The sequence below is a fragment of the Mycolicibacterium cosmeticum genome (genome assembly GCF_000613185.1).
GTDB lineage: Bacteria > Actinomycetota > Actinomycetes > Mycobacteriales > Mycobacteriaceae > Mycobacterium > Mycobacterium cosmeticum.
Map to the genome: position 1 here is coordinate 1,693,940 of NZ_CCBB010000003.1, position 57,318 is coordinate 1,751,257.

57 protein-coding genes (2 of these 57 only partly in view) are annotated in these 57,318 nt (G+C 69.9%); 41 read left to right on the forward strand and 16 right to left on the reverse strand.

Going from position 1 to position 57,318, the window contains the following annotated elements:
* The 4 genes from BN977_RS27385 to BN977_RS27395 form a co-directional block, all read left to right on the forward strand.
* Positions 1-143: the 3' end of a DUF3140 domain-containing protein gene (locus BN977_RS27385; protein ID WP_024453032.1), read on the forward strand. Its footprint begins 199 nt before the window's first position; only the last 143 of its 342 coding nucleotides appear in the window; its start codon lies off the left edge, out of view; it ends in the stop codon at positions 141-143.
* A 16-nt stretch (positions 144-159) separates the two neighbouring features.
* Positions 160-321, forward strand: a complete 162-nt coding sequence (locus BN977_RS32985) for a hypothetical protein (RefSeq protein ID WP_165576377.1) — start codon at positions 160-162, stop codon at positions 319-321.
* A gap of 29 nt (positions 322-350) precedes the next feature.
* Complete coding sequence (locus BN977_RS27390; protein WP_036403006.1) at positions 351-1,010, forward strand: hypothetical protein; 660 nt, start codon at positions 351-353, stop codon at positions 1,008-1,010.
* 63 nt (positions 1,011-1,073) lie between these two features.
* Entirely contained in the window at positions 1,074-1,637 is a 564-nt protein-coding gene (locus BN977_RS27395; protein WP_036403009.1) for an alpha/beta fold hydrolase, read from the forward strand.
* A 6-nt stretch (positions 1,638-1,643) separates the two neighbouring features.
* Here BN977_RS27395 and BN977_RS27400 read toward each other — a convergent pair whose 3' ends face one another.
* Entirely contained in the window at positions 1,644-3,212 is a 1,569-nt protein-coding gene (locus BN977_RS27400; protein ID WP_036403010.1) for an amino acid permease, read from the reverse strand.
* A 183-nt stretch (positions 3,213-3,395) separates the two neighbouring features.
* Here BN977_RS27400 and BN977_RS27405 point away from each other — a divergent pair, with 183 nt between their 5' ends.
* From BN977_RS27405 to nicT, 8 genes are all read left to right on the forward strand, one after another.
* Entirely contained in the window at positions 3,396-4,745 is a 1,350-nt protein-coding gene (locus tag BN977_RS27405; protein ID WP_036403013.1) for a glutamine synthetase family protein, read from the forward strand.
* Positions 4,732-5,490, forward strand: coding sequence for a gamma-glutamyl-gamma-aminobutyrate hydrolase family protein (locus BN977_RS27410; protein ID WP_036403015.1), 759 nt, complete (start codon positions 4,732-4,734; stop codon positions 5,488-5,490). The genes BN977_RS27405 and BN977_RS27410 overlap by 14 nt, the downstream gene beginning before the upstream one ends.
* On the forward strand, positions 5,487-6,857 hold the full coding sequence (locus BN977_RS27415; protein ID WP_036403018.1) for an aldehyde dehydrogenase family protein: 1,371 nt from the start codon (positions 5,487-5,489) through the stop codon (positions 6,855-6,857). Before BN977_RS27410 ends, BN977_RS27415 begins: the two co-directional genes overlap by 4 nt.
* 19 nt (positions 6,858-6,876) lie before the next feature.
* On the forward strand, positions 6,877-7,650 hold the full coding sequence (locus BN977_RS27420) for a 3-oxoacyl-ACP reductase (RefSeq protein ID WP_024453039.1): 774 nt from the start codon (positions 6,877-6,879) through the stop codon (positions 7,648-7,650).
* Positions 7,651-7,668: 18 nt separating this feature from the next.
* Positions 7,669-8,400 (forward strand): FadR/GntR family transcriptional regulator, encoded by a 732-nt coding sequence (locus BN977_RS27425; protein ID WP_036403020.1) that lies wholly within the window; start codon positions 7,669-7,671, stop codon positions 8,398-8,400.
* A gap of 64 nt (positions 8,401-8,464) precedes the next feature.
* Entirely contained in the window at positions 8,465-8,761 is a 297-nt protein-coding gene (locus BN977_RS27430; protein ID WP_036404579.1) for an ArsR/SmtB family transcription factor, read from the forward strand.
* Positions 8,762-8,819: 58 nt separating this feature from the next.
* Positions 8,820-9,650: a class I SAM-dependent methyltransferase gene (locus BN977_RS27435; protein WP_036403022.1), complete on the forward strand. Its 831-nt coding sequence runs from the start codon at positions 8,820-8,822 to the stop codon at positions 9,648-9,650.
* 53 nt (positions 9,651-9,703) lie between these two features.
* Positions 9,704-10,774 carry a Nickel transporter NicT gene (gene nicT, locus BN977_RS27440; protein WP_024453043.1) on the forward strand — a complete coding sequence of 357 codons (1,071 nt, stop codon included), beginning with the start codon at positions 9,704-9,706 and terminating at the stop codon, positions 10,772-10,774.
* On the opposite strand, the gene mtr is transcribed toward nicT, so the two are convergent.
* Both mtr and BN977_RS27450 read right to left on the reverse strand, forming a co-directional pair.
* Entirely contained in the window at positions 10,771-12,159 is a 1,389-nt protein-coding gene (gene mtr / locus BN977_RS27445; protein WP_036403025.1) for a mycothione reductase, read from the reverse strand. The genes nicT and mtr overlap by 4 nt on opposite strands.
* A 7-nt stretch (positions 12,160-12,166) precedes the next feature.
* A complete protein-coding gene (locus tag BN977_RS27450) occupies positions 12,167-13,216 on the reverse strand; it encodes an alpha/beta hydrolase (protein ID WP_234709675.1) in 1,050 nt (349 codons plus the stop codon).
* A 193-nt stretch (positions 13,217-13,409) separates the two neighbouring features.
* Here BN977_RS27450 and mqo point away from each other — a divergent pair, with 193 nt between their 5' ends.
* The 11 genes from mqo (at position 13,410) to BN977_RS27505 (ending at position 27,371) form a co-directional block, all read left to right on the forward strand.
* On the forward strand, positions 13,410-14,849 hold the full coding sequence (gene mqo / locus BN977_RS27455) for a malate dehydrogenase (quinone) (protein ID WP_407661222.1): 1,440 nt from the start codon (positions 13,410-13,412) through the stop codon (positions 14,847-14,849).
* A gap of 13 nt (positions 14,850-14,862) precedes the next feature.
* Positions 14,863-15,330: a GNAT family N-acetyltransferase gene (locus tag BN977_RS27460; protein WP_036403028.1), complete on the forward strand. Its 468-nt coding sequence runs from the start codon at positions 14,863-14,865 to the stop codon at positions 15,328-15,330.
* On the forward strand, positions 15,330-17,183 hold the full coding sequence (locus BN977_RS27465; protein WP_036403030.1) for a magnesium chelatase subunit D family protein: 1,854 nt from the start codon (positions 15,330-15,332) through the stop codon (positions 17,181-17,183). Before BN977_RS27460 ends, BN977_RS27465 begins: the two co-directional genes overlap by 1 nt.
* Positions 17,184-17,193: 10 nt before the next feature.
* Complete coding sequence (gene cobO / locus BN977_RS27470) at positions 17,194-17,808, forward strand: cob(I)yrinic acid a,c-diamide adenosyltransferase (RefSeq protein ID WP_036403032.1); 615 nt, start codon at positions 17,194-17,196, stop codon at positions 17,806-17,808.
* 13 nt (positions 17,809-17,821) lie between these two features.
* Complete coding sequence (locus BN977_RS27475) at positions 17,822-19,183, forward strand: cobyrinic acid a,c-diamide synthase CobB (RefSeq protein ID WP_036403033.1); 1,362 nt, start codon at positions 17,822-17,824, stop codon at positions 19,181-19,183.
* A gap of 29 nt (positions 19,184-19,212) precedes the next feature.
* Positions 19,213-20,412 carry a uroporphyrinogen-III C-methyltransferase gene (gene cobA, locus BN977_RS27480; protein ID WP_036404586.1) on the forward strand — a complete coding sequence of 400 codons (1,200 nt, stop codon included), beginning with the start codon at positions 19,213-19,215 and terminating at the stop codon, positions 20,410-20,412.
* Between the two features lie 32 nt (positions 20,413-20,444).
* A complete protein-coding gene (locus tag BN977_RS27485; RefSeq protein WP_024453052.1) occupies positions 20,445-22,007 on the forward strand; it encodes an MFS transporter in 1,563 nt (520 codons plus the stop codon).
* A 69-nt stretch (positions 22,008-22,076) separates the two neighbouring features.
* Positions 22,077-23,408: an alpha/beta hydrolase gene (locus BN977_RS27490; RefSeq protein WP_036403036.1), complete on the forward strand. Its 1,332-nt coding sequence runs from the start codon at positions 22,077-22,079 to the stop codon at positions 23,406-23,408.
* A gap of 40 nt (positions 23,409-23,448) precedes the next feature.
* Positions 23,449-24,933: an MFS transporter gene (locus BN977_RS27495; RefSeq protein ID WP_036403038.1), complete on the forward strand. Its 1,485-nt coding sequence runs from the start codon at positions 23,449-23,451 to the stop codon at positions 24,931-24,933.
* Entirely contained in the window at positions 24,930-25,604 is a 675-nt protein-coding gene (locus BN977_RS27500) for a VOC family protein (RefSeq protein WP_036403041.1), read from the forward strand. Before BN977_RS27495 ends, BN977_RS27500 begins: the two co-directional genes overlap by 4 nt.
* Before the next feature lie 24 nt (positions 25,605-25,628).
* The gene (locus BN977_RS27505; protein WP_036403043.1) at positions 25,629-27,371 is read left to right on the forward strand and encodes a proline--tRNA ligase; all 1,743 of its coding nucleotides are present in this window, start codon (positions 25,629-25,631) and stop codon (positions 27,369-27,371) included.
* A 3-nt stretch (positions 27,372-27,374) separates the two neighbouring features.
* Here BN977_RS27505 and BN977_RS27510 read toward each other — a convergent pair whose 3' ends face one another.
* On the reverse strand, positions 27,375-27,878 hold the full coding sequence (locus BN977_RS27510) for a ferritin-like domain-containing protein (protein ID WP_024453057.1): 504 nt from the start codon (positions 27,876-27,878) through the stop codon (positions 27,375-27,377).
* Positions 27,875-28,396, reverse strand: a complete 522-nt coding sequence (locus BN977_RS27515; protein WP_036404589.1) for a hypothetical protein — start codon at positions 28,394-28,396, stop codon at positions 27,875-27,877. Before BN977_RS27515 ends, BN977_RS27510 begins: the two co-directional genes overlap by 4 nt.
* Before the next feature lie 151 nt (positions 28,397-28,547).
* Here BN977_RS27515 and rimP point away from each other — a divergent pair, with 151 nt between their 5' ends.
* The 7 genes from rimP (at position 28,548) to BN977_RS27545 (ending at position 36,182) form a co-directional block, all read left to right on the forward strand.
* Positions 28,548-29,084: a ribosome maturation factor RimP gene (gene rimP / locus BN977_RS27520; RefSeq protein WP_036404592.1), complete on the forward strand. Its 537-nt coding sequence runs from the start codon at positions 28,548-28,550 to the stop codon at positions 29,082-29,084.
* Positions 29,081-30,082, forward strand: coding sequence for a transcription termination factor NusA (nusA, locus tag BN977_RS27525; protein WP_036403046.1), 1,002 nt, complete (start codon positions 29,081-29,083; stop codon positions 30,080-30,082). The genes rimP and nusA overlap by 4 nt, the downstream gene beginning before the upstream one ends.
* A gap of 130 nt (positions 30,083-30,212) precedes the next feature.
* Positions 30,213-30,488, forward strand: coding sequence for a YlxR family protein (locus tag BN977_RS32090; protein WP_234709676.1), 276 nt, complete (start codon positions 30,213-30,215; stop codon positions 30,486-30,488).
* Positions 30,489-30,589: 101 nt separating this feature from the next.
* Positions 30,590-33,385 carry a translation initiation factor IF-2 gene (gene infB, locus BN977_RS27530; protein WP_036403048.1) on the forward strand — a complete coding sequence of 932 codons (2,796 nt, stop codon included), beginning with the start codon at positions 30,590-30,592 and terminating at the stop codon, positions 33,383-33,385.
* 2 nt (positions 33,386-33,387) lie between these two features.
* Positions 33,388-33,879 carry a 30S ribosome-binding factor RbfA gene (gene rbfA, locus BN977_RS27535; RefSeq protein ID WP_024454083.1) on the forward strand — a complete coding sequence of 164 codons (492 nt, stop codon included), beginning with the start codon at positions 33,388-33,390 and terminating at the stop codon, positions 33,877-33,879.
* A complete protein-coding gene (locus BN977_RS27540; protein WP_036403050.1) occupies positions 33,854-34,852 on the forward strand; it encodes a DHH family phosphoesterase in 999 nt (332 codons plus the stop codon). The genes rbfA and BN977_RS27540 overlap by 26 nt, the downstream gene beginning before the upstream one ends.
* Entirely contained in the window at positions 34,845-36,182 is a 1,338-nt protein-coding gene (locus BN977_RS27545) for an MATE family efflux transporter (RefSeq protein ID WP_036403053.1), read from the forward strand. The genes BN977_RS27540 and BN977_RS27545 overlap by 8 nt, the downstream gene beginning before the upstream one ends.
* 12 nt (positions 36,183-36,194) lie before the next feature.
* Here the strand turns inward: BN977_RS27545 and deoC are convergent, their stop codons facing one another.
* The 8 genes from deoC to BN977_RS27585 all read right to left on the reverse strand — a co-directional run bounded on the left by deoC (position 36,195) and on the right by BN977_RS27585 (position 44,910).
* Positions 36,195-36,884, reverse strand: coding sequence for a deoxyribose-phosphate aldolase (gene deoC / locus BN977_RS27550; protein ID WP_036403055.1), 690 nt, complete (start codon positions 36,882-36,884; stop codon positions 36,195-36,197).
* Positions 36,885-36,931: 47 nt separating this feature from the next.
* Entirely contained in the window at positions 36,932-37,939 is a 1,008-nt protein-coding gene (locus tag BN977_RS27555) for an ABC transporter permease (RefSeq protein ID WP_036403057.1), read from the reverse strand.
* Complete coding sequence (locus tag BN977_RS27560) at positions 37,932-39,416, reverse strand: sugar ABC transporter ATP-binding protein (RefSeq protein ID WP_036403059.1); 1,485 nt, start codon at positions 39,414-39,416, stop codon at positions 37,932-37,934. Before BN977_RS27560 ends, BN977_RS27555 begins: the two co-directional genes overlap by 8 nt.
* A complete protein-coding gene (locus BN977_RS27565) occupies positions 39,410-40,390 on the reverse strand; it encodes a sugar-binding transcriptional regulator (RefSeq protein ID WP_036403062.1) in 981 nt (326 codons plus the stop codon). The genes BN977_RS27560 and BN977_RS27565 overlap by 7 nt, the downstream gene beginning before the upstream one ends.
* A 7-nt stretch (positions 40,391-40,397) precedes the next feature.
* Positions 40,398-41,900 (reverse strand): FGGY family carbohydrate kinase, encoded by a 1,503-nt coding sequence (locus BN977_RS27570; protein WP_036403064.1) that lies wholly within the window; start codon positions 41,898-41,900, stop codon positions 40,398-40,400.
* Between the two features lie 2 nt (positions 41,901-41,902).
* Positions 41,903-42,991, reverse strand: a complete 1,089-nt coding sequence (locus BN977_RS27575) for a galactitol-1-phosphate 5-dehydrogenase (RefSeq protein WP_024454070.1) — start codon at positions 42,989-42,991, stop codon at positions 41,903-41,905.
* Between the two features lie 47 nt (positions 42,992-43,038).
* Positions 43,039-44,037, reverse strand: a complete 999-nt coding sequence (locus BN977_RS27580) for a substrate-binding domain-containing protein (RefSeq protein ID WP_036403067.1) — start codon at positions 44,035-44,037, stop codon at positions 43,039-43,041.
* 111 nt (positions 44,038-44,148) lie between these two features.
* Entirely contained in the window at positions 44,149-44,910 is a 762-nt protein-coding gene (locus BN977_RS27585) for an enoyl-CoA hydratase (RefSeq protein WP_024454068.1), read from the reverse strand.
* Between the two features lie 23 nt (positions 44,911-44,933).
* Between BN977_RS27585 and BN977_RS27590 the strand changes: the two genes are divergently transcribed.
* The gene (locus BN977_RS27590; RefSeq protein ID WP_024454067.1) at positions 44,934-45,200 is read left to right on the forward strand and encodes a DUF2277 family protein; all 267 of its coding nucleotides are present in this window, start codon (positions 44,934-44,936) and stop codon (positions 45,198-45,200) included.
* On the forward strand, positions 45,197-45,751 hold the full coding sequence (locus BN977_RS27595; RefSeq protein ID WP_036403071.1) for a DUF1802 family protein: 555 nt from the start codon (positions 45,197-45,199) through the stop codon (positions 45,749-45,751). The genes BN977_RS27590 and BN977_RS27595 overlap by 4 nt, the downstream gene beginning before the upstream one ends.
* On the opposite strand, the gene BN977_RS27600 is transcribed toward BN977_RS27595, so the two are convergent.
* Both BN977_RS27600 and BN977_RS27605 read right to left on the reverse strand, forming a co-directional pair.
* Positions 45,740-47,410: a CocE/NonD family hydrolase gene (locus BN977_RS27600; protein ID WP_036403073.1), complete on the reverse strand. Its 1,671-nt coding sequence runs from the start codon at positions 47,408-47,410 to the stop codon at positions 45,740-45,742. The two genes, BN977_RS27595 and BN977_RS27600, sit on opposite strands and share 12 nt — an antisense overlap.
* A gap of 27 nt (positions 47,411-47,437) precedes the next feature.
* A complete protein-coding gene (locus BN977_RS27605; RefSeq protein WP_036403075.1) occupies positions 47,438-48,010 on the reverse strand; it encodes a DUF3558 domain-containing protein in 573 nt (190 codons plus the stop codon).
* Positions 48,011-48,160: 150 nt separating this feature from the next.
* Between BN977_RS27605 and BN977_RS27610 the strand changes: the two genes are divergently transcribed.
* From BN977_RS27610 to BN977_RS27625, 4 genes are all read left to right on the forward strand, one after another.
* Positions 48,161-49,123 (forward strand): ACP phosphodiesterase PptH, encoded by a 963-nt coding sequence (locus BN977_RS27610; RefSeq protein WP_036403078.1) that lies wholly within the window; start codon positions 48,161-48,163, stop codon positions 49,121-49,123.
* Positions 49,120-49,785, forward strand: coding sequence for a 4'-phosphopantetheinyl transferase PptT (pptT, locus tag BN977_RS27615; RefSeq protein WP_024454062.1), 666 nt, complete (start codon positions 49,120-49,122; stop codon positions 49,783-49,785). Before BN977_RS27610 ends, pptT begins: the two co-directional genes overlap by 4 nt.
* A complete protein-coding gene (gene truB, locus BN977_RS27620) occupies positions 49,782-50,666 on the forward strand; it encodes a tRNA pseudouridine(55) synthase TruB (protein ID WP_036403081.1) in 885 nt (294 codons plus the stop codon). Before pptT ends, truB begins: the two co-directional genes overlap by 4 nt.
* 149 nt (positions 50,667-50,815) lie before the next feature.
* Positions 50,816-51,427, forward strand: coding sequence for a type II toxin-antitoxin system Rv0910 family toxin (locus BN977_RS27625; protein ID WP_051561944.1), 612 nt, complete (start codon positions 50,816-50,818; stop codon positions 51,425-51,427).
* Between the two features lie 7 nt (positions 51,428-51,434).
* Here the strand turns inward: BN977_RS27625 and mntR are convergent, their stop codons facing one another.
* Positions 51,435-52,148 (reverse strand): manganese-binding transcriptional regulator MntR, encoded by a 714-nt coding sequence (mntR, locus tag BN977_RS27630; protein WP_024454059.1) that lies wholly within the window; start codon positions 52,146-52,148, stop codon positions 51,435-51,437.
* A gap of 91 nt (positions 52,149-52,239) precedes the next feature.
* Here mntR and BN977_RS27635 point away from each other — a divergent pair, with 91 nt between their 5' ends.
* The 5 genes from BN977_RS27635 to BN977_RS27655 form a co-directional block, all read left to right on the forward strand.
* Positions 52,240-53,232: a bifunctional riboflavin kinase/FAD synthetase gene (locus BN977_RS27635; RefSeq protein ID WP_024454058.1), complete on the forward strand. Its 993-nt coding sequence runs from the start codon at positions 52,240-52,242 to the stop codon at positions 53,230-53,232.
* Positions 53,233-53,329: 97 nt separating this feature from the next.
* Positions 53,330-53,599, forward strand: a complete 270-nt coding sequence (gene rpsO / locus BN977_RS27640) for a 30S ribosomal protein S15 (protein WP_024454057.1) — start codon at positions 53,330-53,332, stop codon at positions 53,597-53,599.
* Positions 53,596-54,090, forward strand: a complete 495-nt coding sequence (gene lppU, locus BN977_RS27645; RefSeq protein WP_420846401.1) for an LppU family putative lipoprotein — start codon at positions 53,596-53,598, stop codon at positions 54,088-54,090. Before rpsO ends, lppU begins: the two co-directional genes overlap by 4 nt.
* 265 nt (positions 54,091-54,355) lie before the next feature.
* Positions 54,356-56,611, forward strand: coding sequence for a polyribonucleotide nucleotidyltransferase (locus BN977_RS27650; protein ID WP_036403084.1), 2,256 nt, complete (start codon positions 54,356-54,358; stop codon positions 56,609-56,611).
* Positions 56,589-57,318 carry the 5' portion of a M16 family metallopeptidase gene (locus BN977_RS27655; protein WP_036403086.1) on the forward strand. Its footprint extends 614 nt past the window's final position, so only the first 730 of its 1,344 coding nucleotides appear in the window; the start codon lies at positions 56,589-56,591; its stop codon lies off the right edge, out of view. Before BN977_RS27650 ends, BN977_RS27655 begins: the two co-directional genes overlap by 23 nt.

Sequence of the window (57,318 nt, forward strand, 5' to 3'; positions counted from 1 at the left end):
ACGCCGACGCGCTGACCATGCGCCAGGTCGTCGACATGGTGCACGCCGAGCGCGGCGTCGACATGGAACCGACAGCGGGGCAGCAAGAGTGGCGCCGGTCGTTGATGACCATCGGCCACGACCCGCTCAAGCCGGTCGAGTGAACAGGAGGTTGGCGAGATGCAGCGCGAGAGCTCGAAACACGGTGCCCGCCACGACGACGAGCTGAAAGACGAACTGCGCGGCACGCTGCAGGGCAACCGCTCCAGCCGCGCCGAGGAATGGCGCGACCCCGAACCCTTGGCCGACGACGATCCCGAGGTGGCCAAGCGCCGCACCTGACGCGGCGCGTGTGCCGGTAACCTGGGGCGATGACGGCCCGGCTGGTGGCGGCGGCGTTGACCGCCCTGGTGGTCGCCGGCTGCGGCGAGGTGGTGACCGGCACGGCGACCTGGCCGGGTGCCCGGCTGCGGGACGTCGTGCTGACCGCGGCCGACTTTCCGGCCGGCGTGCGCTATGACCGGATCGTCGAGGAGCCCGGCGTCGCCGACGGCGCGGGCGGGCCGCCCGCCATGCTGTCCAACCCGGAGGGCTGCAGTGACGGCTTCACCCGGGTGATCGCCGCCTCGGCCGAGCGCGGGGCGGGCAGCGCCGCCAAATACAGCGTCGGCTACGACGGGGCGCGCATGGTGGTGACCGTGCTGAGCTGGCAACTGGACCTGGACGCCATCACCGCGACCGCGCAACGGTGCGCGCGGTACGAAACCTTCTTCGACCGCTCCATGCCGGGTATCCCGATGACCACCACCCGGCTGAGCACCGACCGCCCCGGCGCACTGGTCTACGAACAGACGATGCAACTCGGCGCGGAGCACAGCAGCGTCTACTCGTCGTTCGAAAACGTCGACGGGATGGCTGTTTTCGCGGTCGCCTTCCCGACGCCGGACCCGAGTGTGCCGGTCCAGGCAGCCCTGCCGCAAACCTTCACCGACGTCGTCGGCAAACAAGCCAACCGGCTCACGCAGCGCTGACGGTTGGGTGGGAGACGGGCCAAAACGGCCATGGCGGACCGGTTGATGTCCTAGCGTGACGCAATGCCTTCGACCATGGTGACCGTCGACGGGGTGCCCGTCGCCGTGGAGGTGGCCGGTCCGGACAAGGGCGGCGTGGTGGTGCTGCTGGGTGCCGCAGCCCCCGGTGCCCGCGCCTACGACGCCGTGTGCCAGCGGTTGCACAACGCGTCGCTGCGGACCATCGTCATCTACCCCGACCCGCAGTTGACGGCCGACTCGGTGGTGGGCGTGCTCGACGCGCTCGGGGTGCGGTGGGGCCTGTTGGTCGGGGACCGTCTCGGCGGCGAGTTGGCCTGGCGCCTGGCGGCGACCCGGCTCGACCGGTTCATCGGCCTGGTGGCCATCGACCGTGGTCACCCGCGGGTGGCCGACCAGGCCGGGATCGTCCGCGACGAAACCTGCCCGCCGGTGGAGATGAACACCACCGTGCTGGTGAGCAACCCCGCCGCGCGGGCGGTGGGAGTGGCCAGCCAGCGCTATGTCTACGGCGAGTACCGCCTGGTGGACCTGCTCGGCCGACGCAACGCCGGCGAGTCCACCGCCCAGGTCGCCACGGAGATCGTGATGCGCACGAGTACGTGGTAGGCGAGGTCAGGCGTCGGTCAGCTCGCCACCGGTGATGTCCACCTGCTTCACCGGACCGGTGAACCAATGCTTCACCGACACGTGCCAGTAGATGTAGAGCAACACCAGCACGGTGCCGACCAGGATCGGCGTGTAGTTGACGAACTTCCACTCGAAGCTCGCATCCCAGGGCGTGCCGCCGATCGAGGTGGGGAACATGGCGATGATCGACGTGATGATGATCTCGGCCAGGGCCACCGGCGCCATCCACTTGTGGTGCCCGCGCAGGTTCCACTTGCCCAGGGGGAACGAGTCACCGGCCTTCCAGCGGTAGTAGATCGGCACCGCGAAACACAGGTAGAGCCCGACGACGCCGATGGAGACGACGGCGAAGAAGGCGATGGGCACCGGGGCGCCGTTGATGTCCACCTTGACCAGCGCGGGCAGGGTGAGCAGGGCGGCGATCGCCGCGGTCACGATGACCGCGTTGGCGGGCACCTTGTTGGCGTTGACCTTGGACCACAGCTGATGCCCGGGTACCGCGCGGTCCCGGCTGAAGGCGAACAGCATCCGGGATGCGCTGGTCTGGCAGGCGGTGGTGCAGAACAACTGGCCCGCCGTCGAGATGAACAGCACGATGCCGACCCACTTGGAGTCCATGGCCTGGGTGAAGATGGTGGCCACCGCGCCGCCGCCGGCGGTCACGCCGTCGACGTCCTGGACCGCGAACAGGAACGTCAGCAGCAGGATCCAACCGCCGATCGCGGAGTAGAAGATGGACCGCCAAATTCCTTTGGCCGCACCGTCGGCCGCGCTCTTGGTCTCTTCCGACAGGTGAGCCGACGCGTCGTAGCCGGTGATCGTGTACTGGGTCAGGATCGCCGACATGGGCAGCACGAAGAACAGGAACGCCAGGCCCGAGGTGGAGCCGCCGAAGAAGCCGGTGTTGTTGACGGTGGTGGCGAACACCGTGGAGAAGCTGGCGTGCTGCGCCGGGATGAGCCACAGGATGACGATCACCGCCGCGGCGCCGAAGACATGCCACCACACCGAGATGTTGTTGATGACCGCCAGCAGGTGCGACGAGAAGATGTTGATCACCGCGACCACCACCAGGATGGCCAGGAACATGACGAACACCCGCTCCAGGCTGTAGCCGGCCGCCCATGTTTGGCTGAAGGTGCTCAGCGTGAGGTCCAGGAAGGTGGCGCTGCCGTAGGCCACCGACGCCAGGATGGCGATCAGGCCGATCAGGTTGAGCCAGCCGGTGTAGAAACCGGCCTTGGGGCCGCCGAGCTTGGCTGCCCACCAATAGATTCCACCGGAGGTGGGGAATGCCGACACCAGCTCGGACATGCAGAGCCCGATGATCAGGATGAAGACCGCGATGATGGGCCAACCCCAGGCGATGGCGGCCGGGCCGCCGTTGTTCCAGCCGAGGCCGAACGAGGTGAAACACCCGGCCAGGATGGAGATGATGGAGAACGAGATGGCGAAGTTGGAGAAACTCGACCAGGACCGGTGCAGTTCCTGGGTGTAGCCGAGGCTGGCGAGGTGCCGTTCGTCCTCGTCGAGCAGTTCGTGGCCTTCTGGCACAGCAGTCTCCTTGTCGACGGCCCCCGGATCTAGGGGGAGAATAGGCCGCTATTGGTCTGCTGTCCTACCTTTGAGGTGACGGTTGTGTAAATGTGTAGGTGAATGACCGTCGAAGACAACGCGCCTGCGGTAGTCACAGGGCGGTAATGGTTGACTTCTCGTCGTAGAGAGGGAGCGTTCTGCATGCTGACGCAGTTCGAGCTGGAGCGTCTCGTCACCGACGGGGACATCGATACCGTCATCGTCGCGTTCACCGATATGCAGGGCCGGCTCACCGGCAAACGGGTGTCCGCGCGGCTGTTCATCGAGGAGGTCGCCGCCCACGGCGCCGAATGCTGCAACTACCTGCTGGCCGTCGACGTCGACATGAACACCGTGGACGGCTACGCGATCTCCAGCTGGGAGACCGGCTACGGCGACATGGTGATGACCCCGGACTTCAGCACCCTGCGGCTGCTGCCCTGGCTGCCCGGAACCGCCCTGGTGATGGCCGACCTGTCCTGGACCGACGGTCGTCCCGTCGTCCAGGCGCCCCGCAGCATCCTGCGCCGACAACTCGACCGGCTGGCCGACCGCGGGCTGGCCGCCTTCGTCGGCACCGAACTGGAATTCATGGTGTTCGAGGACGGCTACCGCGCCGCCTGGGCCGCCGACTATCGCGGCCTGACGCCGGCCACCGACTACAACGTCGACTACGCGATGCTGGCCTCGACCAGGATGGAGCCGCTGCTGCGCGACATCCGCCGCGGGATGGAGGGCGCCGGTATGTACTGCGAAGGCGTCAAGGGCGAGTGCAACCTGGGGCAGCAGGAGATCGCCTTCCGCTACGACGACGCGCTGGTCACCTGCGACAACCACACCATCTACAAGAACGGTGCCAAGGAGATCGCCGACCAGCACGGCAAATCGCTGACCTTCATGGCGAAATTCGACGAGCGGGAAGGCAACAGCTGCCACATCCATGTGTCCTTCCGCGGCACGGACGGCACGGCCGTCTTCTCCGATGACGCCGACCCGCTGGGCATGTCGGCGATGTTCCGCAGCTTCTTGGCCGGCCAGCTGGCGACGCTGCGCGAGCTGACCCTGTTCTATGCTCCGAATATCAACTCCTACAAGCGCTTTGCCGACGGCAGCTTCGCCCCGACGGCGGTGGCGTGGGGGATGGACAATCGCACCTGCGCCCTGCGGGTGGTGGGGCACGGGCAGGGCATGCGGATGGAATGCCGCGCTCCCGGCGGCGACGTGAACCAGTACCTGGCGGTCGCGGCGCTGATCGCCGGGGGCCTGCACGGCATCGACGAAGGCCTCGAGCTGGAACCGCCGTGCACCGGCAACGCCTATACCGGCGGCGCCCAGCGCCTGCCCACCACCCTGGCCGAGGCGGCCGACCTGTTCGCGGGATCGGCGGTGGCCCGCTCGGCGTTCGGGGACGACGTCGTCGAGCACTATCTCAACAACGCACGTGTCGAACTGGCCGCGTTCAACGGGGCCGTCACGGATTGGGAAAGGAGAAGGGGCTTTGAGCGCCTCTGACCAGAACCCCGGGTCACCGCGGCCGGTCATCGGCCTCACGACCTATCTGCAGCAGGCGCAGACCGGGGTGTGGGATGTGCAGGCCAGTTTCCTGCCCGCCATCTACATCGAGGGGGTCAACCTGGGTGGCGGCACCGCGGTGTTGTTGCCGCCACAACTGATCGATGCCATGGTTGCCGGGAGGGTGCTCGACGGCCTCGACGGGCTGATCGTCACCGGCGGCCGCGACGTCAACCCGGAAAGCTATGGCCAGCAACGGCATCCGGCCACCGATGAGCCGGCCGGGTACCGCGATGCCTGGGAATTTGAGCTGATCGGAGAGGCGCTGCGCCGCGGCATGCCGGTGCTCGGGATCTGCCGCGGGGCCCAGCTGCTCAACGTGGCGCTCGGCGGCAGCTTGCACCAGCACCTGCCCGACGTGCTGGGCCACACCCGTCACCAGCAGGGCAACGCGGTGTTCAGCACATCGCATGTGCAGACCGTGCCGGGCACCCGGCTGGCCGCCCTGATCGGGGAGTCCTCGGATGCCCAGTGCTATCACCACCAGGCCATCGACCGGCTCGGGGACGGGTTGATCATCAGCGCCCAGGACACCACCGACGGGGTGATCGAGGGCGTGGAGTTGCCGGGCGATCAGTTCGTCGTGGCGGTGCAATGGCACCCCGAGGAACGGCTGGACGATCTGCGGTTGTTCGCCGGCCTGGTGCAGGCGGCCACCGACTATGCGACGGAAAGGGTTTCATGAGCACCTGCGAGGTCATCAATCCGGCCACCGAGGAGGTGCTGCGCACCGTCGACCTGCTCGACGAGGCGGCGGTCGACGACGCGGTGGCGGCCGCGGTGGCCGCCCAGCGCCAGTGGGCGCGGCTGGCGCCCGCCGACCGGGCGGGCGCACTGCGCGCCTTCGCCGCGACGGTCGATGCCCACATCGCCGAACTGGCGGCGCTGGAGGTGGCCAACTCCGGTCATCCGATCGGCCAGGCCGAGTGGGAGGCCGGGCATGTCCGCGACGTGCTCACCTATTACGCGGCCAGCCCGGAACGCCTGTCGGGCAGGCAGATTCCGGTGGCCGGCGGCCTGGATGTCACCTTCCACGAGCCGCTCGGTGTGGTCGGGGTGATCACCCCGTGGAACTTCCCGATGACCATCGCGGCCTGGGGATTCGCCCCGGCGCTGGCCGCCGGTAACGCGGTGCTGCTCAAGCCCGCCGAGTGGACGCCGCTGACCTCCATCCGGCTGGGCCGGCTGGCCCTCGAATCGGGCCTACCCGAGGGACTCTTCCAGGTGCTGCCGGGGGCGGGTCCGGTGGTGGGCGAGCGCTTCGTCACCCATCCCGACGTGCGCAAGGTGGTGTTCACCGGCTCCACCCGGGTCGGCACCCGGGTGATGGCCGGCGCCGCCGCGCAGGTCAAACGCGTCACCCTGGAGCTGGGCGGCAAGAGCGCCAACATCGTCTTCGACGACTGCGATCTGGAGCGCGCCGCGGCCACCGCCCCCTACGGAGTGTTCGACAACGCCGGCCAGGACTGCTGTGCCCGCAGTCGGATCCTGGTGCAGCGCACCGTTTACGACCGGTTCATGGAACTGCTGGAACCCGCGGTCAAGGGGGTGGTGGTGGGCGACCCGACCGCCCGCGACACCGAGATGGGGCCGCTGGTCTCCAAGAAGCACTGGGAGTCGGTGTCGGCCTATGTGCCCGACGACGCGCCGGTGGCCTTCCGCGGGTCGGCGCCGGGCGGGCCCGGGTACTGGTTCGCCCCGACCGTGCTGACCCCGGCGCGGGCCGACCGCACCGTCACCGAGGAGATCTTCGGGCCGGTGGTGACGGTGCTGCCGTTCGAGGACGAAGCCGACGCCATCGCCCTGGCCAACGCCACCTCCTACGGCTTGTCGGGATCGATCTGGACCGACAACGTGTCACGCGCCCTTCGGGTTTCGCGCGCCGTCGAGGCCGGCAATCTCAGCGTCAACTCGCACTCGTCGGTGCGCTACACCACGCCGTTCGGGGGCTTCAAGCAGTCCGGGCTTGGCCGCGAGCTGGGTCCGGATGCGCCTTTGTCGTTCACCGAAACCAAGAACGTCTTCATCCATGTCGGCGAGCCGACGAATTGAGCACAGCGAGGAGAGCTAGATGGATCTCACCCAGCGGCTGAAGGACAAGGTCGCCGTCATCACCGGGGGTGCCAGCGGGATCGGGCTGGCGACGGTCAAGCGGATGCAGGCCGAAGGCGCCATCGTCGTCATCGGCGATGTCGACCCGGTGAGCGGACAAGCCGTCGCCGACGAGCTCAACGTCACCTTCGTCCAGGTCGACGTGTCGGATCAGGACGCGGTGGACCACTTGTTCGACACCGCCGTGAAGGTGCACGGCGGACTGGACATCGCGTTCAACAACGCCGGCATCAGCCCGCCCGAGGACGACCTGATCGAGAACACCGAGCTGCCCGCCTGGCAGAAGGTGCAGGACATCAACCTCAAGAGCGTGTACCTGTGCTGCCGGGCCGCCCTGCGGCACATGGTGCCCGCGCAGCGCGGCTCGATCATCAACACCGCGTCGTTCGTCGCGGTGATGGGGTCGGCCACCAGCCAGATCTCCTACACCGCGTCCAAGGGCGGGGTGCTGGCCATGTCGCGGGAACTGGGGGTGCAGTTCGCCCGCCAGGGCATCCGGGTGAACGCGCTGTGCCCCGGCCCGGTGAACACGCCGTTGCTGCAGGAACTGTTCGCCAAGGATCCCGAGCGGGCGGCGCGGCGCCTGGTGCACGTGCCGGTGGGCCGGTTCGCCGAGCCCGAGGAGCTGGCCGCCGCGGTCGCGTTCCTGGCCAGTGACGACGCGTCGTTCATCACCGGCTCGACCTTCCTGGTCGACGGCGGCATCAGCGGCCACTACGTCACGCCGCTGTGAGCCAGTAGGTTTGCACCGATGTCCCAGTCCGACCGGGTGTCCGAGCCGCTGACCGCAGGCGAGGCGCTGCTGCGCCCGGTGCGGCTCGGCAACGCCTTCGAGGACACCGTCGGTCGGCTGTTGGAGACCATCCGGCTCGGCGTGCTGGAGCCGGGGGCCTCGCTGCCGCCGGAACGGGAACTGGCCGCCCGGCTCGGGGTCAGCCGCGACACCGTGCGGGAAGCCATCAGATCGCTGGCCGACGCCGGGTATCTGGTGTCCAAGCGGGGTCGCTACGGCGGCACCTTCCTGGCCACCGAGATGCCCGCGCTGCCGGCCAGCGCCGACGGTCTCACCCGGGAGGAGATCGACGACGCCGTGCGGCTGCGCGAGATCCTCGAGGTCGGCGCGGCCAGGATGGCGGCCGGGCGCACGCTGACCGCGGTGCAGCGGGAGGGGCTGTGGTCGCGGCTGGGTGACGTGCGCGGCGCCGATCCCGACGACTACCGCCGGTTGGACTCCCGGTTGCACCTGGCCATCGCCGAGGCCGCCGGGTCGCCGTCGCTGGTGCCGCTGGTGGCCCAGAACCGGATGCGGATCAACGCGCTGCTGGACCAGATCCCGCTGTTGTCCCGCAACATCGCCCATTCCGACGAACAGCACGAGGCCATCGTGATGGCGATCCTGGCCGGCGACGCCGAGGGCGCCGGGGCGGCGATGGCCGCGCATGTCGCCGGCTCGGCCGCGCTGCTGCACGGCTTCCTCGACTAGGGATTCGTGCACGTTTTGTTCCGGTGGGCGTTACGGGATGTGCACAAATCACTACGATCGGGGCGTGGCCGGACCTGCAGACCCCGACGTCGACACCGCGGGGTGGTCGCGGCGGTTCGACCTGCTGTCGGATCCGCACCGGCTGGAGATCCTGCTGGCGCTGCACCGGGCCCCCGGCATCTGTGTCGGTGATCTGGCCGGCGTGCTCGGGCGTTCGGAAAACGCCGTCTCCCAAGCCCTTCGCGTGCTGCGTGACCAGGGCTGGGTGTCCAGCACCCGGATGGGGCGCACGGTGTCCTACCGCCTGGACGACGACGTGGTGCACGACCTGCTGCACTGGATCGGCGCCAGGCACGGCTGAATCCGACCGTTTTGTCGATACCGACACCGTCGCTGCCCGCCGAGCGGACAGTGGGTGCATGGACACAACGGACTTGTCTGCCGCCGAGGCGGACCGAGCGCTCAAGGCCAAGCACCGTGCCCTGTGGGCGTCGGGTGACTACGTCGCGGTGGCCACCGAGCTGATCCCGGAACTCGGCCCCGAACTGGTGCGGGCCTGTGCGATCGGCACTGGCGACCGGGTGCTCGACGTCGCCGCCGGAGCCGGCAACGCCGCCATTCCCGCCGCGCAGGCGGGAGCGGTGGTGACGGCCTGCGATCTGACCCCGGAACTGTTCGACGCGGGCCGGGCCGAGGCGGCCCGGCGTGGGACGCAGGTGGAGTGGGTGGAGGCCGATGCCGAGGCGATGCCCTTCCCGGACGACGCCTTCGACACGGTGATGTCGTGCGTCGGAGTGATGTTTGCGCCACACCACCAAGCCAGTGCGGACGAACTGATCCGGGTCTGCCGGCCGGGTGGCACCATCGGCCTGATCAACTGGACGCCCGGCGGCCTCATCGGGCAGCTGCTGGCCACCATGAAGCCGTTCGCTCCGCCGCCCCCGCCGGGAGCCGTCCCCGGGCCGCTGTGGGGCGACGAGGAGCACGTGCGGTCACTGTTCGGCGACCGGGTCGTCGACCTGACGGCGCGCAAACAGACCGTTCGGATGGACCGCTGCTCCGACGCGCTCGAATTCCGCGAGTATTGGAAGCGCAACTACGGTCCGACGATCGCGGCATACAACTACAACGCGGGCACGCCGGAGCGGGTGGCTGAATTGGACGCGGTCTTCCTGGACTTCCTCACCAGGACACGGACAGCCACCGGGTGGAATGCCGAATATCTGTTGGTGACCGCCACCAAACGCTGACCAAGACATATGTTCAGGTAGACAGATATCGTGGCGAGTCCTACGCTGCGGTGATGCCATCGCGATTCGACCGGGCCGACTGGATCTCCATCGCAAGCATCGCCGGCGTGGTCGCGGCCCTGCACGTATTCGGTTGGGGTGTCCTGATTTTCGGCGTGGCGCCGCAGCACATCACGCTGGGGTCGGCCGGTGTGTTCGGCGTCGGGCTCGGGGTGACGGCCTACCTGCTGGGCGCCCGGCACGCGTTCGACGCCGACCACATCGCCGTCATCGACAACACCACCCGCAAGCTGGTGGGGGAGGGCACCCGGTCGCTGTCGGCCGGGTTCTGGTTCTCGCTCGGGCATTCCAGCGTGGTGTTCGGGCTGGCGCTGCTGCTGGCGCTGGGCGTGCGGGCCGTCGCAGGCCCGGTGCAGGACGACGGGTCGCCGATGCTGGCCACCCTGGGGCTCATCGGTTCGGTGGTGGCCGGCACGTTCCTGCTGCTGATCGGGTTGACCAACCTGTTCGCCGCGGTGGGCATCGCCAAGGTGTTCCGGGCCATGCGCCGCGGCGAGTTCGACGAACAGGAGCTGGAGCGCCATCTGGCGAATCGGGGGCTGCTGGCCCGGTTGGTGGGCCGGGTGATGCACCGGGTGGACAAGCCGTGGCACCTGTACCCGGTCGGCTTCCTGATGGGCCTGGGCTTCGACACCGCCACGCAGGTGGCGCTGCTGGTACTGGCGGCCGGCACGGCGGCCTTCACCCTGCCCTGGTACGCCGTGCTGGTGTTGCCGGTGCTGTTCGCCGCGGGGATGAGCCTGTTCGACAGCCTGGACGGGATCTTCATGGCCCGCGCCTACGGCTGGGCGTTCCTCAAGCCGATCCGCAAGGTGTACTACAACCTGACCGTCACCGTGCTGTCGGTGCTCGTCGCGCTGGCCATCGGCGTCATCGTGCTCACCGGCCTGTTGGTGGATCGACTCGGCATCACGTCCGGGCCGCTGACGGTGATCGGTTCGGCGGACCTGGAATTCGTCGGCTTCTCGATCGTCGGCATGTTCGTGCTGACCTGGCTCATCGCGATCGGGGTGTGGCGCTTCGGCCGGATCGAGGAGCGCTGGGACGCCACGCCGGCGGCTTAGAGCAGCCCCAGCAGCGCGTTCTCGATCACCTCGGGAAGCGCGGGGTGAATCCAATACTGTTGGGTGGCAACCGCTTTGGCGGGCTGACCGAGGCTCATGGCCTGGATCAACGGCTGGATGATGGATGAGGCCTGGTAGCCGAGGATGTGCGCCCCCAGGATTCGGCCGGTGCCGCGTTCGCCGATCACCTTGGCGATCCCGGTGGTGTCCTCCATCGCCCAGCCGTACGCGGTGTCGCCGTAGTTCTGCACCTTGACCACGATGTCGTGGCCGGCTTCGCGGGCCTGCGCCTCGGTGAGGCCGACCATCGCCATCTGCGGGTCGGTGAACACCGCCGAGGGCACGAAGCGGTGGTCGCTGGCCACCATCGCCGCGGTGTCGTCCCAGTCCAGCAGCAGGTTGTGCCGCACCACCCGCATCTCGTGGTTGGCCACGTGCTTGAGCTGGTAGTCCGAGGACACGTCGCCCAGGGCGTAGACGCCGCGGGCGGTGGTGCGCTGGTACTCGTCGACCATGACGCTGCCGTCCCGGACGGTGACCCCGGCGAGCTCGGCGTCCAGCAGGTCCCCGTTGGGCACCCGGCCGGTGGCCACCAGCAGCACATCGGTGTCGAGCTCGGAGCCGTCGTCGAGCTCGAGCACGGTGCGGCCGTCCTCGGTGCGGGACCCGATGACGTTGACGTGGGTGCGCACGTCCCATTTCGCCATGGCCAGGTCGGTGAAGCGGTGACAGATCGTCTCATCGCAGTGCGTCAGCAGCCCCGCTCCGCGCACCACGATGGTCACCCGGACGCCGAGCGCGGAGAACACGTGCGCGAATTCGGCGGCCACGAACCCACCGCCGACGATGACCATGTGCTCGGGGAGTTCCTCGATCCGCATGATGGTGTCGCTGGTGTGGTAGGCCACGCCGCAGTCGTGGATCGCCGGCGGTACCGATGCGCGCGAGCCGGCGGCGATCACCACCTGATCCGAGCTGAACTCGTCGCCGGCCTCGGTGCGCAACAGGTACCGGCCGTCGCGCACGCCGGTGAACCGGACGTGGCTGGCGTAGACGTCGATATTGGGCAGGCTGCGCTTGTACGCCGCGCCGGAGGCCGCGATCGGATCGATCCGGCCGAAGACCCGTTCGACGATATCGGGCCAGCGCACGCCGTCGATGTGGGCATCGATGCCGAACCGCCGCGCATCGCGGACGGTGTGGGCCACCTCGGCGGCGTAGACGAACATCTTGGTCGGGATGCAGCCCACGTTCAGGCAGGTGCCGCCGAAGGTGCCCTGCTCGGCGATGGCGATACGCATCTGGCCGTAGCGGGCGTCGAAGCCGGTGTCCGGGATGCTGTTGCCCGAGCCGGTGCCGATGATCGTCAGGTCGTAATGCTGCACGCGCGCCCTATCCGGATTGTGTTGCGGTGGAAGGATTTCGGTGGTTGATCTCGGTGAGATGCCAGGTGAGCCAGGCATCGAGTTCGCGATAGGCGGCCGTCCGCGGGCCGGCCAGGGACAGGAACACATCGTGCTTGGCGTCGGTGATCGGCACGATCGTGCCCCGGTTGCCGACACAGCCGGCCCACCGTGCGATCTGCGCGACGTCGAGCACGGCGTCGCCGCGCTGAATGGCATCGGGATCCCCGGATTCCGGGACGCTGTGCCCCGACCGCAGGATGAGTGACGGCACCCCGACGTCCAGGCCGCGGTGCAGCCGGGCCTGCGCGCGCCGGATCGCGTTGATCCAGCCGAAGGTCACCGGGAAGCCGCCGACCGGTTTCCACTGCAGGTTGTAGTCGAACTCCCCGGCATAGTCCCGGTGCAGGGTGGTGCCGTAGCCGCCATCACCGGTCGGGCGGCGGATCACCTGGGTGGTGCGCCACCGGGCCAGGGCGCGCAGCGCCACCGACGTGGGCGCGCTGCGCAGGATCGCCGGTCCGTGCAGATCGAACCAGGGGCTGTTGAGCACCAGGCCGGTGATGCGTCCGGTGGTGCGGTGGCGGCGCAGCCGATCCAGCCACAGCGTCACCACCAGCCCGCCGGCCGAGTGCCCGTAGATCAGCACCTCGGCCGCGTCGACGTGATCGAGGGCGGCCTGCAGCGCGACGTCGTAGCGGGCCAGGTCGGTGGTGAAGTGCGGGGTCTGCCCGTCACGCCAGGAGCGACCGCATTTGGGCAGGTCCACCGCGTAGACCGCGAAACCGCGGGCCGCGAAGCGGTCGGCCAGCTCGGTGTGGAAGAAGTAGTCGGTGAACCCGTGCACCAGCACCACGGCGCGCGATGCGGCGGGGTCCTGCCCTGGGTCGCGTTCCGGGGCCTGCTCGCGCCGCACCAGGGTGGCCACCAGGTCCCCTTCGCCGTCCGGGTCGGGGCCCAGCGGCACGGTCAGTTGTCGATAGCCGGACAGGACGTCGGGTTCCCATTGCACCTGAGCATGGCCCTGCGATGCCGTCACGGGTTCACCCTAGCCGCGTGGTGACCGAAAGCACCCGGCACGGCCCGTTACCCGGCAGATGCGTCGCGATAACCTGAGGACCACAAGAACCGTCGCGTACCGCTGCGGCGGGCCGTGCGAAACGAAGGACCAGCCAACGGTGTCTGACCCCAAGCTAGCCAAGACCGACGTCGTGCTCGTCGGCGCGGGAATCATGAGCGCGACCCTGGGCGCGTTGCTGCGCCTGGTGGAGCCGAACTGGTCGATCACGCTGATCGAACGCCTCGACGGCGCGGCGGCCGAGAGCAGCGATCCCTGGAACAACGCCGGCACCGGCCACTCCGCGCTGTGCGAGCTGAACTACACCCCGCAGAACTCCGACGGCACCATCGACATCGCCAAGGCCGTCAACGTCAACGAGCAGTTCCAGGTGTCCCGGCAGTTCTGGACCTACGCCGTGGAGAACGGCGTGCTGCCGGACGTGCGCAACTTCCTCAACCCCATCCCGCACGTGTCCTTCGTGCACGGGGCACGCAACGTCGGCTATCTCAAGGCGCGCTACGACGCGCTGGTGGGCAACCCGCTGTTCGCCTCGATGGAGTTCATCGACGACCCCGACGAGTTCGCGCGCCGGCTGCCGCTGATGGCCGCCAAACGTGATTTCTCCGAGCCGGTGGCGCTGAACTGGACCCAGTCCGGCACCGACGTCGACTTCGGTTCGCTGTCGCGTCAGCTCATCGGGTACGGCGCCGCGCACGGCATGGAGACGCTGTTCGGGCACGAGGTGCGCAACCTGAGCAAGGAGTCCGACGGCACCTGGACGCTGCGCTACGTCAACCGCCGCACCGGCGAGAAGTACAAGATCAACGCGCGGTTCGTCTTCATCGGCGCCGGCGGCGGTGCGCTGCCGCTGCTGCAGAAGTCCGGCATCCCGGAGGTCAAGGGATTCGGCGGGTTCCCGGTCGGCGGGGCGTTCCTGCGCACCAACAACCCGGAGCTGACCGCGGGGCACCAGGCCAAGGTGTACGGCCAGCCGCCGCTGGGCGCGCCGCCGATGTCGGTGCCGCACCTGGACACCCGCGTCATCAACGGCAGATCCTGGCTGTTGTTCGGCCCGTTCGCGGGCTGGACGCCGAAGTTCCTCAAGCAGGGCAAGTTCACCGACCTGCCGCTGTCGGTCAAGCCGAACAACCTGGCCTCCATGCTGGGCGTCGGTCTCACCGAGATGAGCCTGGTGAACTACCTGGTCGGCCAGCTGCTGCTCAGCGAGGCCGACCGGGTCGAGACGCTGCGCGAATTCGCGCCCAGCGCACGGGATTCCGATTGGGAACTGGACATCGCCGGGCAGCGGGTGCAGGTCATCCGGCGTAAGGGCGCCGGCGGGGTGCTGGAATTCGGCACCACGGTGCTCTCGGCCGCCGACGGATCCATCGCCGGCCTGCTGGGCGCCTCACCCGGCGCCTCGACCGCGGTGCCGGCCATGCTGGACGTGATGGAACGCTGCTTCGGCGACAGGTACCCGTCGTGGGTGCCCAAGCTCAAGGAGATGGTCCCGTCGCTGGGCGTCAAGCTGTCCAACGAGCCCGGGCTGTTCCGCGAGGTGTGGGATCACGGCACCCGGGTGCTGCAGCTCGACACGCCCGCGGCCGTGTGAGACCGGTACGTCGATGACGGTCGCGTTGCGCCGGAGCTGGGCGCAGGATCTGGATGCCGCCACGCTGTACGAGATCCTCAAACTGCGCGTCGAGGTGTTCGTGGTGGAGCAGGCCTGCCCGTACCCCGAACTCGACGGCCGCGACCTGCTCGCCGAGACCCGGCACTTCTGGCTGGAAGATGCCGAGGGCCAGGTGATTTCGACGTTGCGGTTGATGGAGGAGCATCCCGGCGGGGAGAAGGTGTTCCGGATCGGCCGGGTGTGCACCAAACGCTCCGAACGCGGCAACGGCCACACCAACCGGCTGATGCAGGCCGCGATCGCCGAGGTGGGTGACCACCCGTGCCGCATCGACGCGCAGACTTATTTGCAGGACATGTACGCCGCGCACGGATTCGTCCGCGACGGTGAGGAATTCCTGGAGGACGGCATCCCGCACGTGCCGATGATCAGACCGGGTCTGGGAGCGGGGCAGCAGTAGTGACCTATCCGTTCAGCGCGCTGGTGGGCCATGACCGGCTGCGGCTGGCCCTCATCCTGTGCGCGGTGCGCCCCGATATCGGCGGGGTGCTGATCCGCGGCGAGAAGGGCACCGCCAAGTCGACCGCGGTGCGCGGCCTGGCCACCGTGCTGGCCCAGGTCGACGCCGAGGCGCGGTTGGTGGAACTGCCCATCGGGGCCACCGAGGACCGGGTGGTCGGGTCGCTGGATCTGCAGCGGGTGCTGCGCGACGGCGAACAGGCCTTCCAGCCCGGCCTGCTGGCCCGCGCGCACGGCGGCGTGCTCTACGTCGACGAGGTGAACCTGCTGCACGACCACCTGGTGGACGTGTTGCTGGACGCGGCGGCGATGGGCCGGGTGCACATCGAACGCGACGGCATCTCGCACAGCCACGACGCCCGATTCGTGTTGGTGGGCACCATGAATCCGGAGGAGGGCGAGCTGCGCCCGCAGCTGCTGGACCGGTTCGGGCTCACCGTGGACGTGGCCGCCTCGCGCGATGTCGACGTGCGCGTCGAGGTGATCCGGCAGCGGCTGGCCTACGAGGCCGACCCGGTGGGCTTCGCCGACCGGTACGCGGCCCAGGACGCCGAGCTGGCCGCCCGGATCGCCGCGGCCCGGGTTGCCCTGGCCGATGTGGTGTTGCCGGACAACGAGTTACGGCGGATCGCCGCGCTGTGCGCGGCCTTCGACGTGGACGGCATGCGCGCGGACCTGGTGCTGGCCCGCACCGCGGTCGCGCACGCGGCCTGGCGGGGCAGTACTACCGTTGAGGAACAGGACATCCGCATCGCGGCGGAACTGGCGCTGCCGCACCGGCGCCGCCGCGACCCGTTCGACGATCCCGGCCTCGATCAGGACCGCCTCGACGAGGCGCTGGCCGCCGCGGGTGAGTCCGACCAGGATCCCGAACCGGACCCGGAGCCCCCCGGTGGCGGCGGTGGTGCGACGGAACCCTCGGCGGAGTCCACCAACGGTCAAGCCCCGCAGCGGAATTCCGGCAGCGGCGGTACCCGCCAGAGCGCGCCGCCCGCGGGCACATTCCGTACCAGGGCACTGCTGGTACCCGGTGTCGGCGAAGGTGCCCCGGGCCGCCGGTCGCGGGCCCGCAACCGCACCGGCAGCACCATCGCCGCCACCGACGTGCCCGGCGAGGGGCACGGTGTGCACGTGTTCGCGTCGCTGCTGGCCGCCGCGGGCAACCAGCGCCGGGCCGGCCGGCCGCAGATCGGCCCCGACGACGTCCGGCGCGCCATCCGGGAGGGCCGCGAGGCCAACCTGGTGATCTTCGTCGTCGACGCGTCGGGTTCGATGGCCGCCCGGGACCGGATGTCGGCGGTCAGCGGGGCGACGCTGTCCCTGCTGCGCGACGCCTACCAACGCCGGGACAAGGTCGCGGTGGTGACCTTCCGGCAGGACCGGGCACAGCTGCTGTTGCCGCCGACCTCATCGGTGTACATCGCCGGTCGCCGGCTGGCCCGGTTCGACACCGGCGGGAAAACCCCACTGGCGCAAGGTTTGTTGGCGGCGCGGGATGTCATCTTGCGTGAGAAGGCGCGCGATCGCGCCCGCCGTCCGCTGGTCGTGGTGCTCACCGACGGGCGGGCCACCGGCGGTGCCGACCCGCTGGGCCGCACCGAGACCGCCGCCCGGCTGCTGGCCGCCGAAGGCACCGCCGCCGTCGTGGTGGACTGTGAAACCTCGTATGTGCGGCTGGGACTGGCCACCCGACTGGCCGGGCAGCTGGGTGCCCCCGCGGTCCGGCTGAACCAATTGCAGGCCGGCGAGCTCACCTCGCTGGTCAAATCGGCAGCCGTCGAATCAGCAGCCTAGGAGATGTTCGATGCCACAAGGGCAACCGCTCACGATCCCGGACGACGGGCTGACCACCAAGGCGCGCCGTAACGCCCCGCTGCTGGCGGTGCACACCGGCCCCGGCAAGGGGAAGTCGACCGCCGCGTTCGGCATGGCGCTGCGCGCCTGGAACCAGGGTTTCGATATCGCGGTGTTCCAGTTCGTCAAGAGCGCGAAGTGGAAAGTGGGCGAGGAGAGCGCGTTTCGCGCGCTCGGCCGACTGCACGACGAGCACGGCGTCGGCGGGCCGGTGCAGTGGCACAAGATGGGCTCGGGCTGGTCCTGGACGCGTAAGCACGGATCGGAGGTCGACCACGCCGAGGCGGCCCGGGACGGCTGGGCCGAGATCCGCACCCGGCTCGCCGAGGCCCGGCACGACTTCTACGTGCTCGACGAGTTCACCTATCCGCTCAAGTGGGGCTGGATCGCCGTCGACGAGGTGGTCGAGGTGCTCACCGAGCGGCCCGGCAACCAGCACGTGGTGATCACCGGACGCGATGCGCCGCAGGCGCTTCTGGACGCCGCCGACCTGGTCACCGAGATGACCAAGGTCAAGCACCCGATGGACGCGGGCCGCAAGGGCCAGCGGGGTATCGAGTGGTAGCGACGGTGCACCGGTGCTGACCCCGGCGGTCGTCATCGCCGCCCCCGCGTCGGGCAGCGGCAAGACCACGGTGGCCACCGGCCTGATGGGCGCGCTGCGCCGGGCCGGGCACCGCGTCGCGCCGTTCAAGGTCGGGCCGGACTTCATCGACCCCGGCTATCACGCGCTGGCCGCCGGGGCGCCCGGACGCAACCTGGACCCGGTGCTGGTGGGGGAGGACCTGATCGGCCCGCTGTACCGGCACGGCAGCGCCGGCGCGGACATCGCGGTGGTCGAAGGCGTGATGGGCCTGTTCGACGGGCGCATCGCCGAACACGCCGGCCCGGCCCGCGGTTCCACCGCCCAGGTCGCCGGCCTGCTGGGCGCCCCGGTGGTGCTGGTGGTCGACGCCCGCGGCCAGAGCCAGAGCATCGCCGCACTGCTGCACGGGTTTTCGACCTTCGACACGACACTGCGCTTTGCCGGGGTGATCCTCAACCGGGTGGGGTCGCCGCGGCATGAGCAGGTGCTGCGGCAGGCCTGCGAGCACGCCGGCATCCCGGTGCTGGGGGCGGTCCCGCGGACGGCCGAACTCGAGGTGCCCTCGCGTCACCTCGGGCTGGTCACCGCCGTCGAATACGGGCAGCGCGCGACCGACGCCGTCGCGGCGATGACGGATCTGGTCGCCCGGCACGTCGACGTACCCGCCGTGCTGGCCGCCGCCGGTGCCGGTGTCACCGCCGCACCGTGGGGTCCGGCGACCACCGAACCGGTCCGCGACGTGACGGTGGCGCTGGCGGCCGGGCGGGCCTTCAGCTTCGGCTACGCCGAGCACCGGGAACTGCTCGCGGCCGCCGGGGCCGACGTCGTCGACTTCGACCCGCTCGCCGAGGACCTGCCCGCCGGCACGTCCGCCGTCGTCATCCCCGGTGGCTTTCCCGAACAGTTCACCGCCGAGCTGTCGGCCAACGCGGCGGTGCGCTCGCAGATCCGCGAGCTGGCCGGCGCGGGCGCCCCGGTGCACGCCGAATGCGCCGGGCTGACCTACCTGGTCGACGATCTGGACGGGGTGCCGATGTGCGGGGTGCTGGCCGGCTCGGCCCGCTTCACCGAGCGGCTGACGCTGGGCTACCGCGACGCGGTGGCGGTGTCGGATTCGGCACTGCACCGAGTCGGTGAGCGCGTCACCGGCCACGAATTCCACCGCACCACAGTCACTTTCGCGGCTGATTACGATCAGGCCTGGGCGTTTTCCGGTCCTGCCGCACGCCGGGCGGTCGACGGCGCGGTGCATCGCGGCGTGCACGCCGGGTATCTGCACACCCATCCCGCCGCCCATCCGGGCGCCATCACCCGGTTCGTGGCCGCGGCGCAAACCTTTAAGCTCGGCGCGTGACAGTGAGTGCCGCGGACGCGAGGAGCAATTTGAGTTCGGAGAACGCCTACCTCGTCGGGCTGCGCCTGGAAGGGCGCAAAGTGGTCGTCGTGGGCGGCGGCAGCGTGGCCCAGCGCCGGCTGCCGCTGCTGATCTCCGTCGGGGCCGACGTGCACGTGATCACCCGGGCCGCCACCCCGGCCGTCGAAGCCATGCACCCGATCACGCTGACGCTGCGCGATTTTCGTGACGAGGATCTGGACGGCGCCTGGTATGTGCTGGCCGCCACCGACGATCCGGAGGTCAACGCCGCCATCGTCGCCGGGGCCGAGCGGCGCCGCATCTTCTGTGTCCGCGCCGACGCCGCCCGCGAGGGCACCGCGGTCACGCCGGCCTCCTTCGAGTTCGACGGGCTGTCGGTCGGCGTGCTGGCCGGCGGCGAGCACCGCCGCTCGGCGGCGATCCGCACCGCCATCCACGAGGCGCTCGCGAGCGGGGTGATCGGGGCGCAGGCCCCCGACACCGTGCACGAGGGGGTGGCGCTGGTCGGCGGGGGACCGGGCGACCCGGAGCTGATCACCGTGCGGGGCCGGCGGCTGCTGGCCCAGGCCGACGTCGTGGTCGCCGACCGGCTCGCCCCGCCGGAGCTGCTGGCCGAGTTGGCGCCGCACGTCGAGGTGATCGACGCCGCCAAGATCCCGTACGGCCGCGCGATGGCACAGGAGGCCATCAACGACGTCCTCATCCAACGGGCCAAGGCCGGCAAGTTCGTCGTGCGCCTCAAGGGCGGTGACCCCTTCGTCTTCGCGCGGGGCTACGAGGAGGTGCTCGCCTGCGCCGAGGCCGGCATTCCGGTCACCGTGGTGCCCGGTGTGACCAGTGCCATAGCGGTGCCCGCGCTGGCCGGCACCCCGGTCACGCATCGGGCCGTCAATCACGAATTCGTGGTGGTCAGCGGCCATGTTGCGCCGGGCCACCCCGAATCGTTAGTGAATTGGAATGCGCTGGCCCAGATGACGGGCACGATCGTGCTGCTGATGGCCGTCGAACGCATCGAGTTGTTCGCCGACGCGCTGCTGGCGGGCGGCCGACCAGCGGATACGCCGGTCCTGGTGGTGCAGCACGGCACGACGGCCGCGCAGCGGACGGTGCGCGCGACCCTCACCGATGTCGCCGAAACCGTCCGGAGCGAGGGCATCAGACCGCCGGCAATCATCGTGATCGGGGCCGTCGCCGGTTTCGGCAGTTAAAGGATTCTTAAGATTACTGTAAGGTAACCCGTATGACGGCTCTCAACGACGCCGAGCGCGCGCGCGGAAACAATCGCGCGCTGCCCATGCGTATCGAGCAGGACGGGCCAGGACGCAACAACCGGCTGCCGGCCTGGCTGCCGTCCTGGAACTTCATCGCCGCGGTCATCGCCATCGGCGGCATGCAGTTGCTGGCCACCATGGACAGCACCGTCGCGATCGTCGCGCTGCCCAAGATCCAGGACGAACTCGGCCTGTCCGACGCTGGCCGCAGCTGGGTGATCACCGCGTACGTGCTGACCTTCGGCGGCCTGATGCTGCTGGGTGGCCGGCTCGGCGACACCATCGGCCGCAAGCGCACCTTCATCGTCGGCGTGGCGCTGTTCACCATCGCGTCCGTGCTGTGCGGGGTGGCCTGGGACGAGGCCACCCTGGTCATCGCCCGGCTGCTGCAGGGTGTCGGTTCGGCGATCGCCTCGCCGACCGGCCTGGCGCTGGTCGCCACCACCTTCGCCAAGGGCCCGGCCCGTAACGCCGCCACCGCCGTGTTCGCGGCGATGACCGGGGTGGGCTCGGTGATGGGCCTGGTGGTGGGCGGCGCGCTCACCGAGGTGTCCTGGCGGCTGGCCTTCCTGGTCAACATCCCGATCGGGCTGGTGATGATCCTGCTGGCCCGCAAGAACTTGCAGGAAACCGACCGGGCGCCGATGAAGCTCGACGCCGCCGGCGCCATCCTGGCGACCCTGGCCTGCACCGCCGCGGTGTTCGGCTTCTCGATGGGGCCCGAGCAGGGCTGGCTGTCGCCGGTCACCCTGGTCTCCGGTGCCGCCGCCGCGCTGTTCGGCCTGGCGTTCCTGTACGTCGAGCGCACCGCGGAGAACCCCGTCGTCCCGTTCTCGCTGTTCCGTGAGCGCAACCGGGTCGCCACGCTGGCCGCGGTGTTCCTGGCCGGCGGTGTGATGTTCACGCTGACCGTCCTGATCGGGCTGTACGTGCAGGACATCATGGGCTACAGCGCGCTCAAGGCGGGTATCGGCTTCATCCCGTTCGTCATCGCGCTGGGCATCGGGCTGGGCGCGTCCTCGGTGCTGGTGTCCAAGTTCTCGCCCCGCGTGCTGGTCATCTCCGGCGGCATCCTGGTGCTCGGCGCCATGATCTACGGCTCGACGCTCAACGCCGGCATCCCGTACTTCCCGAACCTGGTGCTGCCCATCACCGTCGGCGGCTTCGGTATCGGCATGATCGTGGTGCCGCTGACCGTCTCGGCCATCGCCGGGGTCGGGTTCGACGAGATCGGCCCGGTGTCCGCGATCGCGCTGATGCTGCAGAACCTCGGCGGGCCCGTCGTGCTGGCCATCATCCAGGCTGTCATCACCTCGCGGACCCTGTACCTGGGCGGCACCACCGGCCCGGTGAAGAACATGAACCCGGCGCAGCTGCACGCCCTGGACCAGGGCTACACCTACGGCCTGCTGTGGGTCGCCGCGGTGGCCGTGCTGGTGGGCGCGGTGGCGCTGCTCATCCGGTACACCGCCGAAGAGGTCGCCCACGCCCAGGAAGTCAAGGACGCGCTGGACGCCGGCGAACTCGACTGACGTTCAGTCGACGCACAGCCGGGGGTTCTAGCCTGACGGCGTGACCCGGCCGTCCGCACCCACCGACTGATGGGGTGGCGGTATATCGGCAGCCTGGCGTTGACCCACGGCCCGCTGCCGCCCCTGATCGAGTGCGCCGCGCTGGCGCTGGTGGCCCTGGCCGTCGTCCGTCGCGCGGGCCGGCTCGTGTTCGCCGCCGCCGTGCTGGGCGGCATCGGGCTGGCCGGCGCCGCCTACGCCTACATCGGCTCCGTCGGCATCGCGGGTGACCCGGCCCCGCACCGCCTCTGGGTGTGGATCGCGCTGACCGGCTTCTGCGCCGTCGTCACCGTGCTCGGCTGGCTGCGGGCCCGGTGGTGGCGTCGTGCCGTCTCCCTGGTGGCGGTGCCCGCCTGCGCGCTGTGCGCGGTGCTGCTGGTCAACCTGTGGGTCGGGTACTTCCCGACCGTCGGCAGCGCCTGGAGTCGGCTCACCGACCCGGCCGTGCCCGACCAGGCCGACCGGATGACCGTCACCGAGCTGCAACTGGCACACATCCGGCCGGACCACGGCGTGGTGCTGCCGGTGACGATCAGCGCGGCGGCATCGAACTTCGACCACCGCGACGAGCTGATCTACCTGCCGCCGGCGTGGTTCGCCAGCAATCCGCCACCCAAACTGCCCACGGTGATGATGATCGGGGCCCAACTCAACACGCCCGCGGACTGGTTGCGCGCCGGCAACGCGGCGGCGATCATCGACGGTTTCGCCACCGCGCACGGCGGTAACGCACCGGTCTTCGTGTTTGTCGACCCCACCGGCAGCTTCGACAACGACACCGAGTGCGTCAACGGCGCGCGCGGCAACGCATCGCTGCACCTCACCAAAGACGTTGTGCCATATATGATCTCGAATTTCGGGGTGAGCCAGGACCGTGCCGCCTGGGGCATCATGGGTTGGTCGATGGGCGGTACCTGCGCGGTGGAACTCGCGGTGCGCCGACCCGAGATGTTCAGCGCCTTCGTCGACATCGCCGGTGACCTCGGCCCCAATTCGGGCAGCCGGCAGCAGACCATCGACCGGTTGTTCGGCGGCGACGCCGACGCCTGGGCGGACTTCGATCCGGCCACCGTGATGCGCAGGCACGGGCCCTACCGCGACCTCTCGGCACTGTTCGTGGTGCCCGACGGCGGCCCGGGGCGCGATCCGCTGGCCAATCCCGAGGGGCAGGACGTCGCCGCGCGCACCCTGTGCGGCCTGGGCGGCAGTTACGGGATTGCGTGCGCCGTGCGGTCCTGGCCGGGCCGGCACGACTGGCCGTTCGCGGCCCAGGCCTTCGCGGCCACGCTGCCGTGGCTGGCCGGCCGGATCGGCACACCGGGCGTGCCGGCCCAGCCGGTCGGCGGGCCGCACGACGCGTGAGCGGGCGGGTTGCCCCGCGCGCTCGGTAGGGTCGGGTGTCATGTCGGCGTCAGACCGTGCTGTCCCGCGCTTGTCCGACCGTGTGCTCGGGGTCGCCATCGTCGCGATCACCGGCATGCAGCTGATGTCGACGCTGGACGGCACCATCGTCATCGTCGCGCTGCCCCGCATGCAGGCCGAGCTGGCCATGTCGGATGCCGCCAAGAGCTGGGTGATCACCGCCTACGTGCTGACCTTCGGTGGCCTGTTGCTGCTCGGCGGCCGGGTGGGCGACGCCATCGGGCACAAGCGGGCGTTCATCTCCGGGGTCGGCATCTTCACCATCGCCTCGCTGGTGTGCGGGCTGGCCACCGAGCCGTACACCCTGATCGCCGCGCGGGCCGTGCAGGGTGTGGGTGCCGCCGTGGCCGCGCCCACCGGCCTGGCGCTGATCGCCACCACCTTCGCCGTCGGGCAGGCCCGCAATCAGGCATTGGCGGTGTCGGCGGCCATGCAAGGCCTCGGGTCGGTGCTGGGCCTGGTGCTCGGCGGCGCGCTCACCGGGCTGTCGTGGCGGCTGGCCTTCCTGGTCAACGTGCCGATCGGCATCGTGATCGTCTGGATCGCGGTGACGAAGCTCGCCGAGACCGGCCAGGCCCGGCTCAAGCTCGACGTCACCGGGGCGCTGCTGGCCACCATGGCCTGCACGTGCGCGGTGCTGGTGTTCACCCAGGGCCCGCCGCTGGGCTGGACCGATCCCTGGGTGATCGGCGCCGCGGTGGCGGCCGTGGTGTTCTTCATCGCCTTCCTGATCGACGAGCGGGGCGCGGACAACCCGCTGGTGCCGCTGTCGATGTTCGACAACCGCAACCGGGTGGCCTCCTTCGCCGCCTACTTCCTGGCCGGCGGGGTGATGCTCACGCTGAGCGTGATGATCGGCCTGCTGGTGCAGGACGTGCTCGGCTATTCGCCGTTGCGGGCCGGGATCTGCTTCATGCCGTTCGCGCTGGCGTTCGTGGTCGGCAACGTGGTGGCCACCCGGCTGGCGCCGCGGGTGGCACCGCGATGGGTGATCATCGGCGGCGGCGCGCTGGTGCTGGCGGCGATGCTGTTCGGCTCCACGCTGGACCGGTCCATCCCGTACTTCCCCGACCTGTTCCTGCCGGTGGTGGTGGGCGGCGCCGGCATCGGCGTCATCTCGGTGATCCTGCCGTTGTGCACGCTGGCCAAGGTCGGGCCCCGCGAGATCGGCCCGGTGTCGTCGGTGACGCTGATGGTCTACAACCTGGGCGGGCCGCTGGTGCTGGTGGTCATCCAGGCCGTGCAGACCTCCCGCACCCTGTACCTGGGCGGCACCACCGGACCGGTCGGGGAGATGACGCCGGCCCAACTGGACGCGCTCGGGCACGGCTACACCTACTCGTTGCTGTGGATCGCCGCGATCGCGGTGCTGGTCGGGGCGGCGGCCCTGTTCATCGGGTTCTCCGCCCGGGATATCGCGCGGGCCCAGCACACCAAGGAAGCCGTGGACGCGGGGGAGTTATGACCGACGAAACACTGCCCACCCGCCGGCAGATCTCCGATGCCGTCGCGGCCGCGGGCTGGCGGCTGGTGCTCGGCGCGTTGTACACCGAGGTCCGGGTGCCGTCGCTGGCCGAGGCCGCCGCGGTGGCGGCTTCGGCGGCGAGGGCGGCCGGGGCCGCCGAGCCGCAGCACCTCGGCATCGATCTGCGGGCCGACCGCGCGGTGCTGCGGCTGCGCTCGCCGCAGGGCGTCAACCGCGCCGACATCGCGGCCGCCCACGCGATCACCACCGCGCTGGCCGCCGACGGTCACGCCACCACCGCCGGTGCGGTGTCGGTGCAGGCGCTGGAGATCGCCATCGACGCGCTCGACATCCCGGCGGTGCGACCGTTCTGGAAAGCCGTCACCGGCTACGTCGACGAGACCGGCGCCTCGGATCTGACCGCCGGGCTGGTCGACCCCACCGGCCGCGGACCCGCGATCTGGTTCCAGCAGATGGATGCGCCGCGTGCCCAACGGAACCGCATCCATCTGGACGTCGACGTGCCCCACGACGAGGCCCCGGCCCGGCTGGAGGCGGCGCTGGCGGCCGGTGGCAGGCTGCTCTCGGACCGGCGCGCGCCCGCCTTCTGGGTGCTCGCCGACGCCGAGGGCAACGAGGCGTGCGTCTGCACCTGGCAGGGGCGTGATTGAGTCATCCGGCTAGGCTGGCCCGCTGTGATCACCCGGATGTCCGAACTGTTCCTGCGTACCCTGCGTGATGATCCCGCCGATGCCGAGGTGCCCAGCCACAAGCTGCTCATCCGCGCCGGGTACGTCCGCCCGATCGGACCGGGGTTGTACAGCTGGCTGCCGCTGGGACTGCGCGTGCTGCGCAAGATCGAAGGCATCGTCCGCGCCGAGATGAACGCGATCGGCGGGCAGGAGATCCTGTTCCCGGCGTTGCTGCCGCGCGCCCCGTACGAGACCACGAATCGGTGGACGGAATACGGCGACAACCTGTTTCGGTTGCAGGACCGCCGTGGGAACGACTATCTGCTCGGCCCCACCCACGAGGAGCTGTTCACCCTCACCGTCAAGGGCGAGTACTCGTCGTACAAGGATTTCCCGGTACTGCTGTACCAGATCCAGACCAAGTACCGCGACGAGGCGCGGCCCCGCGCGGGCATCCTGCGCGGGCGCGAGTTCGTCATGAAGGACTCCTACTCCTTCGACGTCGACGAGGACGGCCTCAAGACCGCCTACCACGCGCACCGCGAGGCGTATCAGCGCATCTTCGGCCGGCTCGGCGTGAAGTACGTGATCGTGTCCGCGGTGTCGGGGGCCATGGGCGGCAGCGCGTCCGAGGAATTCCTGGCCGAGAGCCCGATCGGTGAGGACACCTTCGTGCGCTGCCTGGAATCCGGGTACGCCGCGAACGTGGAGGCGGTGCTCACCGCCGTCCCGGAGACGCGCCCGACCGAGGGCTTGCCGGCGGCCGTCGTGCACGACACGCCGGACACCCCGACCATCGCCGCCCTGGTCGACTGGGCCAACGCGACGCTGCCGGGAACCACCACCGCCGCCGACACGCTGAAGAACGTGCTGCTCAAGGTGCGGGAGCCGGGCGGGGACTGGGAGCTGCTGGCCATCGGCGTCCCGGGGGACCGCGAGGTCGACGACAAGCGCCTGGGCGCCGCGCTGGAACCCGCCGAGTACGTGCTGCTCGACGATGCCGATTTCGCGGCCAACCCGTTCCTGGTGAAGGGATACATCGGACCGAAGGGGTTGCAGGCCAACGGGGTTCGCTACCTGGTGGATCCCCGGGTGGTGGACGGCACGGTCTGGATCACCGGTGCCGACGAGTTGGGTAAGCACGTGGTGGGCCTGGTCGCCGGGCGTGATTTCACCCCGGACGGCACCATCGAGGCGGCCGAGGTGCGCGACGGCGATCCGTCCCCCGACGGCGCCGGCGTGCTCACCTCGGCCCGCGGTATCGAGATCGGGCACATCTTCCAGCTGGGCCGTAAGTACACCGACGCGTTCGCCGCGGACGTGCTGGGTGAGGACGGCAAGCCGGTGCGGTTGACCATGGGCTCCTACGGCATCGGGGTGTCCCGGCTGGTCGCGGTGATCGCCGAGCAGCACCACGACGAGCTGGGCCTGCGCTGGCCGGCGTCGGTGTCGCCGTTCGACGCGCACGTGGTGATCGCCAACAAGGACGCGGCCGCCCGGGCCGGCGCCGGCGAGCTGGCCGCCGAGCTGGACCGGCTGGGCCTTGAGGTGCTGCTCGACGACCGCACGGCCTCTCCCGGCGTCAAGTTCAAGGACGCCGAACTGCTCGGTGTGCCGTGGATCGTGGTGGTGGGGCGCGGCTGGTCCGACGGGGTGGTCGAGCTGCGCAACCGGTTCACCGGCGAGACCCGCGAGATCGCGGTGGACGGCGCGTCGGCCGAGATCTCGACCCTGCTGCGCGGGTAGCCCTTACTCGCTGCCGCCCGGGAACGCGAGCGTGACCGGGGCGGCGCCGAGCACCTGGCTCCACCGCGCGGCGAGCACCGCGCTCTGGGTCAGGGCGGTCACGGCGAACGAGCGGTCCTCGGGGGAGGTGGCCTGTTCGAGCACCGCGCGCCAGGCCACCGCGGTGTCCTCCTCCATCCGGACCGCCAGTTGGGCGGCCTGGGTCGGATCGGACACCTCCAGCGGCAGCTGGTAGCCGACGGCGGGCAGCGGGACGGCAACCTTGCGGGCGGTCAGCCGGGCGATCGCCTGCTCGCGCCGCTCCCGGTGCTGCGCCATGGCGTCCGCCACCAGGTCGTTCTCGTCGGGGGTGGAGTGTGCCGACACCACGCCGTAGCCGTAGATGGCGCCGTGCTCGGCGGCCACGGCATCGAACAGCGCGGCATCGGCCGGATCGCCGGGCCGGTTCGGGTCCGGGGTGGTCGTCGGTGTCTGGGTGGTCGACGGTGTCGGCTGGGGCGAGGTCATCGGGCCTGCCCGGGATCGGCCAGCGCCACCTGGTAGGACGCCGTGCACGCCGCGGCGATCGAGCCGAGCAGCCCGGCCCGGTATCCGGACAGGGTGGCCGCCAGGCGCGCGGCGCTGTCGGCCGAGGTGTGCAGGGCCGCGGTCACGTCGGCCACGGTGGGGGCCGGGGCGGGCGCGGCCGACGTGGGTTCCGAGGTGGCCGTCGAGGACGTGGTGGGTGTCTGGCCGCCGGTGATCCGGGTGATCTCGTCGGAGAGCGCCCTGGCGTGGGCGGCGCGCACCGAGGCCACGGCGGTCAGCGCCGGCACCACCCGCGGCCGCGCCGTGGTGGCGGCCAGTCCGGCCAGCCGGCTGTCGGCGTGCGCGCGCTCGAATTGCGCTACCAGATCGGCGAGTTCGGGTGGCGGGGGAGCGGGTGCGCAGGCGGCCGCCGTGCCGAGCGCGGTCAGGACCACGCCGGCGGGAAGCGCCGTGACCAACAGCCGCCGGCGGGAGATCGTGGGCAAAGCGCTCGGCACGCCCACATCCTGCCATGGCGGGCGGGGTGGTCGGCCCGTCCGGCTGTTCGTTTGGCCAAAGCGGCGGCACGCCTGGCGTATCGTTTGGTAACCGATTCCTCGGGCCATGCCCGCGGAATGTGTCCGCACAACTCAAGATGAGGAGCTCGCCGTGGCACCGGATGTCCCGCTGCTGCCGACGCAGCAGCAAGTGCTCGAGCTACTCGACGGTGAGTTCGCGCGCGCGGGTTACGAAATCGAGGACGTGGTGATCAACGCGTCGGTGCGACCGCCGCGCATCACCGTCGTGGCCGACGGCGACGACGGCTTGGACCTGGACACGATCGCGGCCCTGTCGCACACCGCCTCCCAGGCGCTCGACACGCTGGACAGCGGCGCGACAGCCCCTTACGTGCTGGAAGTCACATCGCGCGGGGTCGATCGGCCGCTGACCGAGGAGAAGCACTTCCGGCGCGCGCGCACCCGCAAGGTGGAGGCGGTGCTCACCGACGGTTCGTCGGTGACCGGGCGCATCGGCCACACCGGCGACGGCGCCGTGCACCTGGTGGTCAACGACCGCGGCAAGCTGTCGGTTCGGCCGATCCAACTTTCCGATATCACCAAAGCTGTTGTACAAGTTGAATTTTCGCCGCCCAATCAACGTGAATTGGATCTGGTGGAGCAGTCCGGAAAGGGGAGCGACGCGTGAACATCGATATGGCGGCGCTACACGCCATCGAAGCCGACAAGGGAATCTCGGTCGACGTCGTCGTCGAGACCATCAAGTCGGCGTTGCTGACGGCCTACCGACATACCGAAGGCCATGAGGCCGACGCCCGCATCGACGTCGACCGCAAGACCGGCGTGGTGAAGGTGATCGCCCGCGAATGTGACGGCGACGGCAACCTCATCAACGAATGGGACGACACCCCAGAGGGTTTCGGACGCATCGCGGCCACCACGGCGCGCCAGGTGATCCTGCAGCGACTGCGCGATGCCGAGAACGAGCGGATGTACGGCGAGTTCGCCGCGCACGAGGGCGATATCGTGGCCGGCGTCGTGCAGCGCGACGCGCGGGAGAACACCCGCGGCAACGTGGTGGTGCGGGTCGGGACCGAGGCCAAGGGCTCCGACGGCATGATCCGGCCGGCCGAACAGGTGCCCGGCGAGCGCTACGAGCACGGCGACCGGCTGCGCTGCTACGTCATCGGCGTCAGCCGCGGGGTCCGCGAGCCCAAGATCGAGCTGTCCCGCACGCACCCCAATCTGGTGCGCAAACTGTTCGCGCTGGAGGTGCCGGAGATCGCCGACGGCTCGGTCGAGATCGTCGCGGTGGCGCGCGAGGCCGGGCACCGGTCCAAGATCGCCGTCACCTCCAAGGTGCCCGGGCTGAACGCCAAGGGCGCCTGTATCGGGCCGATGGGCCAGCGGGTGCGCAACGTGATGAGCGAGCTGTCCGGGGAGAAGATCGACATCATCGACTTCGACGCCGATCCGGCGCGGTTCGTCGCCAACGCGCTGTCCCCGGCCAAGGTGGTGTCGGTGACGGTCATCGACGAGACCACCCGGGCGGCCCGGGTGGTGGTGCCGGACTTCCAGCTGTCCCTGGCCATCGGCAAGGAGGGGCAGAACGCCCGGCTCGCGGCGCGGCTCACCGGGTGGCGGATCGACATCCGCAGCGATGCCGCCGAGCCGGGAACCGCGTGAGCCCGGCCGTCCCCGACACGCGATTCTGTCTGCGCGAACGGTGACGGTAGACTGAGCCGTGATCCAGCGCGAGACTCCGATTTCCCAGCCTCGTGCGCACCGTAGCCCTGATGGACCGGTGCGGACGTGTGTGGGTTGCCGGAAGCGAGAGTTGGCCGTCGATCTGCTTCGGCTGGCCGCTGTCCTCGACGGACCCGGCCCTTACGCCCTGACCGTCGACCCAGCGGGTAGCCTGCCTGGGCGGGGTGCGTGGTTGCATCCCGACCGGCAATGCCTCGAAGCGGCGATCCGGCGGCGGGCCTTCGCCCGAGCGTTACGGATCACCGGTTCACCGGAGATTTCCGCGGTGGTCGAGTACGTCGAAGCAATTCGGCCACCCGACCGCCACGGGCAAGAGAACAGGTAGCGAAGAACATGAGCACACCGTGAAGTCCCGATGACCATGCGTCATAGCTAAACCCGAGGCGCGGCCCTACTACCGCTGTCGCCTCCAGACGAGGAGATGTAGTGGCAGGTAAGGCCCGCGTACACGAGTTGGCCAAGGAACTCGGTGTCACCAGCAAGGAAGTGCTCGCCCGGCTTAGTGAACAGGGCGAATTCGTCAAGTCGGCATCGTCGACGGTAGAGGCCCCGGTGGCCCGCCGGCTGCGGGAGTCGTTCGGCGGCGGCAAGCCCGCCAAGACCGCCCCCGCGGCGAAACCGGCCGCATCCTCGGGCGCCGGCCCGGTGCCCGGCCCCCGGCCCGGTCCGAAGCCGGCCCCCGCCGCGCCGGTCGCCGCGCCGCCGGCCGCTCCGGCGGCCTCCGCCCCGGTCGAGGCGCAGCCCGCGCAGCGTCCGGGTCCGCGGCCCGGCCCGGCGCCGACCCCCGCCGCCCCCACACCGGCGGCTCCCGCGGCCTCGGCCGCCCCGGCCCCCCCGGCCGGGCCCGCCGAGGTCCGCCCGGATGCCCGCCCCGGCCCGCGTCCCGGCCCCAAGCCGGCACCGCGTGCCCCGCGCGTCGGCAACAACCCGTTCTCGTCCCAGCAGCCGGTCGAACGGCCGGCCCCGCGTCCGGCGGCCGGCCCCGGTGGCCCGCGCCCCGGCCCGGGTGCCGGTGGCCCGCGTCCGGGCCCGCGCCCCGGTGGCGCCTCGCCCGGCAACATGCCGCCCCGTCCGCCCGGCGCCCGTCCCGGCGCCGTCGGCCGGCCCGGTGGTCCGCGTCCCGGACCCGGCGGCGGTCCGCGCCCCGGTCAGGGTGCGCGTCCCGGTGGTGGCGGCGGTAACTACCGCGGCGGTGGCGCCGGCGGTGGTGCCGGTGCCGGTGCCGGCGGTGGTGGTTTCCGCGGTCGCCCCGGTGGCGGCGGTGCACCCGGTGGTGGCGGTGGCCGCCCCGGTCAGCGCGGCGGTGCCGCGGGTGCCTTCGGTCGCCCGGGTGGCGCCCCGCGGCGCGGTCGCAAGAGCAAGCGCGCGAAAAGGGCCGAATACGAGAACATGCAGGCCCCGGTCGTCGGTGGCGTGCGGTTGCCGCACGGCAACGGCGAGACCATCCGGCTGGCGCGCGGTGCTTCGTTGAGCGATTTCGCCGACAAGATCAACGCCAACCCGGCCTCGCTGGTGCAGGCGCTGTTCAACCTCGGTGAGATGGTCACCGCCACCCAGTCGGTGGACGACTCGACGCTCGAGCTGCTGGGCAGCGAGATGAACTACGTCGTGCAGGTGGTGTCCCCGGAGGACGAGGACCGCGAGCTGCTGGAGTCCTTCGACCTCACCTACGGCGAGGACGAGGGCGGCGAAGAGGACCTGCAGTCCCGGCCGCCGGTGGTCACCGTCATGGGTCACGTCGACCACGGCAAGACCCGACTGCTGGACACCATCCGCCAGGCCAACGTCCGCGAGGGCGAGGCCGGTGGTATCACCCAGCACATCGGTGCCTACCAGGTCAGCGTCGAGCACGACGGTGCCGAACGGCTCATCACCTTCATCGACACCCCGGGTCACGAGGCGTTCACCGCCATGCGTGCCCGCGGTGCCAAGGCCACCGATATCGCGATCCTGGTGGTCGCCGCCGACGACGGCGTCATGCCGCAGACGGTGGAGGCGATCAACCACGCGCAGGCGGCCGATGTGCCGATCGTGGTGGCGGTCAACAAGATCGACAAGGAAGGCGCCGATCCGCAGAAGATCCGGGCGCAGCTCACCGAGTACAACCTGGTGGCCGAGGACTACGGCGGCGACACCATGTTCGTCGACATCTCGGCCAAGCAGGGCACCAATATCGAGGCGCTGCTGGAGGCCGTGCTGCTGACCGCGGACGCGGCGCTGGACCTGCGGGCCAACCCCGACATGGAGGCCCAGGGTGTGGCGATCGAGGCGCACCTGGACCGCGGTCGCGGCCCGGTGGCCACGGTGCTCATCCAGCGCGGCACCCTGCGGGTCGGCGACTCCGTCGTCGCAGGCGACGCGTACGGCCGGGTGCGTCGCATGGTCGACGAGCACGGTGACGACGTCGAGGAGGCGCTGCCGTCGCGGCCGGTCCAGGTGATCGGTTTCACCTCGGTGCCCGGTGCCGGCGACAACCTGCTCGTCGTCGACGAGGACCGCATCGCCCGCCAGATCGCCGACCGGCGCAGTGCACGTAAGCGCAATGCGCTGGCCGCGCGCAGCCGCAAGCGGATCAGCCTGGAGGACCTGGATTCGGCGCTGAAGGAAACCAGCCAGCTGAACCTGATCCTCAAGGGCGACAACGCCGGTACGGTCGAAGCCCTCGAAGAGGCGCTGCTGGGTATCCAGATCGACGACGAGGTGGAGCTGCGCGTCATCGACCGCGGTGTCGGTGGCGTCACCGAGACCAACGTCAACCTGGCCTCGGCCTCGGACGCCATCATCATCGGCTTCAACGTCCGGGCCGAGGGCAAGGCCACCGAACTGGCCAACCGCGAAGGCGTGGAGATCCGCTACTACTCGGTGATCTACCAGGCGATCGACGAGATCGAGAGCGCGCTCAAGGGCATGCTCAAGCCGGTCTACGAGGAGAAGGAGCTCGGCCGCGCCGAGATCCGCGCCATCTTCCGGTCGTCGAAGGTCGGCAACATCGCCGGTTGCCTCGTGCAGTCGGGCATCATGCGGCGCAACGCGAAGGCCCGCCTGCTGCGCGACAACGTCGTGGTGGCCGAGAACCTCACCATCTCGTCGCTCAAGCGGGAGAAGGACGATGTCACCGAGGTGCGCGACGGGTACGAGTGCGGTCTGACGCTCACCTACTCCGACATCAAGGAGGGTGACGTCATCGAGACGTACGAGCTGGTCGAGAAAGCGCGGGTCTAGTAGTGGCTGATCCAGCTCGCGCCAAACGGCTCGCCAAGCGGATCTCCACGATCGTCGCCTCGGCCATCGAGTACGAGATCAAGGATCCCCGCCTGGCGGGAGTCACGATCACCGACGCGAAGGTGACCGCCGACCTGCACGACGCCACGCTGTACTACACGGTGCTGGGGTCGACGCTGGAGGACGAGCCGGACTACGCCGGAGCCGCCGCGGCGCTGGAGAGCGCCAAGGGTGTGCTGCGGTCCAAGGTCGGCGCCGGCACCGGGGTGCGGTTCACCCCGACGCTGGCGTTCGCCAGGGACACGGTGCCCGACGCCGCGAACCGGATGGAAGAGCTGCTGTCCCGGGTCAAGGCGGCCGACGCCGACCTGGCCCGGGTCAGGGAGGGCGCCGTGCCGGCCGGGGAGGCCGACCCGTACCGTGTCACTGGGGCGGAGGACGACCGTAGAAGCTCGGCTGAGGACACCGGTGACGACGACCGATTCGACGATTGAGGTAGCGGTACCAGGCGCCAGAGTCGACGCCCACGGCGCCGCCGAGCTGTGCGCCGCCGCCCACACCATCGTCGTGATCTGTCACGTGTACCCGGACGCCGACACCATCGGTGCCGGGCTGGCGCTGGCGCAGGTGGCCGTGGCCGCCGGTAAGGACGTCCAGGTCAGCTTCGCCGCGCCGGCGCAGCTGCCCGAATCCCTGCACAGCCTGCCGGGGGTGCACCTGCTGGTGGCACCCGAGGAGGTGCGCCGGGACGCCGACCTCGTCGTCACCGTCGACATCCCCACACCGAGTCGACTGGGCAGCCTCGGCGAGCTGGCCGACGGCCGATGCGCGGTCCTGGTCATCGACCATCACGCGTCCAACGCGTTGTTCGGCACGGCCAACTACGTCGAGCCGTCGGCGGATTCGACCACCATGATGGTGGCCGACCTGCTCGACGCCTGGGGTAAACCGATCGACGGCCCGATCGCGCACTGCCTGTACGCGGGGCTGACCACCGACACGGGCTCGTTCCGGTGGGCCAGTGCCCGGGCGCACCGGCTGGCCGAACGGTTGCTGGGCATCGGCGTCGACAACGCCGCGATCAGCCGCACGCTGATGGACACCCATCCGTTCGAGTGGTTGCCGATGCTGTCGCGCGTGCTGGGTTCGGCCCGGCTGATCGCCGACGCGGCCGCCGGCGGGGGACTGGTGTATGCCGTTGTGCCGCACGCGGAATGGCGCAAGGCGCGGTCCGAGGAGGTGGAGAGCATCGTCGATATCGTGCGCACCACCGCCGAGGCCGAGGTGGCCGCGGTGCTCAAGGAGACCGAACCCGGGCAGTGGTCGGTCTCGATGCGCTCCAAGACCCTGGACATCTCCCGGGTCGCCGGCGGATTCGGTGGCGGCGGTCATCGCCAGGCCGCGGGATACACGGCCACCGGCAGCGCCGACGAGGTGGCGGCCGCGCTGCACCGCGCACTTGACTGATCCGGCCGGCGGCGGGTCGGCCGATGAACCGGCCACCGCCCGGCGGATCGCCGGCCTGGCGCTGCCCGCGCTGGGCGTGCTCGCCGCCGAACCGCTCTACCTGCTGTTCGATATCGCGGTCGTCGGGCGCCTCGGCGCGCTGAGCCTGGCCGGACTGGCGATCGGTGGTCTGGTGCTGTCGCTGGTCTCCTCCCAGGGCACGTTCCTGTCGTACGGCACCACCGCCCGCTCGGCGCGGTTCTTCGGTGCCGGTGACCGCGGCAGCGCGGTGCGGGAGGGAGTGCAGGCGACCTGGCTGGCGGTGGGGCTGGGTGTGCTGATCGTGGCCGTGGTGCAGGCCGCCGCGGTGCCCATCGTGTCGGTGCTGGCCGACGGCGGTGCCATCGCCGCCGAGACGCTGCCGTGGTTGCGCATCGCCATCTGCGGGGCGCCCGCGATCCTGATCTCGCTGGCCGGAAACGGCTGGATGCGCGGCGTGCAGGACACCGCACGGCCGCTGCGCTACGTGGTGTTCGGGTTCGCCGTGTCGGCGGTGCTGTGCCCGCTGCTGGTGTACGGCTGGCTGGGGTTGCCGCGTCTGGAACTGGAGGGATCGGCCGTGGCGAACCTGGTCGGCCAGTGGACGGCGGCACTGCTGTTCTGCCGGGCGCTGTTGGCCGAACGGGTGCCGCTGCGGGCCGATGTCACGGTGCTGGGCTCGCAGTTGGTGATGGGCCGGGATCTGCTGGTGCGCTCGTTGGCTTTTCAGGTGTGCTTTGTGTCGGCGGCCGCGGTGGCCGCGCGGTTCGGTGCGGCCGCGGTGGCCGCGCACCAGGTGGTGCTGCAGCTGTGGAGTTTCCTTGCGCTGGTGCTCGATTCGCTGGCCATCGCGGCGCAGTCACTGGTGGGCGCGGCGCTCGGTGCGGGTCATCTGGGGCATGCCAAGTCGGTGGCGTGGCGGGTGACGGTGTTCTCGACGGTGGCGGCGGTGCTGCTGGCCGCGCTGTTCGCCGCCGGCGCGCCGGTGGTGCCGGCATTGTTCACCGACGACCGGTCGGTGCTGGACGCCATCGACGTGCCGTGGTGGTTCCTGGTGGCGCAGATCCCGATCGCCGGTGTGGTGTTCGCGATCGACGGGGTGCTGCTCGGTGCCGGGGACGCGAAGTTCATGCGCAATGCGACGCTGGGCAGTGCGCTGGCCGGGTTCCTGCCGTTGATCTGGCTGTCGCTGGCGTTCGGCTGGGGCCTGGCCGGCATCTGGTCCGGGCTGTCCACCTTCATGGTGCTGCGCCTGATTTTCGTTGGCTGGCGGGTGTTTTCGGGCCGTTGGCTGGTGGCCGGGACGGGTTGATGGTCTCGCGGCTCAGTATCCCGAAGCGTCACCGGTGTCGGCCAGCAGCGCCCGCGAACCCGACACGCCCAACCGGGTGGCGCCGGCGGCGATCATGGCCCGGGCCTGCGCCAGCGTGCGCACCCCGCCGGAGGCCTTGACCTGAAGGCCCGCGTCGCGCACGGTACGTGACATCAGTTCCACCGCGTGCACACTCGCCCCGCCGGCGGGATGGAAACCGGTGGAGGTCTTCACGAAATCGGCCCCGGCGGCCACCGCCGCCCGGCACACCCCGACGATCTCGTCGTCGGTCAGGGCCGCCGACTCGATGATCACCTTCAGCACGGTCGGCGCCGGCGCCGCCGCCCGCACGGCCGCGATGTCGGCCTGCACCGCGTCGAACGCGCCGGCCTTGGCGGCGCCCACGTCGATGACCATGTCGATCTCGTCAGCGCCGTCGGCCACCGCACCGGCGGCCTCGGCCGCCTTGATCCCCGAAGTGTGCTTGCCGCTCGGAAAACCGCACACCGCAGCCACTTTCAGTCCGTCGGGCACGCTGATCGGCAGCATCGACGGGGATACGCACACCGAGTAGGTGCCCAGCTCGGCGGCCTCGGCTATCAGGGCGGCGACGTCGGCGGGCGTGGCCTCCGGCTTGAGCAGGGTGTGGTCGATGATGGCCGCCACGTCGTTCGTGGCGGAACGGTCTGAGGTGTCGGTCATCGGTGTCCTTCGTGTCGTATGGGTTAAAGAGGCGTCGGGGAGATCGGTCAGGCCGCGCGCTTGGACTGCCGGTCGAGCAGGTAGTTCATGATCAGGGCCGCGATCAGGATGAGGCCGGTGACCAACATCTGGAAGAACGAGCTGAGCCCCAGCAGGTTGAACAGGTTGCGCAATACCGACAAGAGTAGAACCGCGATGAAAGTGCCGAGCACACCGCCCTTCCCGCCGAACAGGCTGGTGCCGCCGAGCACCACCGCGGCGATCGCGTCCAGCTCCAGGCCGGTGTTGGCGGTGGGCTGGCCGATGGTCAGCCGGGCGGTCAGCAGCACGCCGGTCAGCGCGGCCAGGCCGGAGCAGATGACGTACGCGGCGGTGGTGATGCGCTGCACCGGCAGGCCGGACAGTCGCGCGGCCTGCGGATTGCTGCCCACGGCATAGATGTGTTCACCGAACGTGGTGCGGCGCAACATGAATCCGACGACGAGTGTGGTGGCCACGAAGATGATGCCGACCACCGGGATGCCGGCGATCGAACCGGCACCGAGAAACCGCAGGCCCATCGGGATCTCGGCGGTGGTCGGGGTGCCGTTGGTGGTCAGGTAGGTCAGGCCGCGGATGCTCTGCATGCCCGCCAGCGTCACCATGAACGCCGGCAGCGCGAGATAGGCACTCAGGCCGCCCATCACCCCGCCCAGCACCAGGCCCGCCGCGATCGCCAGGGCCATGGCCACCGGCCAGGGCACCCCCATCCCGATGAGCAGCGCCACCAGCATTCCCGACAGTGCCGCGACGCTGCCGACCGACAGATCGATACCGGAGGTGAGGATCACCACCGTCATCCCGATGGCGACGATGCCGGTGAGGCTGGACTGCTGCAGCAGGTTGGCCATGTTCTGGCTGGTGAGGAATTGCGGAGCGGACACCGACGCCACCACGAACAGGGCGATGAAGATGAACAGCAGGTTGAACCGCATGATGAGGTTGCGGCGCGGCGCCCGGCCCGCAGGGGCCGTGACGGGACCGGGTGAGGTGGGGCGGTTCATCAGTTCAGTCATGGGTGGGCTTCGTTCTTCCGGTGACGATGCAGCGGGCGATGTCCGCTGCCGGGGTGATTGCGGGGTGATATTCGGCGATGTTGCGGCCCTCGTGCATGACCCAGATGCGGTGGCAGTTCTCGGTGAGTTCGCTGAGCTCGCTGGAGGCCATCACGATGCCCACCCCGGAGTCGGCCAGCGCGTGCACCTGCTCGAACAGATCGGCTTTGGCGCCGATGTCCAGGCCGCGGGTGGGTTCGTCGAGCAGCAGCAGCTCCACGCCGCGGGCCATCCACTTGGCCAGCACCACCTTCTGCTGGTTGCCGCCGGAGAGTTGACCGACGGGCTGACCCAGGCCGGCGAACTTGACGCCGAGACGCTGCAGTGGTGGCTCACACACCTGCCGGGCCCGGCCCAACGGATTGATCCGGCGTCCTTCCAGGGTCGCGATGGCCGCATTGCGCAGGATCGACTGTTCCAGGAACAGGCCCTGGCGCTTGCGGTCCTCGGGTACCAGTCCGATCCCGAGGCCCACGGCCGCTCGCGGCGTCAGCGACGTGATCGACCGGCCGGCGACGGTGATGTCCAGATCTGCCTTGCGGTCACCGAAAAGGGTTGCCAGCAAGGTTGATCGGCCCGATCCGCCGAGGCCGGCCAACCCGACGATCTCGCCGCGGCCGACGGTGATGTCCCGCACGTCGATCAACGCGGGCACCGCGGCGCGGTGCACGTGCAGCAGTGGTTCGGGCACGGTGCCCAGGTGCCGCCGCGGCGGCCGGGTCGCCACCGGCCGGCCGATCATCGCCTCGACGAGCTGCTCCTTGGACACCGATGCGATGTCGAACACGCCGACGGTCGCGCCGTCGCGCATGACGGTCGCGCGGTCACCGATTTCCTTCACCTCGTCGAGGCGGTGCGAGATGTAGATGACCGACTTGCCGGCGGCGGTGAGCTCCCGGATCACCCGGAACACCGCGGCCAGGTCGTGTTCGGTCAGGGTGGCGCTGGGTTCGTCCATCACCACGATGCGGGCCTCGGTGGTCAGGGCCTTGGCGATCGCGGTGAGCTGCTGGTCGGACACCGACAGCTCACCGACGACGCTCGACGGGCTGAAGGTGCCGCCGACGCGGGCGATGGCCGCCGCGGCCAGCCGATCGCGTTGTTTGCGGGCGACGAACGGACCGCGCCGCGGTTCGTGACCGAGGAACAGGTTCTGGGCCACGGTCAGATCGGGTACCAGGTCGAGTTCCTGGTAGATGGTGTTGATCCCAGCCCGCACCCCGTCCAGCGGGGACGCGAACGTCACCGCGGTGCCGTCGAGGGTGATGGTGCCGGCATCCGGGGTGTAGGAGCCGGACAGGATCTTCATCAATGTGCTCTTGCCCGCGCCGTTTTCACCGAGCAGGCAGTGCACCTCGCCCTCGGCGACCTCCAGGTCGGCACCGTCACAGGCCTTGGTGCCGGGGAAGGACTTGACGATCCCTGTCATCTTCAGCATGGCAAGCCTCCACCCACCGCGGCGGCGCTCTGCTCGAGAACCGTGGTGGCGGTGGGTTCGTCGGTGATCAACACGGAACACAGGCCGCTGTGCAGGGCGGCGCGCACCACGGGCACCTTGTCCGGCCCGGCCGCGACCGCGATCGCACAGTTGGCGTTGCGCACGTCGTCGAGGCCCAGTCCGACTGTCCTGCTGTCGATTCCGGGATGTGCGATCTCCCCGGCCGCGGTGATGTAGTGCGCCAGCACATCGCCGATGGCCCCGCGCGCCTCCAACTCACGCAGTTCCGCAGGCGTCACCGCGCCGGACTCCACCAGCACCGAATTCGGTGCCAGCGCCCCGAGGGAGAACAGCAGGGCGTCGGCGCTGCGCGCACCGCTGAGCACATCGACGACGAAGCCTTCGGCGTACAGGGCGTCGCGGGTCTCGATCCGTTCCACGATCGCCGGCACGGGCAGCAGGGTGGCCCGGCCGTTGCCGCTGTGCGCGATGCCGGTGGCGATGTTGGCCGCGGTGGTCGGGCGCACCGAGCGGCTGACCCCGCCGTTGGCCTGGATCACCTCGATGCCGCTGGTCCAGCCGGCCGGCAGCACGGCGGCGATGTGCTGCAACGTGTTTCCCCACGACACCGCCAGCGTGGTGATCCAGGAGGCGTTGGCCTTGAGATACCCCACCGCGGCGGCGGCGATATGACCGTCGGTGCCGGGTGTGTCCGGCCCGGGCACCACGATGCATTCCCGCAGCCCGAATTCGCTGCGCAGGGCGACCTCCAGGTGGGCGCGGCGGGCCTGCGGGTGCACGATCCGGATCTGCACGATACCGACCTCACGGGCCTCGTCGAGCAGGCGCCCGACCTTCCACCGGGTCAGGTGCAGTTCGCGTCCGATGTCCTCCTGGGTGCGGCCGTGCTCGTAGTAGCACTGTGCGACGTGCAGCAGCAGTTCGGTGTGGCTTCGGTCTGCCGGATGCGCCATCAGCGGGTCACCTCGATCGGCCGAACTGCTGCACCAGCGTGGTCAGGCGCTGGTAGTCGGCATAGGTCTGCTGGTACACGGGGACGCGCTGCGGTTCGGGCTCCAGGGTGCGCACCTGCGGTGCGAACAGCCGCGACCCCTGCGCCAGTGACCCGGTCACCCCGGCGCCGGTGGCCGCGATCGCCGCGCATGCCCGCAGGGTCAGGTTCGCGCCGACCACGAACTCGGCGGGCCGGCCCAGCACGTCCACGGTGACCTGCTGCCACAACGGGTTTCGCTCGATGCCGCCGGAGAACACCAGGCGTTCACAGGACACACCGGCGCGCTCGAACGAATCGATCACCGCGCGGGTGCCGCACGCGACGGCCTCGACCATGGCCCGGTAGAGCTCGGCCTTCGTGGTCCCGAGCGAGAGCCCGAGGACGGCGCCGCGCAGCGTGGCGTCGCGGTGCGGGGTGCGGTTGCCCATGAAATAGTCCAGTGCCCGCAGCCCATGCCGGGCCGGGTCGACGGCGCCGGCCTCGGCGATCAGCCCGGGCAGGTCCGCCCGGGCCACCCCCATGATCGACTCGCCGGTCCACTTGAGCACCGAGCCGCTGGTCACCTGGCCGCCCTCGACCAGCCATTTACCGTGGTGCAGCGCGTGCGGGTACGGACCCCACACCTCGTGGGTGTCGGTGGGCACGTCGACCTCGGCGATGATCGCCGACGACGTCCCCGACACCAACGAGACCAGGCCGTCCAACCGGTCGCCGCAGGACAGCAGCGAGACGTGCGCGTCGATCCCGCCCACGGCGACGACGGGACTGCCAGAGATCCCGAGATGGGCTGCGGCGCCGGGTGACAGCGTTCCGGCCACCCCGCCGACCTCGATAATGCGGTCGGGCAGCTTGGCGGCCAGGTCGTCGACGCCGAGCGCGGCGTACAGCTCGGTGGGAAAGCGCGCCGCGATGCTGTCGTAGTTGTACTTGCACACCGCGTTCATCTGCGATCCGACCCACTGCCCGGTCAGCCGGAAGGTCAGGTAATCCACCGCCTCGACGATCCGGTCGGCCCTGCGGTAATTCTCCTGGTCGTGGGTGTGCAGCCACATGGCCTTGGGCACAAGCCATTCGGCGGCGTCGGACCCGCCGGACCAGTTCAGGATCGGGTGCTCGGCGGCCAGCTTGGCGGTGCGTTCGGATTCGGCGCTGCTGCGGCAGTCCATCCACAGGATGGCCGGGCGCAGCGGTGCGCCGGCGGCGTCGACCACGGCCACGGTGGACGCCGTGGTGGCCGCCGCGATCGCCACGACCGGGCCGGCCCGCCGGCAACCCTCGGTGCTCAGCAACTCCCGGGTGGCGGCGCCGATGGCATCCCACCACTCCCGCGGATCCTGTTCGGCCCAGCCGGGTCTGGGGAAGTGGGTCGGGTAGCCGCGGTGTGCCTCGCCGAGCACCTCGCCGTGTTCGGTGAAGGCGCCGACCCGGGCACCCTCGGTGCCCAGATCGATGGACAGCAGAATTCCCATGGTCAGTCCTCGTTGGGCAGGAACAGTACCTTCGACGAGAAGATCGATCGTTCGCCGAGTTGGTGCATGGTCTGCGGCAGCGCCGACAGGGGCAGCTCATGGGTGATCATGAACTCCCACTTGAGTGCTCCGGTGGACATCAGTTGCGCCGAGGTGCGCCACTCGTCGCCGGGGAACGGTGCCGAGAAGGAGTTCCACGACCCGTGCAGGCTGGCCTCCAACCGCATGAACTGGTTGAAGGTGTCCTTGCCCAGCGGGACCGGGGCATGCGGGATGCCGATGAACACCGCGTGCCCGTGCGGGCCGGTCAGCCCGGCCGCCATGTCGGCGGTCGCCGGCACCCCCGCGGATTCCAGCACGATGTCGAAGCCGCGCCCGCCCAGTGCCCGGGCCTCGTCGGCGCTCTGCACGGCGGCGGTGGCACCGGCCTCCCGCGCCATGGCGGCCTTCTCCTCGCTCAGGTCGACGGTGACCACCTCGGTCGCGCCGTGCAGCCGCGCCCATTGGACGGCGAACAGCCCGATCGGTCCGGCGCCGATGACCAGCACGCGGTGCCCGGCGCGTAGCCCGGTCTTCCACAACCCGTGCAAGGCGATCGCCGCCGGGTCGATCATGGCCGCGGCACGGGGATCGATCCCGGCGGGCAGTTTGAGCAGATTGCCCACCGGCGACACCACATACTGCGCGTAGGCGCCGTCGCTGCGACTGCCGAAGTAGTCGTAGTTCTCGCACAACCCGAACGCACCCTTGAGGCAGAAATCGCAGGTGCGGCAGGGGATCAGCGGCGGCACCGAGACCAGCTCGCCGACCTCGAAACCGGTGACACCGGCGCCGAGTTCGGCGATCCACCCGGAGAATTCGTGACCGCAGATGATCGGCATGACGTAGCCACCGTTGCGCAACATGCGGGGAATGTCGGATCCGCAGACCCCGCAGGCGGCCACCTTGAGCAGCACCTGCCCCGGCCCGGGCCTGGGTACCGCGACGTCTTCGACCCTGATGTCGCCGGGGGCGTGCATCACGGCGGCGGTCATGGTCTGCGGGAGGACATCGTCGCCCGCCAGGCCGCGGGTCGGTGCTTCAGTGGTCATGAATGGGGATCTCCTGAGCTCTCGGGTTGGCGAAATCGGGGGCCGGGTCAGGCCGGCGGCGCGGGCGCCTTGGCGAACGTGGTGTCACCCACCAGTGCCGCGGCATTCGCCTTGTCGACCAAACCGGTTCCGGCGTCGATGAATTCGGGGACCGATTCGCCCTTGGCGACCTTCACGGCGGTCTGCACGGCGAGCTGGCCCTCGGTGTTGGGATCGTTGAGCGCGGTGGCCACGTACTGGTTGCCACCGGCGATGGCGCGCACGGCCTCCATCAGCCCGTCGACACCGAACACCAACACGTCACGGCGGTTGTTCTCGTCGAGCACCTGCAGCGCGCCCAGCGCCATGTCGTCGTTCTGGGCGTACACGGCCTTCACATCCGGGTGGGCCTGCAGCAGATCCTGCATCGCGGTGACCGCCTTGGACCGGATGTAGTCACAGTAGGGGCCGTCGATCACGCTGATGTTGGGCCGGCCCGCCACCGCGGCGGCGAAACCGTCGTGACGATCGCGGGCCACGGCGCCACCGGCGTCGCCCTGGATCTCGATGATCTTGCCGCCGGTCGGACCCAGCGCCGCCACCGCGGCCTCGCCCACCGTCTGGCCCATCGCCTTGTTGTCCCGTCCGACGAATGCCGCCGCGCCGTTCTCGACGGGCCGGTCGACGGTGACCACCTTGATGCCCGCGGCCGCCGCGGCGGCCATGGACGGGGCGACGCCCTTGGGGTCGACGGGATTGATCACCAGCACGTTGATGCCGCGGGTGATGAGGTCTTGGACGTCGTTGTTCTGTTTGGTGACATCCCCGTTGGCGTCGGCGAAGAAGAGCTGGTTGCCGTCCCGCTCGGCGGTCTGCTTGGCAGCATCGGTGAGCGCGACGTAGAAGGGGCTCTGCTGGGTGGCCTGGCTGAACCCGATCTTGATGGGCCCGTCACCCGTCGCGCCGCCACCGCCGGTGCCCTTGTCGCCGGGCATCGTGCAGGCGGCCGAACCGATCACCGTGGTCGCCGCGATGGCCACCGCCGCCGCCACCCTTGCCAGTCTCATCGCTCCTCCTAACGTGCGCCTCGTCATCGGGGCGCGTGACGGCCATCACGTTAGGAAGGGCAAAGAGACCGCGTCAACACATGCGCATATTTTTGCTCATACGAGCAACGGTCAGGGGCGAACCTGCGCGCGTCCTCGCTCGACCACCGACGCCCGGTTGGCGGCGATATCGTCGCCGGAGGTGTCGGCCATCCAGGCGCGTGCCGACTCGGCCTCGATCCACAGCCCGGCCTGGGTCTGCGCGGCATCGATGCGATGATACGAATCCAGCAGGGCGCGAACGGCTTTCTGGTTGTTCCCGACGATCGCGGCGGCCACCTTGCGGGCCGTGGGCAGCAATTGCTCGTGCGCAACCACCTCGGTGACCAGGCCGGCCCGCAGCGCGTCGGCGGCCGACAGGTAGTCACCGGTCAGACTCATCCGGCGGGCCAGTCCGACGCCGACCTTCTGGGGCAGCCGCACCGACAGGCCCCAGGTGGGCAGCAGGCCGACCCGGGCGTGGGTGTCGGCGAAGCGGGCCTTCTCCGACGCGACGAGGATGTCGCAGTACAGGGCGAGTTCCAACCCGCCGGTGACCGCGGCGCCGTTGATCGCCCCGATGACGGGTTTGGTCATCGGCGGCCACTTCGGCGAGATGTCCGGCAACTCGGAGCGCTCGCCCAGTTCCTTGAGGTCCAGTCCCGCGCAGAACACCGGGTCGGCCCCGGTCAGGATCACCACGTCGACCTCGGCGTCGGCCTCGGCGGCCCGCAGTGCGGCGTAGAACGCGGTGCGCAGCTGCGCCGACAGCGCGTTGCGGGCCTGTGGCCGGTTGAGGGTGAGGGTGCGCACCCGGTCGGTGGTGTCGACGAGCAGAACGTCCGCAGATGTCATGCCGATGAACCTATCGTGGAGCCATGTGCCGAAACATCACCGAGTTGCGGGGGCTGGAGCCGGCCGCCACCGCCGAGGAGATCGAAGCCGCGTCGCGCCAGTACATCCGCAAGGTCAGCGGCATCACCCGGCCCACCGCCGCCAACGAGGCGGCTTTCGAGGCCGCCGTCGCGGAGGTCACCGAGGTGACCACGCGGTTGTTGCGGCAACTGCCCCCGCGCCGCCAGCCACCCAAGACGGTGCCCCCGCTGCGCCGCCCGGAGGTGCGGGCGCGCCTGGCCGCCAAGTGAATTCACCCGCGCTCAAGGAGTGGGGTGCGGCGGTGCGGGCGTTGCTCGCCGGTCGCCAGACGGTGCTGCTGCGCAAGGGCGGAATCCACGAGAAGCGGTTCGAGGTGCAGGCCGGCGAGTTCCTGCTGTTCCCGACGGTCGCGCACAGTCACGCCGAGCGGGTACGCCCCGAGCACCGCGACCTGCTGGCCGCCGCGACCGCGGAAGGCGACAGCACCGAGGAGGCGGTGCTGCTGCGCGCCGGTGCCCGCGTGGTGGCGGCCGTCGCGGTGAACCGGCCGCAGGCCCTCGACGAGATCGCCGACCTGCACATCTGGACCGCCGAATCCGTGCGCGCCGACCGGCTGGACTTCCGTCCGCGGCACCGGCTGACGGTGCTGGTGGTGCAGGCCTACCCGCTGGTGCGGCCGGTGCGGATGCCCCGGATGCCGGAATACGCGGGCTGTGCCAGTTGGCTGCAGCTGCCGGTGCGCCCGGTTTACGGCGCGCCCGTTCATGACGAGGGCACCCTGGCCGGTGTCGCCGAACGGGTGCGCCGGTCAGTCGGCTGACGGCGGTGCGGACCCGGCGGGCAGGATCACCCGGGACCGCTCGTCATGGCTGACGGTGTGGATGGACGCCCGCAGGGCCTGCCCGGTTTCGGTGGGTTCGCCGGTGCCCAGGTTGCGGGCGAACCGCGGATGCGACCCGCCGGCCACCAGCACCCGGATCCGGGAGCCGGCCGCGAAGCGGTGGGCGATCGCGTCGAGCTCGATGCGCACGGTGTCACCGGATGCCACGGAAGCCGCGGAAGCCGAAGTGTAGCGCCGAAATCCGTCGGTCACGTTGCGTGACCGGCCGGCGCCGTCCACCTCGCTGATCCGGACGAACAGATCGTGGTGCGGATTGTCGCTGTGGTGGGCCAGCTCGATCACCGGCACCCCCACCGAATACAGGTCGGCGGGCAGCGGGCCGCCGGTGAACGTCAGCACGTCCGCGCGGGCCGCCAGCGCGGAGTCCTCGCGGTAACCGCCGTTGCCCGACAGCAGCCGGCCGCCGACGGTCGGGGTCGGATCGGCCGGTTGGTAGGTGAACGTCGAGGTGCGTCCGTCGGCGCCCGGAACGTCGGCCAGGCCGCCGCCGGCTCGCAGATAGAGCACCCGCTCCCCGGTGACCGGGGGCCAGTCGGGCAGCTCGACCCAGCCGTCGCCCGGGGCGCCGCCGTTGACGTGCACCCGCACCGGACTGCGTGGTGCGCTCGGGCGGCCCGCCAGATGCGTGCCCAGCCAGTCCAGCGTCTCGCGCAGGACCACCGGTGCGCCGTCGCGCATCAGCTGGGTGTGCGTCCATGAGCCCACGGTCAGTGCCGTGGTGACGTTGCGCTCGCGCAGGCGCCGGTACTGCGCCAACGTCTGATCCAGGAACAGGTCCTGCCAGCCGCTGATCAGCAGGACCGGGACGTCGGCCCGGTCCAGTGCCTCGGTGACGGCCAGCCGGGCCCAGTGCTGCGGATCTTCGTCGGGCGGCTGCAGCCACGACTCGTACCAGGGCGCGCCTTCGCCGAGTAGCCGCCGCCCCGCCGCGCCGACCGGCAACGCCATCGTCGCGGCCTCCAGCTGCCGGCCGGCGAGGGCCTGGCGGGCGATCGCCCGCACCGGGTTGGGGTCCTCCTGATACGACATCATGTGGCTCCAGCCGAGGAAGTCGTTCAGCGAGAACGACCCTGTGCCCCACGATGATTCGGCGAAATCATGCGGGCCGACGCTGATCACCGCGGCGGCCAGTTCCGGCGGTGGATCGGTGAGCAGCGCCCACTGGGTGAAACCCAGGTAGGACAGCCCGATGGTGGCAAAGCTGCCCGTGAACCAGGGCTGCTCGCGCAGCCAGGCCGCGGTGTCGCGGCCGTCGTCGACCTCGTTGACCATCGGCGTGAACTCACCACCGGACCCGAATGTGCCACGCACACTTTGGAACACGACGTGGTAGCCGCGGCTGGCATAGATGCTGCCGAACAGGATGGTGAACGGGAACCGGCGCCCGTAGGGGGCGCGCACCAGCAGCGTGCCGGCCGGGCTGTCGGTCAGCGGCGCGTAGTGGTCGGCGAGCAGTCGCACACCGTCGCGCATCGGGACCTCGACCGCGCGGTGCACCGCGTAATCGGACGTCGGAGGCGGGAGACGAAGGGCGCGGGCGGCGGCGCGCCGGGACAGCTGCGAGATTCTCGAGCTCACCTAACAAACTGTACCGGCGGCGTCGCGTCAGAACTTGTAGTAGGGCACCAGCTCGTTGGCTCGTTGCAGGTTGACCTGCAGGCAGTCCGGGCCGTCCGGGGAGTGGATCGGCGAGTAGAACACCGACTGCTGCAGCACGCCGTAGCTCGTCTTGAACGCGATCATGCAGGTGATCCACCACCGGTCGTTCCAGTCGGTGGGCTTCATGATCCAGTACTGGGCCGCGCGGTGGCCGGCGATGTCGAGCTCGACGGCGTCGGCGGGCAGGGTTTGCTCGTAGGTTCGCCACACGAACGCCTCGACGGCCATCTGATAGTTGCCGGCGTCGTAGTGACAACGCAGGCCGTCCTCCGGCGTGGGCGGGGTGAACGCCAGCCCGATGCGCTGCACGACATCCAGCGGGATGTCGCGGCACGGATCGAACGGGGACGGGTCGGTGGTCTCGATGACCGGCCATTTGATGCTGGTCGACACGTTCGTCAGGGGCAGATCGGCCGCCCGGACCTGTGTCGGAGCGCCGGCCGGGTTGGCCTGCCACACCACGATCACGGCCGCGACGAGCGCGCACAGCGCCGACAGCAGACGCAGCTTGGCCGCCATCACATCCCCTCCACGGGCTCGGAACTTCCGAGCACTGCGGGGGAGTGTACAAGGGTGCGCCCGGCGTCCGGACGAGAAATGAGAACAGGTTCTAGTTGCTCGCACGGTGGCCGTGCCGTGACCCGGGCAGCGCAAGTAGGCTGGACCGTTGTGTCCGCGACGTCACGAGAACAGCGCAGGCCCGTGCTGTGGGCCATCAGCGACCTGCACACCGGTCACACCGGCAACAAGCCGGTCACCGAATCGCTCTACCCGTCCTCGCCGGAGGACTGGCTGATCGTCGCCGGCGACGTCGGGGAGCGCACCGACGAGATCCGCTGGGCGCTGGATCTGCTGCGCAAACGGTTCGCGAAGGTGATCTGGGTGCCGGGCAATCACGAACTGTGGACCACCAACAAGGACCCGATGCAGATCTTCGGGCAGTCCCGCTACGACTACCTGGTCACCATGTGCGACGAGATGGGCATCGTCACCCCGGAGCACCCGTTCCCGGTGTGGAACGAAGAGGGCGGCCCGGCCACCATCGTGCCGATGTTCCTGCTCTACGACTACACGTTCCTGCCCGAGGGCACCGCCACCAAGGCCGAGGGCCTGGCCCTGGCCCGGGAACGCAATGTCGTCGGCACCGACGAGTTCCTGCTGTCGGCCGAGCCCTACGCCACCCGCGATGCCTGGTGCCGCGACCGGGTGGCCAAGACGCGCAAGCGGCTGGAAGACCTGGACTGGATGAACCCGACCGTGCTGGTCAACCATTTCCCGTTGGTGCGCGAACCCTGCGATGCCATGTTCTACCCCGAGTTCTCGCTGTGGTGCGGCACCACCGCCACCAGGGACTGGCACACCCGGTACAACGCCATCTGCTCGGTCTACGGGCACCTGCACATCCCGCGCACCACGTGGTATGACGGCGTGCGGTTCGAGGAGGTCTCGGTCGGTTATCCGCGAGAGTGGCGCCGCCGCAAGCCCTATCGCTGGTTACGTCAGATCCTGCCGGACCCGGTGTATGCGCCCGGCTACCTCAACGAGTTCGGCGGGCATTTCGAGATCACCGCCGAGATGCGGGACAACGCCCAGAAGATGCAGGAGCGCATCAAAGCCCGGCGGGGGTACTGACCGTGGCCCTGTTGCGTGCCCTGGTGCCCGATGTCGTGGTGTCGGCCGAAACCTACGACGACCCGCCCGGTCTGGCGCCGTTGCCGGAGGAGGAGCCGCTGGTGGCGCGTTCGGTGGCCAAGCGGCGCAACGAGTTCGTCACCGTTCGCTACTGCGCCCGGCAGGCGCTCGGTGAGCTGGGTGTGGCGCCGGCCCCGATCCTCAAGGGCGACAAGGGCGAACCGTGCTGGCCCGACGGCGTCGTCGGCAGCCTGACGCACTGCGAGGGTTTCCGCGGTGCGGTGGTGGGCCGCAGCACCGAGGTTCGTTCGCTGGGCATCGACGCCGAACCGCATGACGTGCTGCCCAAGGGTGTGCTCGACGCGATCAGCCTGCCCGCCGAACGCGCACACCTGTCCGGCCTGCCGGGCGGCCTGCACTGGGATCGAATCTTGTTCTGCGCCAAAGAGGCCACCTACAAGGCCTGGTTCCCGCTGACGCACCGGTGGCTCGGCTTCGAGGATGCCCACATCACGTTCACCCCCGATTCGTCCGGTGCGGCAGGGACTTTCGAGTCGCGGATCCTGATCGATCCGGCCGCCGAGTCCGGTCCTCCGCTGACCGCGCTGTCCGGGCGCTGGTCGGTGGCCGACGGAATCGCACTGACGGCGATCACCCTGTGAGTCCGGCACCCGGTCTGGTGATCGTCGACAAGCCCGCCGGCCTCACCAGCCACGACGTCGTCGGGCGGTGCCGGCGGTTCTTCGGCACCCGCAAGGTGGGACACGCGGGGACGTTGGATCCGATGGCCACCGGGGTGCTGGTGGTCGGTATCGAACGGGCCACCAAGATCCTCGGACTGCTCACCGCCACCGACAAGTCCTATGCGGCCACGATCCGCCTCGGCCGCACGACGTCCACCGAAGACGCCGAAGGTGAGGTGCTGCAGGATGTTTCCGCGGCGCACGTCACCGATGACGCGATCGAGGCGGCGGTGGCCGCGCTACGCGGCGACATCGAGCAGGTGCCCTCGGCGGTCAGTGCCATCAAGGTGGCGGGCCAGCGCGCCTACAAGTTGGCGCGCGAAGGCCAGACCGTCGAGCTGGCCGCCCGGCCGGTGCGCATCGACCGGTTCGACGTGCTGGCGGTGCGCAGGCTGGATACCTTCGTCGATGTCGACGTCGAGGTGGACTGCTCGTCGGGCACCTACATCCGGGCGCTGGCCCGCGATGTCGGTGCCGCCCTGGGTGTCGGTGGGCACCTGACGGCGCTGCGCCGCACCAAGGTCGGCCGGTACGGCCTGGACGAGGCCCGCACCATCGAACAGTTGGAAGCCGACGCGCGGTTGTCCTACGGCCTGGACGAGGCCTGCCTGCTGGGCTTCCCGCGCCGCGACCTGACCGCCGCCGAAACCGAGGACGCGCGGCACGGTCGGGCGCTGGGGCCCGCGGGGATCGACGGGGTGTACGCGGCCACCGCGCCGGACGGCCAGGTCATCGCGCTGCTGCGGGACGGCGCATCGCGCACCTCATCGGTGGTCGTACTCCGGCCGGCCACCCTGTGATCCTGTGGCCGGTGTGGCTGCTGCAACCGACGTGACCGGTGGTGAGCATGCGGTTTGCGGTGTGGCGCTTTCCGCTTCGTGATCAATTCGAGACCACGGCCACAACAATTCCTGGGAACCGCGGTTATTCGCGGTGCGTTGTTTCAGATATGACAGTGCAGCTGCCTGCGTATCCCTCCGAGTGGTTCGGTTATGCCGCGGATGGACGGCGAGCGGCGCCCAAGCGCGATGGCGCACGCATCTTCTCGCACCGCGAGCGTGAGGTGCAGATCGGGCATATCGACGCCGCATCACACCTGGTCGCCGCGCCGGCCGCGGTGTGGCAGGTGCTCACCGATCCGCGCACCTGGGACCAGTGGTTCGCCGTGCACGACAGCTGGGTCGCCGAACCGCCGGACAGCCTGGAGGTCGGCACCCGGCTGAGCGCCAAGATCTGCATGCTGGGCATCACCGACACCCTGGACTGGGTGGTCGAGATCGTTGACGACGGCGCCCGCATCGAGTTGGCCGGCACGGGCCTGCAGGGGTTGTCGGTGCGGTTGATGTTCCGGCTCTCACCCGCGGGCTCCGGGTCGTGGATCACCGCCAGCGGGCAGTTCAGCGGTGCCTTGCTGAGCCCGGCGATCCTCGATGCCGTCGAAGCCGACGGCGTGTGCCAGTTGATCGGCAGTCTGGCCGGCCTCGACGGGTTGGCCCGGCAGGCGCAGGCGCAGGCCGTTGCGGCCCGCCCACAGTTGCGCCTGGTGCACTCGGTTCGCTGATCGAACCCTAGGGGACAACCCAGATCGCCTGCGCAGCAGGACTTCCCAAATCCACCGTGGCCTCGACATCGGTCGAGCCATCGGTCGAGCCGTCGGTCGACTCGATGCCCACCGAGATCATGCCGGCGAAGTCGCGCCGGGCCAGCACCCGCAGCCGCGAGTCCAGACTGATACCGACGCTGTCGAAATAGCGCAGCATCTCGGGATCGGCGTCCGAAATCCGGGCCACCGTCCCGGTTTCGCCGTCATGACACGCCGACAGCTGCCGCGCCGGCGGGGTCGGCACCCGGCCGTCGGCCGCCGGGATCGGATCCCCGTGCGGATCCCGGGTCGGATATCCGAGTTTCGCGTCGATCCGGTCCAGCATCCGGTCGGACACGGCGTGCTCTAGGATCTCGGCCTCGTCGTGCACCTCGTCCCAGCCGTAGCCGAGTTCGCGCACCAGGAAGGTCTCCATCAGCCGGTGCCTGCGCACCATGGCCAGCGCCGCGCGCCGCCCGGCCTCGGTGAGCGTCACCGCCCCGTACTTCTCGTGATCGACCAGGCCCTGGTCGGCGAGCTTGCGGATGGATTCCGAGGCCGTGCTCGCCGACACCCCGATCCGTTCGGCGAGCAACTTGGTGCTCACCTTCTCCCTGGACCACTCCTGGGCGGTCCAGATGACTTTGAGGTAGTCCTGCGCAACCGTCGTCAGGTCTTGCGGGGTGCCGTTGGGACTCACTGGGGCCTCACACCGACAAAGTTTAGGCAATCGTCACCTGATCCGGGGATCCAGCGCAGACGGCACGGCCGGCGCGCCGTAGGCTTGCGCTGTGCAGCGGTGGCGGGGCCTGGAAGACATCCCCACGGACTGGGGGCGATGTGTCATCACGATCGGTGTGTTCGACGGGGTGCACCGTGGTCACGCCGAACTGATCAGCCACGCGGTCAAATCCGGCCGCTCGCGCGGCGTGCCGACGGTGCTGATGACCTTCGATCCGCACCCCATGGAAGTGGTGTTCCCCGGCAGCCATCCCGCGCAGCTGACCACCCTGACCCGGCGCGCCGAGCTGGTCGAGGAGACCGGCGTGGACGTGTTCCTGGTGATGCCGTTCACCGCCGATTTCATGAAACTGACGCCCGAGCGCTACATCCACGAACTCCTGGTGGAAAGCCTGCACGTGGTGGAGGTCGTGGTCGGTGAGAACTTCACCTTCGGCAAGAAGGCGGCCGGCAACGTCGAACTGCTGCGCAAGGCGGGCGAGCGATTCGGCTTCGCCGTCGAGGGGATGTCGCTGGTTTCCGAAATCTCCGCGGCGGCCGCGACCAACCGCGACGAGACGGTGACGTTCTCCTCGACCTACATCCGCTCCTGTGTGGACGCCGGCGACGTGGTGGCCGCGGCCGAGGCGCTGGGCCGCCCGCACCGGGTCGAAGGCGTGGTGGTGCGCGGTGACGGCCGCGGCCGGGTGCTCGGCTTCCCGACCGCCAACGTGGCGCCGCCCATGCATTCGGCCATCCCGGCCGACGGGGTGTACGCGGCCTGGTTCACCGTCCTGGGCCACGGCCCGGTGGTCGGCACCGTGACACCCGGGCAGCGCTATCAGGCGGCGGTGTCAGTGGGCACCAACCCGACCTTCTCCGGACGCACCCGCACCGTCGAGGCGTTCGTACTGGACACCGAGGCCGACCTGTACGGCCAGCACGTCGCCGTCGACTTCGTGGCCCGCATCCGTGGCCAGGAGAAATTCGACTCGGTGGACGACCTGATCGTCGCGATGCAGGGCGATACCGCCCGGGCCCGCACGATTCTTGCTGCGCAGTAGGGTGCTGCTAGACTTCCCGGCGACCCAGCGCGTGCTGCAGTTCGCGGCGGCCGCGCCCCAGATGATCCTCGCGGACCTTTTTGATGGAGTTGTATTCGTGGCGCTCACTGCCGAACAGAAGAAGGAAATCCTCGGCCAGTACGGCCTGCATGACACCGACACCGGCTCGCCGGAGGCTCAGGTTGCTCTGCTGACCAAGCGGATCTCCGACCTCACCGAACACCTCAAGCTGCACAAGCACGACCACCACTCGCGGCGGGGGCTGCTGCTGCTGGTCGGTCGCCGGCGCCGGCTGCTCAAGTACGTCGCGCAGGTCGACGTCGAGCGTTACCGGTCGCTGATCGAGCGCCTCGGTCTGCGTCGCTGACTCCCGGGGCCGCGGCCGGTCTGGCCGCGTTCTGCTTGTTGGGGGGACTGGCCACCGGCTGTTCGTCGGCCGCCGCCGCGGATCTGCGCGCCGGCGACTGCCTGAAGGTCGGTGGACCGGTCGACCGCCCGGAGGCCATCAAGGCACAGTGCGGTAGTCCGGAGTCCAATTACAAGGTCGTCGCTGCCGTCGCCACCGGTGACGACTGCCCGACCGACGTCGACTCGTACTACTCCATGCACAGCACCTTCGGTGACGTGGGCGGCACCATCTGCATGGATATCGACTGGGTGGCCGGTGGCTGCATGAGCATCGACCCGGACCACGGTCGTGACCCCGTCCGCGTCGACTGTGGCGACACCGCTCAGCCGCACCGGCAGCGGGCGACACAGATCCTGCAGGGCGTGGCCAATGTCGACCAGTGCGCCAGCGGGATCGGTTACCCCTATGACCAACGAGAGTTCACCGTGTGCGTCGAGGACGTCGCCTGACGGGGGCGGCAACGTCGCGGTGTAGCATGGGGATGTTTTAGGCCACAGGCCTTGACACTTTGGTGCGGTTCGCGCGTGTGAAGCGCGCACCGTTCCTGCGCGTCACGCATCGTCCGAGGGATCGGGCGGTCTTCGGTAGTGGCTGCCGGGAATTCTGACTCCCGGCCGCTTCGATCGACGGCCGTAGCCGCATCCAGGACGGGAATCTGTTGCGCTCGACGCGCGAAACAGTTGAATACCCGACAGAGAGGCTGTACGGACACCTATGTCTGCAGTTGAAACCGACGAAGGCGTCTTCGAATCGACCGCCGTCATCGACAACGGGAGCTTCGGCACCCGCACCATCCGCTTCGAGACCGGCCGGTTGGCCCGGCAGGCCGCCGGCTCCGTCGTCGCCTACCTCGACGACGAGACCATGCTGCTCAGCGCCACCACCGCGAGCAAGACCCCGAAGGATCACTTCGACTTCTTCCCGCTCACCATCGACGTCGAGGAGCGGATGTACGCCGCGGGACGCATCCCCGGCTCGTTCTTCCGTCGTGAGGGCCGGCCCTCCACCGACGCGATCCTGACCTGCCGGCTGATCGACCGGCCGCTGCGCCCCACCTTCGTGTCGGGGCTGCGCAACGAGATCCAGGTCGTGGTCACCGTGCTGAGCCTGGATCCCAAGGATCTGTACGACGTGCTGGCCATCAACGCCGCCTCCGCGTCGACCCAGATCGCCGGTCTGCCGTTCTCCGGCCCCGTCGGCGGCGTGCGCGTCGCATTGATCGAGGGCCAGTGGGTGGCGTTCCCCACCGTCGAGCAGCTGGAGAAGGCCGTGTTCGACATGGTGGTCGCCGGCCGTGTGGTGGGTGACGGCTCCGAAAAAGACGTGGCGATCATGATGGTCGAGGCCGAGGCCACCGACAATGTCATCGAACTGATCAACGGTGGCGCCGGGGCGCCGACGGAAGCCGTGGTGGCCGAGGGCCTGGAGGCCGCCAAGCCGTTCATCGCCACGCTGTGCAAGGCGCAGGAAGAGCTGCACGCCGCCGCGGGCAAGGAAACCGCCGACTATCCGCTGTTCCCGGACTACGCCGACGACGCCTTCGACGCCGTGGCCGCGGTGGCCACCGACGCGCTGTCCGAGGCGCTGTCGATCGCGGGCAAGGCCGAGCGCGACGCCCGCACCGACGAGATCAAGGGCGAGGTGCTCGAACGCCTGGCCGAGACTTTTGCCGGCCGCGAGAAGGAGATCGGCGCGGCCTACCGCTCGCTGACCAAAAAGCTTGTGCGCCAGCGGATCCTGACCGATCACTTCCGGATCGACGGCCGCGGCATCACCGACATCCGGGCGCTGAGCGCCGAGGTCGCGGTCATCCCGCGGGCCCACGGCAGCGCCCTGTTCGAGCGCGGCGAGACCCAGATCATGGGTGTCACCACGCTGGACATGGTCAAGATGGCCCAGCAGATCGACTCGCTGGGGCCGGAGACCACCAAGCGCTACATGCACCACTACAACTTCCCGCCGTTCTCGACCGGTGAGACCGGTCGGGTGGGTTCGCCCAAGCGCCGCGAGATCGGCCACGGCGCGCTGGCCGAGCGCGCCCTGATGCCGGTGCTGCCGTCCGTCGAAGAGTTCCCCTACGCCATCCGTCAGGTGTCGGAAGCGTTGGGCTCCAACGGTTCCACCTCGATGGGCTCGGTGTGCGCCTCGACGCTGTCGCTGCTGAACGCCGGTGTGCCGCTGAAGGCGCCGGTGGCCGGTATTGCCATGGGCCTGGTGTCCGACGAGGTTGACGGTGAAACCCGTTACGTCGCGTTGACCGACATCCTGGGCGCCGAGGATGCCTTCGGCGACATGGACTTCAAGGTCGCCGGCACCAAGGACTTCGTCACCGCGCTGCAGCTGGACACCAAGCTGGACGGTATCCCGTCCCAGGTGCTGGCCGGTGCGCTGAGCCAGGCCAAGGATGCCCGCACCACCATCCTCGAGGTGATGGCCGAGGCCATCGACGAGCCCGACGAGATGAGCCCGTACGCGCCGCGGATCACCACCATCAAGGTGCCGGTCGACAAGATCGGCGAGGTGATCGGGCCCAAGGGCAAGATGATCAACTCGATCACCGAGGAGACCGGCGCCTCCATCTCCATCGAGGACGACGGCACCGTGTTCGTCGGCGCCAGCAACGGCGAGGCGGCCCAGGCCGCGATCGACAAGATCAACGCCATCGCCAACCCGCAGCTGCCCAAGGTCGGCGAGCGGTTCCTCGGCACGGTCGTCAAGACCACCGACTTCGGCGCCTTCGTGTCGCTACTTCCGGGCCGCGACGGCCTGGTGCACATCAGCAAGCTGGGCCGCGGCAAGCGCATCGCCAAGGTCGAGGATGTGGTCAAGGTCGGTGACAAGCTGCGCGTCGAGATCGCCGACATCGACAACCGCGGCAAGATCTCGTTGGTCCTGGTCGCCGAGGAGGGCGAGGCCGGCGCCGAGGCGCCCGCCGACGCACCCGCCGATGCCGCGACCGCTGACGCGTAGTTCGGGATTGCGTCGCGGTTCCGGCGGCGCGCAAACCTCCGAGGCAGTGCGGACCACCACGCTGCCCGGAGGGTTGCGGGTGGTCACCGAGTACATCCCGTCGGTGCATTCGGCATCGGTCGGGGTGTGGGTCGGGGTCGGATCCCGTGACGAGGGCCCGTCGGTGGCCGGCGCCGCGCACTTCCTGGAGCATCTGCTGTTCAAGTCGACGCCGACGCGCTCGGCGGTCGACATCGCGCAGTCGGTGGACGCGGTGGGCGGCGAGCTCAACGCGTTCACCGCGCGCGAGCACACCTGCTACTACGCGCATGTGCTGGACACCGACGTGGAACTCGCGGTCGACCTGGTGGCCGATGTCGTGCTGCGCGGCCGCTGCGCCCCCGAGGACGTCGAGGTGGAACGCGACGTGGTGCTCGAAGAGATCGCCATGCGTGACGACGATCCGGAAGACACCCTCGGCGACGTGTTCCTCACCGCCATGTTCGGCGATCACCCGGTCGGCCGTCCGGTGATCGGCAGCACGGAGTCCATCGAGGCGATGACCCGTGCGCAGCTGCATTCCTTCCACGTCCGCAGGTACACGCCCGAACGCATGGTGCTCGCCGTGGCCGGCAACATCGATCACAAGCACGTGGTCGCGCTGGCCCGGGAGTACTTCGGCCCGCACCTGGTGGCCGGGCGCAGCCCGCAGCCGCACCGCAAGGGCA

Excerpts from the sequence above, each read along its gene's own strand:
- cobO (WP_036403032.1), top strand. The coding sequence starts at position 17,194 with ATGCCACAAGGGCAACCGCTCACGATCCCGGACGACGGGCTGACCACC.
- BN977_RS27560 (WP_036403059.1), bottom strand. The coding sequence starts at position 39,416 with ATGCTGAAGATGACAGGGATCGTCAAGTCCTTCCCCGGCACCAAGGCC.
- nicT (WP_024453043.1), top strand. The coding sequence starts at position 9,704 with ATGCCATCGCGATTCGACCGGGCCGACTGGATCTCCATCGCAAGCATC.
- BN977_RS27570 (WP_036403064.1), bottom strand. The coding sequence starts at position 41,900 with ATGGGAATTCTGCTGTCCATCGATCTGGGCACCGAGGGTGCCCGGGTC.
- BN977_RS27565 (WP_036403062.1), bottom strand. The coding sequence starts at position 40,390 with ATGGCGCATCCGGCAGACCGAAGCCACACCGAACTGCTGCTGCACGTC.
- BN977_RS27590 (WP_024454067.1), top strand. The coding sequence starts at position 44,934 with ATGTGCCGAAACATCACCGAGTTGCGGGGGCTGGAGCCGGCCGCCACC.
- mqo (WP_407661222.1), top strand. The coding sequence starts at position 13,410 with ATGAGCGCGACCCTGGGCGCGTTGCTGCGCCTGGTGGAGCCGAACTGG.
- BN977_RS27460 (WP_036403028.1), top strand. The coding sequence starts at position 14,863 with ATGACGGTCGCGTTGCGCCGGAGCTGGGCGCAGGATCTGGATGCCGCC.
- BN977_RS27395 (WP_036403009.1), top strand. The coding sequence starts at position 1,074 with ATGCCTTCGACCATGGTGACCGTCGACGGGGTGCCCGTCGCCGTGGAG.
- BN977_RS27575 (WP_024454070.1), bottom strand. The coding sequence starts at position 42,991 with ATGACCACTGAAGCACCGACCCGCGGCCTGGCGGGCGACGATGTCCTC.
- BN977_RS32985 (WP_165576377.1), top strand. The coding sequence starts at position 160 with ATGCAGCGCGAGAGCTCGAAACACGGTGCCCGCCACGACGACGAGCTG.
- BN977_RS27425 (WP_036403020.1), top strand. The coding sequence starts at position 7,669 with ATGTCCCAGTCCGACCGGGTGTCCGAGCCGCTGACCGCAGGCGAGGCG.
- BN977_RS27495 (WP_036403038.1), top strand. The coding sequence starts at position 23,449 with ATGTCGGCGTCAGACCGTGCTGTCCCGCGCTTGTCCGACCGTGTGCTC.
- BN977_RS27420 (WP_024453039.1), top strand. The coding sequence starts at position 6,877 with ATGGATCTCACCCAGCGGCTGAAGGACAAGGTCGCCGTCATCACCGGG.
- BN977_RS27625 (WP_051561944.1), top strand. The coding sequence starts at position 50,816 with ATGACAGTGCAGCTGCCTGCGTATCCCTCCGAGTGGTTCGGTTATGCC.
- BN977_RS27490 (WP_036403036.1), top strand. The coding sequence starts at position 22,077 with ATGGGGTGGCGGTATATCGGCAGCCTGGCGTTGACCCACGGCCCGCTG.
- deoC (WP_036403055.1), bottom strand. The coding sequence starts at position 36,884 with ATGACCGACACCTCAGACCGTTCCGCCACGAACGACGTGGCGGCCATC.
- BN977_RS27510 (WP_024453057.1), bottom strand. The coding sequence starts at position 27,878 with ATGACCTCGCCCCAGCCGACACCGTCGACCACCCAGACACCGACGACC.
- BN977_RS27485 (WP_024453052.1), top strand. The coding sequence starts at position 20,445 with ATGACGGCTCTCAACGACGCCGAGCGCGCGCGCGGAAACAATCGCGCG.
- BN977_RS27585 (WP_024454068.1), bottom strand. The coding sequence starts at position 44,910 with ATGACATCTGCGGACGTTCTGCTCGTCGACACCACCGACCGGGTGCGC.
- BN977_RS27435 (WP_036403022.1), top strand. The coding sequence starts at position 8,820 with ATGGACACAACGGACTTGTCTGCCGCCGAGGCGGACCGAGCGCTCAAG.
- BN977_RS27555 (WP_036403057.1), bottom strand. The coding sequence starts at position 37,939 with ATGACTGAACTGATGAACCGCCCCACCTCACCCGGTCCCGTCACGGCC.
- BN977_RS27390 (WP_036403006.1), top strand. The coding sequence starts at position 351 with ATGACGGCCCGGCTGGTGGCGGCGGCGTTGACCGCCCTGGTGGTCGCC.
- BN977_RS27580 (WP_036403067.1), bottom strand. The coding sequence starts at position 44,037 with ATGAGACTGGCAAGGGTGGCGGCGGCGGTGGCCATCGCGGCGACCACG.
- BN977_RS27415 (WP_036403018.1), top strand. The coding sequence starts at position 5,487 with ATGAGCACCTGCGAGGTCATCAATCCGGCCACCGAGGAGGTGCTGCGC.
- BN977_RS27605 (WP_036403075.1), bottom strand. The coding sequence starts at position 48,010 with ATGGCGGCCAAGCTGCGTCTGCTGTCGGCGCTGTGCGCGCTCGTCGCG.
- BN977_RS27650 (WP_036403084.1), top strand. The coding sequence starts at position 54,356 with ATGTCTGCAGTTGAAACCGACGAAGGCGTCTTCGAATCGACCGCCGTC.
- BN977_RS27500 (WP_036403041.1), top strand. The coding sequence starts at position 24,930 with ATGACCGACGAAACACTGCCCACCCGCCGGCAGATCTCCGATGCCGTC.
- BN977_RS27405 (WP_036403013.1), top strand. The coding sequence starts at position 3,396 with ATGCTGACGCAGTTCGAGCTGGAGCGTCTCGTCACCGACGGGGACATC.